The 56723-nt window shown below is 68.2% G+C and carries 50 protein-coding genes (2 of these 50 cut by a window edge); 21 read left to right on the forward strand and 29 right to left on the reverse strand.

What is annotated here, in order from left to right; genetic code table 11:
* The 3 genes in view from AB0I34_RS14435 to AB0I34_RS14445 are tightly spaced (at most 45 nt apart) and all read right to left on the reverse strand, a layout consistent with a single transcriptional unit that may run on beyond the window.
* Window positions 1–1070: the 5' portion of a DNA repair helicase XPB gene (locus tag AB0I34_RS14435; RefSeq protein WP_360444982.1), read on the reverse strand. 571 nt of this gene lie to the left of the window's left edge; 1070 of the gene's 1641 nt are visible here — the first part of the coding sequence; it begins with the start codon at window positions 1068–1070; its stop codon lies beyond the left edge, outside the window.
* Between the two features lie 45 nt (window positions 1071–1115).
* Window positions 1116–3401 carry a helicase-associated domain-containing protein gene (locus AB0I34_RS14440; RefSeq protein ID WP_360444984.1) on the reverse strand — a complete coding sequence of 762 codons (2286 nt, stop codon included), beginning with the start codon at window positions 3399–3401 and terminating at the stop codon, window positions 1116–1118.
* 43 nt (window positions 3402–3444) lie between these two features.
* Window positions 3445–4227 (reverse strand): GNAT family N-acetyltransferase, encoded by a 783-nt coding sequence (locus tag AB0I34_RS14445; RefSeq protein ID WP_360444986.1) that lies wholly within the window; start codon window positions 4225–4227, stop codon window positions 3445–3447.
* A gap of 108 nt (window positions 4228–4335) precedes the next feature.
* Between AB0I34_RS14445 and AB0I34_RS14450 the strand changes: the two genes are divergently transcribed.
* Complete coding sequence (locus AB0I34_RS14450; RefSeq protein WP_360444988.1) at window positions 4336–5106, forward strand: alpha/beta hydrolase; 771 nt, start codon at window positions 4336–4338, stop codon at window positions 5104–5106.
* A gap of 25 nt (window positions 5107–5131) precedes the next feature.
* Here AB0I34_RS14450 and AB0I34_RS14455 read toward each other — a convergent pair whose 3' ends face one another.
* The 4 genes from AB0I34_RS14455 to AB0I34_RS14470 all read right to left on the reverse strand — a co-directional run bounded on the left by AB0I34_RS14455 (window position 5132) and on the right by AB0I34_RS14470 (window position 8344).
* Entirely contained in the window at window positions 5132–5509 is a 378-nt protein-coding gene (locus tag AB0I34_RS14455) for a DUF427 domain-containing protein (protein ID WP_360444990.1), read from the reverse strand.
* 61 nt (window positions 5510–5570) lie between these two features.
* Entirely contained in the window at window positions 5571–6371 is an 801-nt protein-coding gene (locus AB0I34_RS14460; RefSeq protein WP_360444992.1) for a metallophosphoesterase family protein, read from the reverse strand.
* A gap of 1 nt (window position 6372) precedes the next feature.
* Window positions 6373–7608 carry an Nramp family divalent metal transporter gene (locus tag AB0I34_RS14465; protein ID WP_360445145.1) on the reverse strand — a complete coding sequence of 412 codons (1236 nt, stop codon included), beginning with the start codon at window positions 7606–7608 and terminating at the stop codon, window positions 6373–6375.
* Between the two features lie 115 nt (window positions 7609–7723).
* Window positions 7724–8344: an SIMPL domain-containing protein gene (locus tag AB0I34_RS14470; RefSeq protein ID WP_360444994.1), complete on the reverse strand. Its 621-nt coding sequence runs from the start codon at window positions 8342–8344 to the stop codon at window positions 7724–7726.
* A gap of 113 nt (window positions 8345–8457) precedes the next feature.
* Between AB0I34_RS14470 and AB0I34_RS14475 the strand changes: the two genes are divergently transcribed.
* Window positions 8458–9393, forward strand: coding sequence for a DUF6454 family protein (locus tag AB0I34_RS14475; RefSeq protein ID WP_360444996.1), 936 nt, complete (start codon window positions 8458–8460; stop codon window positions 9391–9393).
* On the opposite strand, the gene AB0I34_RS14480 is transcribed toward AB0I34_RS14475, so the two are convergent.
* From AB0I34_RS14480 to AB0I34_RS14490, 3 genes are read right to left on the reverse strand one after another with little or no spacing between them, the layout of a single operon-like run.
* Entirely contained in the window at window positions 9390–9767 is a 378-nt protein-coding gene (locus AB0I34_RS14480; protein ID WP_360444998.1) for a HEPN domain-containing protein, read from the reverse strand. The two genes, AB0I34_RS14475 and AB0I34_RS14480, sit on opposite strands and share 4 nt — an antisense overlap.
* On the reverse strand, window positions 9768–10397 hold the full coding sequence (locus AB0I34_RS14485; protein ID WP_360445000.1) for a nucleotidyltransferase domain-containing protein: 630 nt from the start codon (window positions 10395–10397) through the stop codon (window positions 9768–9770). It abuts the gene before it with no gap.
* 57 nt (window positions 10398–10454) lie between these two features.
* On the reverse strand, window positions 10455–11918 hold the full coding sequence (locus AB0I34_RS14490; protein WP_360445002.1) for a restriction endonuclease: 1464 nt from the start codon (window positions 11916–11918) through the stop codon (window positions 10455–10457).
* Between the two features lie 144 nt (window positions 11919–12062).
* Between AB0I34_RS14490 and AB0I34_RS14495 the strand changes: the two genes are divergently transcribed.
* Window positions 12063–13694 (forward strand): AMP-binding protein, encoded by a 1632-nt coding sequence (locus AB0I34_RS14495; protein ID WP_360445004.1) that lies wholly within the window; start codon window positions 12063–12065, stop codon window positions 13692–13694.
* Here AB0I34_RS14495 and AB0I34_RS14500 read toward each other — a convergent pair.
* Together AB0I34_RS14500 and AB0I34_RS14505 are read right to left on the reverse strand one after the other, a co-directional pair.
* On the reverse strand, window positions 13687–14028 hold the full coding sequence (locus tag AB0I34_RS14500; RefSeq protein ID WP_360445006.1) for an MmcQ/YjbR family DNA-binding protein: 342 nt from the start codon (window positions 14026–14028) through the stop codon (window positions 13687–13689). The two genes, AB0I34_RS14495 and AB0I34_RS14500, sit on opposite strands and share 8 nt — an antisense overlap.
* A 1-nt stretch (window position 14029) precedes the next feature.
* Window positions 14030–14911, reverse strand: coding sequence for a LysR family transcriptional regulator (locus tag AB0I34_RS14505; protein WP_360445008.1), 882 nt, complete (start codon window positions 14909–14911; stop codon window positions 14030–14032).
* Window positions 14912–15001: 90 nt separating this feature from the next.
* Here AB0I34_RS14505 and AB0I34_RS14510 point away from each other — a divergent pair, with 90 nt between their 5' ends.
* Entirely contained in the window at window positions 15002–16171 is a 1170-nt protein-coding gene (locus AB0I34_RS14510) for an MFS transporter (protein ID WP_360445010.1), read from the forward strand.
* On the opposite strand, the gene AB0I34_RS14515 is transcribed toward AB0I34_RS14510, so the two are convergent.
* Together AB0I34_RS14515 and AB0I34_RS14520 are read right to left on the reverse strand one after the other, a co-directional pair.
* Window positions 16145–17095, reverse strand: coding sequence for a R2-like ligand-binding oxidase (locus AB0I34_RS14515; RefSeq protein ID WP_360445012.1), 951 nt, complete (start codon window positions 17093–17095; stop codon window positions 16145–16147). The two genes, AB0I34_RS14510 and AB0I34_RS14515, sit on opposite strands and share 27 nt — an antisense overlap.
* Window positions 17092–17682 (reverse strand): TetR family transcriptional regulator, encoded by a 591-nt coding sequence (locus tag AB0I34_RS14520; RefSeq protein WP_360445014.1) that lies wholly within the window; start codon window positions 17680–17682, stop codon window positions 17092–17094. Before AB0I34_RS14520 ends, AB0I34_RS14515 begins: the two co-directional genes overlap by 4 nt.
* A gap of 120 nt (window positions 17683–17802) precedes the next feature.
* Here AB0I34_RS14520 and larE point away from each other — a divergent pair, with 120 nt between their 5' ends.
* Both larE and AB0I34_RS14530 read left to right on the forward strand, forming a co-directional pair.
* A complete protein-coding gene (gene larE / locus AB0I34_RS14525) occupies window positions 17803–19272 on the forward strand; it encodes an ATP-dependent sacrificial sulfur transferase LarE (protein ID WP_360445016.1) in 1470 nt (489 codons plus the stop codon).
* Window positions 19273–19414: 142 nt separating this feature from the next.
* Window positions 19415–19798 carry a cold-shock protein gene (locus AB0I34_RS14530; protein WP_360445018.1) on the forward strand — a complete coding sequence of 128 codons (384 nt, stop codon included), beginning with the start codon at window positions 19415–19417 and terminating at the stop codon, window positions 19796–19798.
* A 2-nt stretch (window positions 19799–19800) separates the two neighbouring features.
* Here AB0I34_RS14530 and AB0I34_RS14535 read toward each other — a convergent pair whose 3' ends face one another.
* On the reverse strand, window positions 19801–20586 hold the full coding sequence (locus tag AB0I34_RS14535) for a TetR/AcrR family transcriptional regulator (protein WP_360445020.1): 786 nt from the start codon (window positions 20584–20586) through the stop codon (window positions 19801–19803).
* A 116-nt stretch (window positions 20587–20702) separates the two neighbouring features.
* Here AB0I34_RS14535 and AB0I34_RS14540 point away from each other — a divergent pair, with 116 nt between their 5' ends.
* A complete protein-coding gene (locus AB0I34_RS14540) occupies window positions 20703–22247 on the forward strand; it encodes an MFS transporter (RefSeq protein WP_360445022.1) in 1545 nt (514 codons plus the stop codon).
* A 175-nt stretch (window positions 22248–22422) separates the two neighbouring features.
* Here AB0I34_RS14540 and AB0I34_RS14545 read toward each other — a convergent pair whose 3' ends face one another.
* Window positions 22423–24366: an MFS transporter gene (locus AB0I34_RS14545; RefSeq protein WP_360445024.1), complete on the reverse strand. Its 1944-nt coding sequence runs from the start codon at window positions 24364–24366 to the stop codon at window positions 22423–22425.
* 84 nt (window positions 24367–24450) lie between these two features.
* Between AB0I34_RS14545 and AB0I34_RS14550 the strand changes: the two genes are divergently transcribed.
* Window positions 24451–25278 (forward strand): DUF3027 domain-containing protein, encoded by an 828-nt coding sequence (locus AB0I34_RS14550; RefSeq protein WP_360445026.1) that lies wholly within the window; start codon window positions 24451–24453, stop codon window positions 25276–25278.
* Between the two features lie 39 nt (window positions 25279–25317).
* Here the strand turns inward: AB0I34_RS14550 and AB0I34_RS14555 are convergent, their stop codons facing one another.
* A complete protein-coding gene (locus AB0I34_RS14555) occupies window positions 25318–25629 on the reverse strand; it encodes a DUF2530 domain-containing protein (RefSeq protein ID WP_360445028.1) in 312 nt (103 codons plus the stop codon).
* 96 nt (window positions 25630–25725) lie between these two features.
* Between AB0I34_RS14555 and AB0I34_RS14560 the strand changes: the two genes are divergently transcribed.
* Together AB0I34_RS14560 and AB0I34_RS14565 are read left to right on the forward strand one after the other, a co-directional pair.
* Window positions 25726–27198: an NCS2 family permease gene (locus AB0I34_RS14560; RefSeq protein ID WP_360445029.1), complete on the forward strand. Its 1473-nt coding sequence runs from the start codon at window positions 25726–25728 to the stop codon at window positions 27196–27198.
* A 192-nt stretch (window positions 27199–27390) separates the two neighbouring features.
* Entirely contained in the window at window positions 27391–29439 is a 2049-nt protein-coding gene (locus AB0I34_RS14565; protein ID WP_360445031.1) for an alpha/beta fold hydrolase, read from the forward strand.
* Between the two features lie 727 nt (window positions 29440–30166).
* Here the strand turns inward: AB0I34_RS14565 and AB0I34_RS14570 are convergent.
* A complete protein-coding gene (locus AB0I34_RS14570; protein WP_360445033.1) occupies window positions 30167–31246 on the reverse strand; it encodes a hypothetical protein in 1080 nt (359 codons plus the stop codon).
* A gap of 101 nt (window positions 31247–31347) precedes the next feature.
* Here AB0I34_RS14570 and AB0I34_RS14575 point away from each other — a divergent pair, with 101 nt between their 5' ends.
* From AB0I34_RS14575 to AB0I34_RS14585, 3 genes are read left to right on the forward strand one after another with little or no spacing between them, the layout of a single operon-like run.
* On the forward strand, window positions 31348–31797 hold the full coding sequence (locus tag AB0I34_RS14575; RefSeq protein WP_131518819.1) for a MarR family transcriptional regulator: 450 nt from the start codon (window positions 31348–31350) through the stop codon (window positions 31795–31797).
* On the forward strand, window positions 31794–33158 hold the full coding sequence (locus AB0I34_RS14580) for an MFS transporter (protein ID WP_360445035.1): 1365 nt from the start codon (window positions 31794–31796) through the stop codon (window positions 33156–33158). The genes AB0I34_RS14575 and AB0I34_RS14580 overlap by 4 nt, the downstream gene beginning before the upstream one ends.
* A 36-nt stretch (window positions 33159–33194) precedes the next feature.
* A complete protein-coding gene (locus tag AB0I34_RS14585) occupies window positions 33195–34598 on the forward strand; it encodes a mycothione reductase (protein ID WP_360445037.1) in 1404 nt (467 codons plus the stop codon).
* Here the strand turns inward: AB0I34_RS14585 and AB0I34_RS14590 are convergent.
* Entirely contained in the window at window positions 34581–36038 is a 1458-nt protein-coding gene (locus AB0I34_RS14590) for an LLM class flavin-dependent oxidoreductase (protein ID WP_360445039.1), read from the reverse strand. The two genes, AB0I34_RS14585 and AB0I34_RS14590, sit on opposite strands and share 18 nt — an antisense overlap.
* Before the next feature lie 33 nt (window positions 36039–36071).
* Here AB0I34_RS14590 and thpR point away from each other — a divergent pair, with 33 nt between their 5' ends.
* The 5 genes from thpR to AB0I34_RS14615 are packed head-to-tail and all read left to right on the forward strand — an operon-like array spanning window position 36072 to window position 40823.
* Window positions 36072–36635, forward strand: coding sequence for an RNA 2',3'-cyclic phosphodiesterase (thpR, locus tag AB0I34_RS14595; RefSeq protein ID WP_360445041.1), 564 nt, complete (start codon window positions 36072–36074; stop codon window positions 36633–36635).
* A gap of 46 nt (window positions 36636–36681) precedes the next feature.
* Complete coding sequence (efeU, locus tag AB0I34_RS14600) at window positions 36682–37527, forward strand: iron uptake transporter permease EfeU (protein ID WP_360445043.1); 846 nt, start codon at window positions 36682–36684, stop codon at window positions 37525–37527.
* A gap of 26 nt (window positions 37528–37553) precedes the next feature.
* Window positions 37554–38696: an iron uptake system protein EfeO gene (gene efeO, locus AB0I34_RS14605; RefSeq protein ID WP_360445045.1), complete on the forward strand. Its 1143-nt coding sequence runs from the start codon at window positions 37554–37556 to the stop codon at window positions 38694–38696.
* Complete coding sequence (efeB, locus tag AB0I34_RS14610) at window positions 38693–39943, forward strand: iron uptake transporter deferrochelatase/peroxidase subunit (RefSeq protein ID WP_360445047.1); 1251 nt, start codon at window positions 38693–38695, stop codon at window positions 39941–39943. The genes efeO and efeB overlap by 4 nt, the downstream gene beginning before the upstream one ends.
* 31 nt (window positions 39944–39974) lie before the next feature.
* On the forward strand, window positions 39975–40823 hold the full coding sequence (locus tag AB0I34_RS14615; protein WP_360445049.1) for a hypothetical protein: 849 nt from the start codon (window positions 39975–39977) through the stop codon (window positions 40821–40823).
* A 144-nt stretch (window positions 40824–40967) separates the two neighbouring features.
* Here AB0I34_RS14615 and AB0I34_RS14620 read toward each other — a convergent pair whose 3' ends face one another.
* The 4 genes from AB0I34_RS14620 to AB0I34_RS14635 form a co-directional block, all read right to left on the reverse strand.
* Window positions 40968–41807 carry a carbohydrate ABC transporter permease gene (locus AB0I34_RS14620; protein WP_360445051.1) on the reverse strand — a complete coding sequence of 280 codons (840 nt, stop codon included), beginning with the start codon at window positions 41805–41807 and terminating at the stop codon, window positions 40968–40970.
* On the reverse strand, window positions 41800–42783 hold the full coding sequence (locus AB0I34_RS14625) for a sugar ABC transporter permease (protein WP_360445053.1): 984 nt from the start codon (window positions 42781–42783) through the stop codon (window positions 41800–41802). Before AB0I34_RS14625 ends, AB0I34_RS14620 begins: the two co-directional genes overlap by 8 nt.
* 91 nt (window positions 42784–42874) lie before the next feature.
* On the reverse strand, window positions 42875–44194 hold the full coding sequence (locus tag AB0I34_RS14630; RefSeq protein ID WP_360445055.1) for a sugar ABC transporter substrate-binding protein: 1320 nt from the start codon (window positions 44192–44194) through the stop codon (window positions 42875–42877).
* A 215-nt stretch (window positions 44195–44409) separates the two neighbouring features.
* On the reverse strand, window positions 44410–45495 hold the full coding sequence (locus tag AB0I34_RS14635) for a LacI family DNA-binding transcriptional regulator (protein WP_360445057.1): 1086 nt from the start codon (window positions 45493–45495) through the stop codon (window positions 44410–44412).
* An 86-nt stretch (window positions 45496–45581) separates the two neighbouring features.
* On the opposite strand from AB0I34_RS14635, the gene AB0I34_RS14640 reads away from it, so the two are divergent.
* Window positions 45582–47228: an acyltransferase gene (locus tag AB0I34_RS14640; RefSeq protein ID WP_360445059.1), complete on the forward strand. Its 1647-nt coding sequence runs from the start codon at window positions 45582–45584 to the stop codon at window positions 47226–47228.
* Between the two features lie 109 nt (window positions 47229–47337).
* On the opposite strand, the gene AB0I34_RS14645 is transcribed toward AB0I34_RS14640, so the two are convergent.
* The 4 genes from AB0I34_RS14645 to AB0I34_RS14660 are packed head-to-tail and all read right to left on the reverse strand — an operon-like array spanning window position 47338 to window position 53028.
* On the reverse strand, window positions 47338–49857 hold the full coding sequence (locus AB0I34_RS14645; RefSeq protein WP_360445061.1) for a hypothetical protein: 2520 nt from the start codon (window positions 49855–49857) through the stop codon (window positions 47338–47340).
* 10 nt (window positions 49858–49867) lie between these two features.
* Window positions 49868–51178: an extracellular solute-binding protein gene (locus tag AB0I34_RS14650; RefSeq protein ID WP_360445063.1), complete on the reverse strand. Its 1311-nt coding sequence runs from the start codon at window positions 51176–51178 to the stop codon at window positions 49868–49870.
* A gap of 18 nt (window positions 51179–51196) precedes the next feature.
* Window positions 51197–52057, reverse strand: coding sequence for a carbohydrate ABC transporter permease (locus tag AB0I34_RS14655; RefSeq protein ID WP_360445065.1), 861 nt, complete (start codon window positions 52055–52057; stop codon window positions 51197–51199).
* Complete coding sequence (locus AB0I34_RS14660; protein WP_360445067.1) at window positions 52057–53028, reverse strand: sugar ABC transporter permease; 972 nt, start codon at window positions 53026–53028, stop codon at window positions 52057–52059. The genes AB0I34_RS14655 and AB0I34_RS14660 overlap by 1 nt, the downstream gene beginning before the upstream one ends.
* 268 nt (window positions 53029–53296) lie before the next feature.
* Between AB0I34_RS14660 and AB0I34_RS14665 the strand changes: the two genes are divergently transcribed.
* Window positions 53297–54403, forward strand: a complete 1107-nt coding sequence (locus tag AB0I34_RS14665; protein WP_360445069.1) for a hypothetical protein — start codon at window positions 53297–53299, stop codon at window positions 54401–54403.
* Here AB0I34_RS14665 and AB0I34_RS14670 read toward each other — a convergent pair.
* Both AB0I34_RS14670 and AB0I34_RS14675 read right to left on the reverse strand, forming a co-directional pair.
* Window positions 54333–55631 carry an MFS transporter gene (locus AB0I34_RS14670; RefSeq protein WP_360445071.1) on the reverse strand — a complete coding sequence of 433 codons (1299 nt, stop codon included), beginning with the start codon at window positions 55629–55631 and terminating at the stop codon, window positions 54333–54335. The two genes, AB0I34_RS14665 and AB0I34_RS14670, sit on opposite strands and share 71 nt — an antisense overlap.
* A gap of 27 nt (window positions 55632–55658) precedes the next feature.
* A complete protein-coding gene (locus AB0I34_RS14675) occupies window positions 55659–56258 on the reverse strand; it encodes a helix-turn-helix domain-containing protein (protein WP_360445073.1) in 600 nt (199 codons plus the stop codon).
* Window positions 56259–56431: 173 nt separating this feature from the next.
* Here AB0I34_RS14675 and AB0I34_RS14680 point away from each other — a divergent pair, with 173 nt between their 5' ends.
* Window positions 56432–56723, forward strand: the 5' portion of a protein-coding gene (locus AB0I34_RS14680; RefSeq protein WP_360445075.1) for a hypothetical protein. Its footprint extends 74 nt past the window's final position; only the first 292 of its 366 coding nucleotides appear in the window; its start codon is at window positions 56432–56434; its stop codon lies off the right edge, out of view.

The following is a 56723-nucleotide window of genomic DNA, read 5'->3' on the forward strand; positions in this document are numbered from 1 at the left end:
CAGCCCTGCGCCTCGATGTCCTTCCACGGCGCGTCGTACCGCTTCGGGCCGATCAGCGAGAACACGTCGCCCTCGCGGCCGTCCTCGCGGACCAGGGTCGCGGTCAGGCCGATCCGCCGCCGCGTCTGCAGGTCCGCGGTCATCCGGAAGATCGGCGCCGGCAGCAGGTGCACCTCGTCGTACACGATCAGGCCCCAGTCGCGCGCGTCGAACAGTTCCAGGTGCGAGTACACGCCCTTCCGGCGCGTCGTCATCACCTGGTACGTCGCGATGGTGACCGGGCGGATCTCCTTGCGGGCACCGGAGTACTCGCCGATCTCGTCCTCGGTCAGGCTGGTGCGGCGCATCAGCTCGTCCTTCCACTGCCGCGCGGACACCGTGTTGGTGACCAGGATCAGCGTGGTCGCGGACGCCTGCGCCATCGCGGCCGCGCCGACGATCGTCTTGCCGGCGCCACAGGGGAGTACGACGACGCCGGAGCCGCCGTGCCAGAACGAGTCGACGGCCTGCTGCTGGTACGGGCGCATGTCCCAGCCCTCACGCACCAGCTCGATCTTGTGCGTCTCGCCGTCGACGTACCCGGCGAGGTCCTCGGCCGGCCAGCCGAGCTTGAGCAGCGTCTGCTTGAGGTGACCGCGCTCCGACGGGTGCACGAGGACGGTGTCGTCGTCGATGCGCTCGCCCAGCATCGGCTTGACCTTGGCGCTGCGGAGCACCTCCTCCAGCACCGGCCGGTCGGTCGTCACCAGCACCAGTCCGTGCTGCGGGTGCTTCTCCAGCCGCAGTCGCCCGTACCGGTCCAGCGTTTCCGCGATGTCCACCAGCAGCGAGTGCGGGACGGGGTAGCGGCTGTACCGCAGCAGTACGTCGATCACCTGCTCGGCGTCGTGCCCGGCCGCCCGAGCGTTCCACAACCCCAGCGGCGTCAGCCGATAGGTGTGCACATGCTCCGGCGCCCGCTCCAACTCGGAGAACGGCGCAATAGCCTTCCGGCAGTCGTTAGCGTCCGGATGCGCAGTCTCCAGCAAAAGGGTCTTGTCGGACTGCACAATCAGAGGACCGTCTGTCACTGCATCTCCCATTCACGTGTCCGACCTTCCATTGTGCCTCAGGGGTCAATCGACGGCCCGGGCTGTGGAGATGCGGTGTAGGGCGTAGGTGCGGGGGTGGTCGGTGGTGTCTTCGTAGGCGGTGAGCCAGCCGTCGGCTACTCGGACGGGTTCGACGATGCGTTCGGAGGCGGTGCCGTTGTGGTCGACGTACGAGATCCAGGTGCGGGTGTGGGACTCGGCTGCGTTGGTCAGTACGGCGATGGTCTCGGCCGGGGCGGTCGGCTCGATCAGACCCTCGTCGGCGGGGCGTTCGGCGGCGATGCGGTCGCCGGCGCGGACCTTCTCGATCACCGCCTTGACCTGCTCGTCGGTCAGGTCGACTGCGCTGTCGGCGAAGTCCCGGCTGGAACGGCGACGTGGCGTGTCACCGCGGCGCGTCCCGCCACTGGTGACATGGGCGACCCCGTCGAACGTCTCCGCCAGCGGTGCCAGCCCCGCCTCACGCAGCCGGCTCAGCACCATGTCAGGCGGTGACGGCGACACCACCACGGTCGGCGCCAACCGCCGGAACCGAAGACCCGGCAGGTTGGAGCTGAGCAGCTGCGTCAGCACAGCCTCGTCATCACACCGCAGGTACGTCGACGCCGTACCAAGCCGGAGTACGCCGTGCCGCCGGGCAACGTCATCGATCAGGTACGTCAGCGGCTGAGGCACCGGCGTACGTGAGTGCTCGGCCAGCCACTTGTGCAGCTGGTCCGCAGTCCGCCCGAGGTCGAAGGCACGCCGTACCGAAGCCTCGCTGAACCGGTAGACCGCCGCACCGCCATGCGACTCGACGTCAGCCATGGCGGACAGCTCGTCCTGGACGACCCGCACCAGCGGACCGGGTGCGACCGCGGTCAAGTCGGCCTGCAGCAACACCTCTGAGACCGGATCCGGCACCAGCGGGCTGATCGCCTCGGCGAGGTCGTCCACCGTCGGCTCCGCGTCGAGCAGTGGCCGCGCATGCAGCGCCAAGGCGCCAAGACCGGTCAGACCGAGCAGTGCGGCCTCAGTGATCGTCCACTCGACCAGATCGTCGCGGAACTGCCCGCCACGTCGTGGTCGATGCCACGCCACCCAGGTGACTATTGACTCCGGGGCAGGCGCCGTACCAGCGTCAGCCTTCGACAACGCCTGCACTGTCAGCACCCGGACCTCAGGCGCCAGCAACCGCTCCAGATCCGGTGCGAGCGCGTTGATCAGCCGCTCGCGCGCAGCAGCTGTCGCACCACCACTGTCGCGCCGGCCGATCAGTCCGATCGCCCGCATCCCGCTGAACCACGCCGACACCAGCTGAGCCCACCGATGCGCGAGATCCAGGTCCAGCCAGTCGTCGTACGCGCTGGTCGGCAGCCAGAACTCACTCGTCCCGATCTCGGCCGCAGCAATCAGTCCGGCGGCATACGCGAACTCCAGCACCGCAGCGGTCGTCTGCTCCTCCGCACCGATCTTCCCGGCCAGACTGCGCAGATCACGCACGCCGATGCCACCGGTCCGCAGCACCGGAGGCGGTTCGGTCCCCAGCTGCTCCAGAGCGCGATCCACCTGCCGGACAAGGTCGAGCGCCGCACCAGCAGCCGCCCGGTCCGCGATCGACGCAGACACCGTCTTGCCGTCGAGCGGCGGCGGTGTCGGCCGGGTCGACGCCAGCACTCGCCCACCCCGCAGGTGCAGTCCGATCTGCCGAGGCAGCACGACCGTGTTCGCATCCTTCGGTACGACGAGGCCGCGCGCCAGCAACCGCTCGACCGGCGTACGGGCGGAGGCGATCGTCACCGGACGCTCAGCCTTCTCCACCGACCCGGTTGGCGGACCCCAAGTCAGTTTCGCGAGCACCTCACGCGCGTCCTGCCCAGCGTCCTCGATCAGCTGGTCCAGATCGCCGAAATGCCTCGTGGTGACCGGTCCGAGCCCGGCCGGGGTCGGGCCGAGCAGTTCGTGGACGGCGCGGATCGGACGCAGGTCGTCCTCCGAGCCCCACACCAACGCGAGCTTCAGCAGCTCGTCCACCCGAGGCTGGACCACCTCGACGGGCTGCGCCACGCCGGTCGCCAGCGCGGCCAGGTCCACCGGCTCAGGCAGCGCCGACAGGCCCTCCAGCAGATCGACACCGAACTCGTCGAGCCGGTTGATCGCCCGCGCAGCCGACGCGTTCGTCGTGGCCCGGGCCGCGAGCTGGCCGGTGTCCGCGGGGATCGGCATCGCCAGGTCCGGGCGACGCTGGAGCAGAAGACCGAGCGCGGCGTCGTCCCAGGTACGCAGCGCCTCGGCGAGGGTGCGTGGGCGGTTCCGGTCGGATGTGCTCATCCCTCCAACGGTACGGCCCCAGCCCTACCCACGACGAACCGTGTCACTCCGCGGCCCCGGCCCTGCCGATGCGGTGGAAGCCGACGCGTTCGTAGACCGCCGCGACCGCGTCGTCCGCGGCCGACAGCAGGATCAGGTCGACACCGTGCGCGAACGCATGCTCGGCGAGCGTGGAAGTGACGGCCGCGGCCAGTCCGCGGCGACGCATCGACGGCAGCGTCCCCACACCGACGATCTCCGTCGTCGTGCCGACCGGCTGGTGCTGTCCGCTGGCGACCATGCCGACGTCGGTGAACGCCCCGGCGCTCACGGAGATGCCCTGGGCGACCCGCGCGACGACTGCCTTGATCCGCTCGTCCGGTACGTCGGCCGCCTTCGCGTCCCGCTCCGCCGGTCCGCCCGCGCCGATCGCCGTACCCGGGTCGTGGAACGCGAGCGACGCCACCGCCGAGGCCTGACGCAGTACGGCGTCGTCCGCGGACAGGATCTCGCAGCGGGCATCCGCGGACACCGGGCGCAACTCGTCGCGTTCGAGCACGAGCAGCGGGTGCTCGACCACGGTCAGTCCGGCCGCGGCTGCCGCCGGACCGAGTGACGGACAGGTCTCCACGACCCACTCGAGACTCAGCGGGATCTCGAGCACGGCACACCGCGCCCGCAGTACGTCGATGTCCGCCGGTTCGACCACCGCCGACGAGCCCGGTACCGGACGGGCGTAGTACGGCCAGGCCGTCGTACTGCGGAAGAGGGTGAACGGCCCGATCTGCTCGGGGATCGCACCGGACAGCGGGGCCGCGTGGAGGTAGTCGTCGACTCTGGTGATCATCGCGACGCAGTGAATCACCAGGCCGGATCGAGCGCCAGGGATTATGTCGAACCGCAGGGGCCGGCTCCGACGTTCTGAGTGTCAGTGATGATCGAGGGAGGACGTGGCATGCAGAAAGTGAGCTCGGCGGACGGTACGGCGATCGCCTACGAGCGGATGGGGAGTGGGCCGCGGGTGATTCTGGTCGGCGGTGCCCTCTGCGACCGGAACGCGCTCAAGCCGTTGGCGGTGGAGCTGGCCGCCGACTTCGATGTTGTGACCTACGACCGGCGCGGCCGTGGTGACAGCGGCGACGGTACGCCGTACTCCGTGCAACGCGAGGTGGACGACCTCGGGGCGCTGCTGACGGCGGTCGGCGGTACGGCTGCCGTCTACGGGCACTCGTCGGGAGCCGGGCTGGCCGCGATCGCGGCGAGCGCCGGACTGCCGTTCACGAAGGTCGTGCTGCACGAGCCGCCGTACGGGCCTGATGACGTCGACTCGAGCGAGGACGGCGGTCGCGTGCTCGAGCTGATCCGCGAGGGCCGTGGGCAGGAGGCGGTCGAGCTGTTCCTCATGATGGCGGGCATGCCGAGGGAGGCCGCCATCGAGACCGCGGCCTTCCCGGGCATGGCAGAGATCGCTCCGACGCTCGCCTACGACTTCGCCGTGATGGACCACGGCGCACCCGGCGGCCGCACGCCGGTCCACGTACTCCGGAAGATCACGCAGCCGGCCATGGTCGTCGCCGGGACCGCGTCGCCGCCGTTCATGGTCGACGCGGCCCACCGGATCGTCGGCATCCTGCCCGCGGCCCGGTTGACCGAGCTCGCCGACCAGGACCACGTCGTACCGCCGGAGCTCCTCGCCCCGGTCCTGCGGGACTTCCTCAACCGGTGACTCAGCCGGTGACTCAGCCGTTAGCTCAGTCGGCGACGATCTCGATCGAGACCTTGTCCGGGTAGAACGCGACGTACTCGCGGATGTCCGCGACCGCGTCGTACGGCTGCTCGTAGGTCCACACCGCGTTCACCCCGTCCGCCCCGGCGGGGAGAACGCTGTAGTACGACGCGTCACCCTTGTACGGGCAGTACGTCGCGTGGTCGGTGCGCTCCAGCAGCCCGAAGTCGACGTCCTCGCGCGGGATGTACTGCACCGCGGGATAGCTCGCCTCCTGCAGCGACAGCGCCTCCCGGGTGTCCGCGATCACCTGGTCACCGAGCCTGACCACGACCCGATCGGGGTTCTTCCCGACCGTGATCGGGTGGTCCGGACCAGGAATCTTCACTGTCTTCTCCGCCATCTCAGCTCCCAGAGAGTTGACCTCAACCGTCAACTTTTCAACAACCAGGAACCGCCGACGGTCATTCCCGCGCGGGCGCCAGTTCCTCGAGCTGGACGACCAGGCATGGGCCGCCGTCGAAGGCGCCGCCGTCGATGCCGAGGACGAGGCCGTCGGCGTACAGGTTGGGGCCGGTCAGGTTGGCCGGGTCGATGCCGAGCTGGTCGGCCACGATGCTGTGGCCGTGGACGATGCGATGGCCGCCGAGATGATGCAGCAGGATGGTCGCCACCTCGCCGCCGCTCGCGCCGCGGAACGCGTACCGCGACGTCATCCGGCGCCAGATCTCCCACCACACGACGATGTCGTCGGTGTGCAGTTCGGCCCGGGCCGCTTCGTTGATCTGGTCGATGCTGTCGCCCCACTCGACGTACTCCGCGGTGTCGGAGTGCATCAGCAGGTGCCCGGCGTCCAGCGCGAGCATCGGCTGCTCGAGCAGCCAGGCGACGTCGTCCTCGGTGAGCAGCTCCTGGTCGCGGTCCTGACCGCCGTTCAGCGCCCACGACCGCTCGAAGCTGCGGGTCGTGATCCCGTCGTGCGGCACGAACTCGTCACCGAACTTGTGCATCCCGAGCGCGAGGATCTCGTGGTTGCCGAGCAGCATCCGGATCGCTCCGTCCGGCGCCTGCTCGATCAGCCCGCGGACATAACGCAGTACCCCGATCCCGTCCGGGCCGCGGTCGAAGAAGTCGCCGAGGAACCACAGCCGCGCGTCCTGGCCGGACCAGTTGCCGTCGGCATCCGTCAGCCCGGCCTCCTGCAGCGATGCCGTCAGCTTCTCCAGATGACCGTGGATGTCGCTGACGGCATACACCGCCGTCATGTCATCCCCGGACGGTGAGCACGATCAGTACGACGTTGAGGACGGAGACAGCGGTGGCGACCAGGCATGCCAGGAGGGTAGTCGCCCACCGGTTGGTGAAGTCACCCATGACGCGCCGGGAGGCGGTCAATCGGACCAGGGGCCACAGGGCGCAGGGGATGCCGAAGCTGAGCACGACCTGGGACACGACCAGGGCGCGGCTCGGGTCGATGCCGATCGCGAGAATCAGCAAGGCCGGAATCAGGGTGACGAGGCGGCGGACCGCCAGCGGGACGTGGCGGTGCCAGAAGCCTTCGAGGATGACCGAGCCGGCATAGGTGCCGACCGAGGAGGACGCGAATCCACTGGCCAGCAGGGCGAGCGCGAACAGCAGCGCGGGGAGCTGACCCAGACGGTCGCCGATGGCGGCGTGGGCGGCGTCCAGCGAGTCCGCGCCGGTGCCGCTCAGTGCTGCGGCGGCCACGACGACCATGGCGAGGTTGACCGCGCCGGCCAGAGCCATCGCGACGGCCACGTCGATCCGGGTGGCCCGCAGTACCCGGGACTTGCCGGCGGCTGACCGGATCGTCTTCCAGTGGCGGTCGGTGACCAGGGCCCCGTGCAGCCAGATCGCGTGTGGCATCACGGTCGCGCCGAGCATGCCGGCGGCCAGGACGAGGGACTCGGTCCCGTCGAGCCGTGGCACCAGCCCGCCCACGACTCCGGCCGCGGACGGCTCGGATTGGACGGTGGAGACGACGAAGCCGACCAGGACCACGGCGAGAAGCCCGATGATCGCGGCCTCGAACGGCCGCTGTCCACGCTTCGACTGATAGACCAGCAGCCCGAACGACACCGCTCCGGTGATGGCACCACCGAGCAACAGCGGGATCCCGAACAGCAGATTCAGCGCGATCGCGCCGCCGACCACCTCGGCCAGGTCGGTCGCGATCGCGACCAGCTCGGCCTGGAACCACAACCCCGTCGACGTCGACCGTTTGAAGTGGTCACGGCACAACTGCGGCAGCGTCCGGCCGGTCGCGATGCTCGCCTTCGCCGCCAGATACTGCACGAGCACAGCCATCAGGTTCGCCCCGACCACGACCCAGCACAGCAGATAGCCGTACGTCGCGCCGGCCGCGATGTTGGTCGCGAAGTTCCCGGGATCGACATAGGCGACCGCCGCAACGAACGCCGGTCCGAGCAAGAGAAGCCCGGACCGGTTCAACTGCCGCCGCAGCGGTGCCGGTGCGTACATGGAAGAAGTTTCCATGACAGCACCGACAGCGCATACCCCTGATCTCGCTTTGAGACAGAGCGAACACGCTGTGAGACACAAGTTACAGCTAGAGGACCTTGCCTACCGCCGGAGTTCAGGCCCAGGAGAAGTGGACTTCGAGGGCGATCTGGACGGTGTGTTCGCCGGGCGTGATGTTGAGGGACGCGTCGAACTTCGCTGCCGCGCCGCCCAGGGGCGTGAACTCCGCCATGGGGAAGTGGCGGTTGGTCTCGGAGATCGAGGTGACGGAGCCGACGGAGTAGCCGGCCAGGGCGGCGAGTTCCTGCGCCTTGTCCCGGGCCTGGCGGAAGGCGAGCTCGCGGGCGCGGGTGAGCAGCTCGGTCTTGTCCTCGATATCGAACTGCAGCGCCTGCAGCCCGAGGCTGTTGCCAGCGGCACCCACTGCGGCGTCGAGCAGCCGCCCGAACCCGGTCAGCTCCTTCGTCGTCACGGTCAGAGTGTGCGAGCCGCGGTACGCCGGTGACGTGCCGGGCTCGCGGTACTCCTGGAAGACGCTGACGGTGGTGGTGGAGATGTCGTCGGCCTCGACACCCTGGTCGCGCAGCGCTGCGGTGACCGCATCCGTCCGCTGAGCCACCTGCGAGACCGCGGCGGCCACGTCCGGCGCGACATGCTCGACGCTGAACGACACACGCAGTACATCCGGCGCCGCACCCACCTGGCCCGACCCGACAACACTCACCCCAGTGTCCATGAGCGCAGTCTGACACTTCCCTCGGTCATCGGGGTCTGATCATCTGGTGTCGGCCGCGCCGTCACCCGGCCGCGGCACACTGCACCATCGACTTCACGCCCAAGGAGACATTGATGCGCAGCCGGATCCTCATCTCTACAGCTCTCGCCGGTGTCCTGCTCACCGGACTGACCACCGCCGACGCGTCCGGGAAGGACTCTGGCGTCGCCCGGGCCTTCGAGGCGACCACGCGCAGTACGGCGTGGACGCAGGTGGCGCGAGTGCCGCTGAAATTCCCGACGTACCACCCGCAGGGATTCGCGCTGGTGGGTGATCTGATCTTCATGACCAGCGTGGAGGTGCTGGAGGCGCCGGTGAAGTACCCCGAGCCGGTGGACGGGTACGACCGCAGCCCGGGCAAGGGGATCGGGCACCTGTTCGTGATCGACCGGCAGGGCAACCTGAAGAAGGACATCCGCCTCGGCGAAGGTACGGCGTACCACCCGGGCGGAATCGACTACGACGGGCAGAACCTGTGGGTGCCGGCGGCGGAGTACCGCCCGGACTCGCGGGCGATCATCTACACCGTCGACCCGCGGACCTACCGGGTGACTGAGCGCTTCCGGGCGAACGACCACGTCGGCGGTGTCGTCCGTGACCGCACCACCGGTCTGGTCCACGGGGTCAGCTGGGGCTCACGGACGCTCTACGAGTGGACCACCACCGGCCGCCGCCTGGGCGCCGTACCCAACGAGAGCCACATCCTCGACTACCAGGACTGCGATTACGTGGCGCGCGGCAAACAACTCTGCGGCGGCGTCACCACCCTCCCCGGCCCGGCGAACACCACCTACGACCTGGGCGGCCTGGCCCTCCTGGACCTCCGCACCAACCGCATCCTCCACGAGATCCCCTTCCCCGCCTTCTCCCCAACCACCGCCCACTCCGCCACCCGCAACCCCGTAGCCCTGGAAACCACCAACAGCAAACTCCGCCTCCTCACCGCCCCCGACGACGGCGAAAACCCAGGCGGCACCGAGATCCAGATCTACGAGTCCCCACTGAGCTAATCGGGCGCGACGGACTGCGCGGCGGTCAGCAGCCGGCCCGCCCAGTCGACGCTCTTCGCGGCATCGGCAGCAGACACAGCTGCCGCCTGGTACTGAGCCTTCGACTTGAGCTTGAGCAGCCGGGAGAGCGTCGTACTGCTCTCCCGGCCGACTGGCCCAGCGCCCTTCAATTCGGCGACAGCCTCTGCGTGGTTGTCGGACTTCTTGGTCCTGCCGGTCAAGGCAAGGCAGATCGCATCCTTGGAGTTGATCCCGGAGGTGACCGCGTTCGAGGCCGCGGCGTTGAAGAGCTGAAGGTCGTTGGTCAGTTCGGCGGCTTCGAGGAACTCGCGAGCCTTTGCCAGGTGCGCTCGGGCTTCATCGAGTGCGGACACTTAGCCGGCCTTTCGGGTGAGGGTTCGCTGGGGTGAGGTGCCGGCGATCGGGACGGCGTCGCGGCGGAGTTCGGTGACAAGGCGTTCGTCGCCGGCGATGAGCTCGCGAACCTCCTGGGCGCTGTATTCGACGACCTCGCACGAGTTCCCGGACCACAGGCTTGCGTGTTCCGCCAGTGTTGCGAGCTGCTCGACCCAAGTGGGGTCCGACTCGTCGATGTCATCCGGTCGAACGATCAGCAGGTCGAGGTCGCTGTCGGTGCCGCCTTGTCCGCGAGCTGTCGAGCCGAACAGCCAGACTGCCTTCGCGCGCAGCTGCCACCCGTCTGCTTCTGCCTTGATGCGTTCGAGCAGAAGCTCCCGGAGTCGCGCGAGGTGATCGATCGCCTGGTACGCAACGTGATCCCGGTTCAGTGTGTAGAGCCGAGCGCGACCAGCCGGCTGGGTGGACACGACACCGTTTCGGACCAGGTCGTCGAGCACCTTCTGTACGCCGCTGGGGCTGCCGGGAGCTCGCAGGAGCCCGGCCACCGCACGTCCGGTCAGTGGCTGATCGGTCCGCGCGAGCACGCCGAGAACCCGGCCGTGAACTCCGGGAATGACGCTCGACACCGGCTCGGGAAACTGCACGCCGACCACCTCCAGTTGCCCACTATATCAGCCACATGCCCACTTTTCAGAACATAGCTAGCTGGCGCGGCGGATGATTCGGGCGGGGATGTTGTGGTGGTGGCAGAGGGACAGGAGGGCTGTGCCGTCGATGAGTTGGAGGGGTTTGCCGGTGGCGAACTGGTAGCTGGTGGGGCCGAAGCCGCTGGTGGTGATGAGGATGCCCTTCGTGGCGCCGGCGTCGACGACGGTGCCGAACAGATCCCGGACGGCCGACGGTGGGACGGTGCGGGTCCAGAGCTTGGCCTGGACGACGAACTTCCCGCCGGTGATCGGGCGGGGATCGTAGGCGACGCAGTCGATCCCGCCGTCGGTGCCGCGACGGAACAGCCTGGTCTCCAGGCCCATCCGGGTCAGCAGGTTCTGCACCGGGTGCTCGAAGGACTCCGGGCTCAGCTCCAGCAGGTTCGGCCGGCTGTCGATCTCGCTGATCACGTCGACCGCCTCGATCGTGCGCGGATCCGCCAGGTCGAACTCCAGTACCGGCTCCACCGGCTGCAGCTCCTCGGGATGCCGCGACACCTCCGCCGAGAAGTAGTGCCGCACACACGCGACCGGATCCAACTGGTCCAGCACCAATGCCTTGAACTGCTCCCGCGTCGCCCTCAGCGTGATCAGGCATGGCCGCACGGTCTGCCCGGTCGGCAGGTCGACGGACTCGACCATCCCGTTGAACACCGCCGTGTCCACCACGCCGTACCGGTCGCTCCCGAAGATCAGGTGCAAAGCCCGCAAGGCCAACTGTGCAACGAGTTGCTGATACAACCTACGCAGTTCGGCAGCCGGCCGCGGCACCGCCAGTACCGCGTCGAGCGAACGGTCATACCGGTACGACGCCTCAGCCGGTACGACGCTCACGTCCGGCAGATCCCACTCGACCGCGAGCAACGTCGACTCGGGCACGTATCCGACCCGTCGACGGCGGGGAAAGTCGAGCGGCTCCGGCACCCGTTCCAGCGCCTTCCGGAAGTACCGGCTGACCGCCGCCCGGTTCCGGTTCTCCACCGCTCGCTGGTACGCGTCGACCCGCGCATGTTGCTCCGCGGTCGCCTCGTCGAGCCGGCGCTGTTGCTCGACCTGGTCCCGCAGCGCCCGAGCCACCCGCTCCCGGCGACTCTCCTCGAACGCGCGGTGCCGTTCGATCGCCTCGGCGAAGCGATCCTCGGCGCACGCCAGCCGGCGGTTGTACCGGCGTTCTGCCCCCCACCAACGGAAACGGCCCGGCGGGTGCGGTACGAACGCGTCCCAGACCGGCCCGGGATGGGGCTCGAGATCGCTCGGCGACGCGGTCGGCGGTGCCCGCCGGGGTGCCCGCTTCAGGGTCTGCAGGTCGGTGCCGTGGACATCGATCGCGAGGGCGTCGGACAGGATCTCGCCGAGCATCCGGACGCGCTCCTCCACCGCAGCGGTACGTTGAGCCGCCTCGGCGGTACGCCCAGGTGGCCGGTCGCTGCGGGCGTGACCTCCAACGGTTCGGCCCATCGCCTCACACCTCTCAGCTCCAATGTAACCGGCCAACCACGCTGTGCGACCGAGCTGACGGAGAGTTGGTACGGACATTGCTTGCCGTCCACCCCCTGTTTCCTGCCGCACGTGCAGTTGCAGGGGCATCTGACTCGGGCGACCATGACAGTCATGAGCCTGCCGTCGTACGCATCCGGAGTGTCCGAGGTTCCCTTGCTGGGCGAGACGATCGGCGCCAACCTGAGACGCACCGTCGGCGAGTACGGCGATCGCGACGCACTGGTCGAGGTCCAGACCGGACGACGATGGACGTACGCCGAATTAGGCGCGGAGGTCGACGTGGTCGCGCGGGGCCTGCTCGGCCGGGGCATTGCGAAGGGTGACCGGGTCGGCGTCTGGGCCCCGAACTGCGCGGAGTGGACGATCACGCAGTACGCGACCGCGACGATCGGCGCGATCCTGGTGAACATCAACCCGGCGTACCGGACGCACGAGCTGTCCTACGCGCTGAACCAATCCGGGGTACGGCTGCTGATCTCGGCGACCGAGTTCAAGAGCAGCGACTACCGGGCGATGGTGGAGCAGGTGCGGCCGCAGTGCCAGTCGCTCGAGGAGACCGTCTACATCGGCACCGGCGACTGGGACGAACTCCGGGACGCTGCCGGCCGTGTCACCGAGGACGAACTGCACGAACGCGAAGCGGAGTTGGCGTTCGACGACCCGATCAACATCCAGTACACCAGCGGCACCACGGGTTTCCCCAAGGGCGCGACCCTCAGCCACCACAACATCCTGAACAACGGCTTCTTCGTCACCGAGACGATCGCGTTCACCGCCGAGGACCGGCTCTGCATCCCGGTCCCCTTCTACCACTGCTTCGGCATGGTCATGGGAAACCTCGGCTGCACCACACACGGTGCATGCATGGTGATCCCCGGCCCGGCCTTCGACCCGGCGGCGACGCTGAAAGCCGTGCAGGACGAGCGATGCACGGCGTTGTACGGCGTACCGACGATGTTCATCGCTGAGCTCGGGCTGCCGGACTTCGCCCACTACGACCTGACCAGCCTGCGGACCGGCGTGATGGCAGGATCGCCGTGCCCGATCGAGGTGATGAAGCGCTGCGTCGCCGATATGCACATGGCCGAGGTCGCGATCTGCTACGGCATGACCGAGACGTCGCCGGTGTCGACGCAGACCCGTCGCGACGACGACCTGGACCGGCGTACGTCGACCGTCGGCCGGGTGATGCCACATGTCGAGGTGAAACTCCTCGACCCCGCCACCGGTCTGGTCGTCGGCCGAGGTGAGCCGGGCGAGCTGTGCACCCGTGGGTACTCCGTGATGCTCGGCTACTGGAACGAGCCGGAGAAGACCGCGGAGGCGATCGACCAGGCCCGCTGGATGCATACCGGCGACCTGGCGACGATGCGCGAGGACGGGTACGTGAACATCGTCGGCCGGATCAAGGACATGGTGATCCGCGGCGGCGAGAACGTGTACCCGCGGGAGATCGAGGAGTTCCTCTACACCCACCCCGACATCGCCGACGTCCAGGTGATCGGCGTACCGGACGAGAAGTACGGCGAGGAGCTCTGCGCCTGGATCAAGCTCAAGTCCGGCGCCGACCCGCTCGACGCCGCCGCCGTCCGCGCGTTCGCCAACGGCAAACTCGCCCACTTCAAGATCCCCCGGTACGTCCTGCTGGTCGACGACTTCCCGATGACCGTCACCGGCAAGGTCCGCAAGGTCGAGATGCGCGAGAAGTCCGTGGAAATCCTGGGCCTCAGCTGACCTCTGGGTGCGCCTTCACCAGCCGCTTGGGTGCACGCGCCCGCCAGGACTCGGTCACGATCTCGCGGAGCTCACCCACGTCGAGCCGATCCAGGTGGGCGAAAACGGCGGACGGGAACGCCTTCGTGATCCAGTAGGCCTCAGGCTTGCCCTGGACGAGAGCCTCCCGGTCGTCGGTCCAGAACTGCAGGATCTCGCGCCCGTCGTCGTCCCAGCGCAGCCGGGCGAACTGACGCTTCTGGACGTCGTACGCCGGTGAGCCCTCATGCGCCTGGCCTTCGACCGCCTCGGGCAGATCGAGTGCGATCCGGCCCACGTCGTTCCAGGTGGACATCTCAAGCTCCCTTGAGGTGTACGGCGAAGGCCTGGAGGGCCGGGGTGTCTTCGCCCCGGCGCCAGACCAGGCCGAAGGCCGAGTCGGGGACGCCGGTGAGCGGGATGTTGACGATGTCGGCGCGGCGGTTGTTCTCCGCGGTGGGGCGGCAGAGCAGCATGCCACCGCGGTCGGCGGCGATCAGGGCCAGTCCCTCCTGCAGGGTGGCGACCTCGGGGCCGCGGTTGATCAGCGCACCGGTCGGGGTCTGCGTCGGCGCTTGGGTTTGGCGCCAGTAGCCGGGCGCAGGACCGGAGACACCGATCAGGACCGCGCCTGCCAGGTCTTCGATATCGAGTTGTTCGCGGCCTGCCAAGGGATGCCGCGTCGACACCGTGAGGGTCTGCGGTTGCCGGGAGAACACCGGGCCGAGGACCAGATCGTCCTCGGCGACGGGCAGCAGCACGACTGCGGCGTCGACGCCGCCACGCCGCAGGCCGCCGAACGGATCGTTCAGCGGTAGTTCGCACGTACCGATCAGGCAGTTCGGATTCTGCGACTGGAACACCGAGATCGCGGCCAGGACCTCGTCGCTCGCCGCGCCCTGGAACCCGATCTGGAGTTTGCCCTTCACCTGCGTCGCGAACTCGCGCGCGTTCGTCACCACGCGTTCCAGCGCGGCGTACGCCGGCCGCAGCGAGGTGAGGAAGTTCTGGCCGAGCGGGGTCAGGGCAACCCGGCGGCTGGTCCGCTCGAACAGCGGCCCACCGATCCGGCGTTCGAGCGATTGCAGCAACTGGCTGACCCGGCTCTGCGACAGGTACAGGCGTTCCGCCGTACGCCCGAAGTGGAGCTCCTCGGCCAGCACCAGGAAGCACTCCAGCTCGCGGATCTCGACGCCCACGCGCATCTCCTCCGATCGATGAGCTCAGCTAATACAAGCATGATCACATCGCCGTTGTTCCACACCGGTGCGCGGCCGTTCAGTGGATGTATGACGACAATCTGCGCCGACCAGGTCGCACCGGCCACCCGCGGCTGGGCGCCCTCGGTGGTGATGGCAGCGACCGTGTTCACTGTGGTCACCGCCGAGATGCTGCCGGTCGGCCTGCTCACGCCGATCGGGTCGAGCCTCCAGGTCAGCGAAGGTACGGCGGGCCTCACCCTGACTGTCACTGGTGTGGTGTCCGCGCTGGCCTCGCCGATCCTCCCGCTGGTGCTGGGAAAGCTCGACCGCCGCATCGTGATGGTCGGACTGATGGCGCTTCTCGCCGCCGCGAGCCTCCTCGCGGCCGCCGCTCCGACCTTCGGGATGCTGATGATCGCCCGCGTGCTCTTCGGCATCTCGCTCGGCGGTGTCTGGCTGTTCACGATCGGCCTCGCGCGACGCGTCGTACCGGCGCACGCGGCCGGACCGGCGACCTCACTCATTTTCAGCGGCATCGGAATCGCTTCTGTCCTGGGGATCCCGGCCGGGGCGTATGTCGGCGAACTGCTCGGCTGGCGCTGGGCGTTCGCCGCCGTCGGCGTACTGTCCGCAACGCTCGCCGCGGCCCTCGCGCTCTTCCTGCCCCCGCTGTCCGCTGAGAAGGCAGTCCGGCTGAGCGACGTCGCGGAAGTCCTCAAGATCAAGCAACTCCGCGTCGGCCTGGCCCTGGTCGCACTCCTCGTCACGGGCCACTTCGCCGCCTACACGTACGTGCGACCGCTCCTGGAGAAGCAGGCAGGCATCACTCCCGCCCTCATCGGCACGTTGCTCCTCGCGTACGGCGTCGCCGGCGTCATCGGGAACTTCGTCGCGGGCTCGCTCCGCCCGGCGCGTGCCCTCGGAATGATTGCCCTCGGCATCGCGACGGTCGCCGTACTCATGCCCCTCCTCGGTACGACGCTGGCTGGAGCCCTTGTGTTGCTGGTTGTTTGGGGCTTCTCGCACGGCGGCACCAGCGTGAGCACACAGGCGTGGGGTCACGCCGCGGCACCCAATGCCCCCGAAGCGTCGTCCGCCGTACTCGTCGGGGTGTACAACGGCGCGATCGCACTGGGTGCCTTCGCCGGCGGCCAGGCCGCCGACCACCTCGGTACGACGACCGTCACCTGGCTACCGGCAGTCCTCGGCACGGCGGCCCTGATCGTGGTCCTAGCGAACCGCCGCCAGCGCGGCTGAATCCTCCTCGCCGAAGGTGTCTTCGAGTTTCTCGGGGGAGTAGTCGAGGTCGATCCCGGCCACGTCCGTGCCGACCGCCGACTCGATCGCGCCGAGGCGGCGGGTCGCGCGGTCGCCGGCGTACGTCATCAGGGCGGTCGGATTGATCTCCGGCGGGAGCGCGGGGGAGTTGTCCATCGCCCACTGGATCTGCGTGAGCGCGTGTGGGAGCAGCTCCTCCATCGTGTCGGTGACGACCTTCCAGTTGGACTCGTCCGCGGCGACGTGCCGCCGGCAGGTGAGCGTGCCCCAGGCCATGTGGCGTCGTTCGTCGTCGCCGATGCGGCGGATCAGTTCCTGCATGCCGGGTAGGACTCCGCGGGAGGTGCAGAGCAGGTTCCACGCGTGGTAGCCGGTCAGGGCCAGAGTCCCTTCCACTACGTGGTTGTAGGTGACGGACGCCCGGACCTGGTTGGCCGGCGAAGGGTCGTCGGCCAAGGACTTCAGGGCGACCGGCAGCGCCTCGTAGAAGATCGCGCGGTAGCCCGGGTTGTTCTCGATGAAGTGGTGCAGGTCCTCGGTGACGCCGACCGCGTCCAGCCAGAGCCGGAAGACCGCGGTGTGCTTGGCCTCCTCGAAGCAGAACTGGGTCAGGTACATCTCGTCGCCGAAGCGTCCCTCGGCCGCCATCGCCTGCAGGAACGGTTGCAGATCCTCGGTCACCGCCTCCTCGCCCGCGATGAACTGCGAGCACAGCATCAACGCGTTGTGTTTGTCGTTGTCGCTGAGCTCCTGCCAGTCCTTCGCATCCTGGCTGAAGTCGATGTCGCGCGGGTTCCAGAACTTGCGGTTGCCCTTGTCGAACAACCGCAGCGGCAGCGCGTCCCAGTTGAGGCCACCGGACCGCAGCGAGCTGAAATCCTGCCGGTACAAAGGATTCGTCATGCGCGACCTCCAGTTGTGCTCAGGAACGGACCGAGGACTCTGGCCAGCTGGTCGGCGACCAGGACCGGCGCGGGACCGGGACTGACGATGTGACTGATCACGACACGCAATGCGACGTCTACACAGGCGGTTGCGTCGTCGGCCGGGATCTGGGGCCAATATGTGCGTACGTGTGCGTCGAGCCGCTGATGACACAGCTCCAGCACCTGCTGCCCCCGTGTGGTCAGCAGCTGACTGGCCTGGTCGGATCCCGGTTGTCCCAGCGCCGCCTTCAGCAGCGGGTTGTCCGCGGCCTGCCGGAGCGCCCGCTCGACCGCGGCCCGGAGGCCGTCGATCGGGTCGGACTGCTCGGCGAGCGCCGCGTTCACCTCGACCAGGAACCGTTCGGTCTCGCGCGCGACGACGGCCTGCAGCACGCCCCACTTGTCGCCGAACTCGTTGTAGACGGTCTGGCGGGAGACGCCGGTCCGCCGGGCGACGTCGGCCATCCGCAGTCCGTCGTACCCGCCGGCGACGATCGCCTCGTAGGCGGCGTCGAGCAACTCCTCGCGCAGTCGGCGCTTGGTCCGGTCGGCGAACGAGTCCATGGCCTCGATGGTTTACATATTCCTCCAAAGTGTCAAGTAATCGGACAGGTGATCTTGACTTGTCAAGTGATTGCGGAATCCGCGCGCGGTCCCGGCGGAGGAACACGTAGGGTTGGGGACGTGTCAACCGCCGAGATCCAGCCCGCGCCCACCACCGCCGATGTGCCGGAACTGGTGGTCGGATTCGACCTGGACATGACGCTGATCGACTCGCGGCCGGGGATCCAGGCCGTCTGGGATCTGCTCGCCGCTGAGACCGGCGTACCGATCGACTCCGACCTGGTGGTCAGCCGGCTCGGACCGCCGCTGACCATCGAGATGGCGAACTGGTTCCCACCGGAGCAGATCGACGCGATGGTCGCGCGCTACCGCGAGCACTACCCATCGCACGCGATCACCGGGAGCCTGCCGCTGCCCGGTGCGGCCGAGTCGCTGGCTGCCGTCCGCGCCCTGCGTGGCCGGACCATGGTGGTGTCGGCGAAGTACACGCCATCGGTGCTGCTGCACATGCAGCACCTCGGCCTCGACATCGACGAGCCGGTCGGCGACCTGCACGGCGCGGAGAAGGGTACGGCGCTGCGCGAGCACAAGGCGACGATCTACGTCGGTGACCACACCGCCGACATCGAGGGAGCCCGTGCCGCCGGAGCGGTCGCGGTAGCCGTGGCGACCGGGCCGTTCACCGCGGACGAGTTGCGTGCGTACGGCGCGGACGTCGTACTGAACGACCTGACCGAGTTCCCGGCCTGGCTGGATGCGTACGTGCTCGAGCAGCGGCTGGAAGCGTTGATGACGCGGCTGTCCGACTACGACAAGATGGTCGTCGCGTTCAGCGGCGGCGCCGACTCGGCGTTCCTGCTGGCGGCCGCAGCTCGGGCGATCGGCCCGGCCAACGTGGTCGCCGCCACCGCCATCTCGCCGAGCCTCCCGGCAGCCGAGCTCGAGCCGGCCGCCCGCTTCGCCGACAGCCTCGGCGTCCGGCACCTGACCCCGCACACGCACGAGATGGATCGCGAGGGCTACCAGGCCAACGCAGGCGACCGGTGCTACTTCTGCAAGGCCGAACTGGTCGAGACGCTGCAGCCGATCGCGGACGAGTTCGGCATCACCGCGATCGCGACCGGCACGAACGCCGACGACGCGATCGCCGGGTTCCGGCCGGGCATCCGCGCCGCCTTCGAGCGGGGTGCACTCACACCGCTGAAGGACGCCCGGCTGACCAAAGCGCAGATCCGCGAGGCCTCCCGCAGCTGGGGACTGGAGACCTCGGACAAGCCGGCCGCGGCCTGTCTGTCCAGCCGGATCGCGTACGGCATCCGCATCACGCCGAACCTGCTGGCCCGGGTCGACCGGGCCGAGCAGGCGGTCCGTTCCCGCCTCACGCCGTACGGCGTCCAGAACGTCCGGGTCCGGGATCTGGGCGACGCCGCGAGCATCGAGATCGACGGCGACCTGCTGGACCGGGTGGACCACGAGCCACTCATCGCAGCGGTCGTCGCCGAGGGCTTCCCGGCCGCCCGGCTCGACCCCCGCGGCTTCCGCTCGGGCTCGATGAACGAGCGCCTGAAGGATCCGGACAAGTACCGATGAGGTGTGGGTCCCGGTATCTGTGGGAAGCCTGCCGGATCAGATAGTTTCCCGGAGGCGCCGCGGCGCCGGTTCACGTACGCTGGGTTCCCGATCAGGCCGCCCGCCCGGTCGGTTCCGACGATTGACGACTGAAGAGGTTCCCGTGCCCGTTGGCAAGGTCAAGTGGTATGACTCCGAGAAGGGGTTCGGCTTCCTCAGCAAGGAAGAGGGCGGTGACGTCTACGTCCGGGCCGAGGCCCTGCCTGCCGGAGTGACCAACCTCAAGCCGGGGCAGAAGGTCGAGTTCGGTGTCGTCGAGGGCCGCAAGGGTGAGCAGGCGCTGCAGGTCCGGCTGATCGACCCGCCGCCGTCGGTGGCGAAGGCAATGCGGCCGAAGCCGGAGGAGATGCAGCTCGTCATCGAGGACCTGATCAAGCTGCTGGACAACATCGGCGAGGGTTATCGCCGCGGCCGCCACCCCGACAACAAGGCCGCCCGTCAGGTCGCGACCGTGCTGCGCGGGGTCGCCGACAAGCTGGACATCTGAGCTCAGCCCTGCCGATCGGTCGGTGCCTTCCGGGCCTTCCGGTCGATCGGGGACTGTCGGTCGATCCGGACCTGGATGCCGTCGAGCACGGTCCCCAGGCCGTCCCGGAACCCGTCGTCCTCGAAGTCCAGGTCGAGGTCGTCCACCGAGTTCGGCTGCTGTACGCCGGCGGCGATCGCCGGGAATCGGTCCTCGGTCGCGAGCAGGCGCAGTCGCTGGTTGTAGAGCCGGCCCGCGGTCGCGGCCTCCTCGGCGGTCTGCGTCAGCATGGTCAAGGTCAGCTGCATGGTCCCGCGGACGTAGATGTTCACCAGCAGCATCGACGACAGCCTCTCGTTCGCCGTCAGCGGCGTACCGTCGAATGCCTGCAACGCCGACTCCATCCAGGTCAGCTGGTTGGGTGACAGCGGCGGCTCGGACACCGGCACCTGCAGGATCCACGGGTGCTGTCGCAGGCTGTCACGAAACGCCTCGGCCCACCCGGTGATGCGACCGCGCCAGGCCTGTCCGGCCACCGGCTCGGGTGCCTCGCCGAACGCTTCTTCGAGCATCACGGCGTACAGGTCGTCCTTGGAGTCGACGTACCGGTAGAGCGACATCGTGGTGAAGCCGAGCTCGGCCGCCACCTTGCTCATCGAGACCGCGGCCAGGCCGCCCGTGTCGGCCAGCCGGATCGCCGCCTGGCCGATGTCGCTCAGGTGGAACGCCGGTTTCGGCCCCGGCCGGGCCGGCCCCTCGATCCCCCACAGCTGCTGCAGCACTCGCGGCAGCTCCACCTGCTCGTCCATGTGGCCCTCCTCGGCGTCCTTCGGGAATGACTGTTTACATCATAGACAGATGCCGCTATGGTCTGTGTATGGCGCACACAGTGTGCGGCGCAGACAGATAAATCCGGAGGGGCATCATGGGTCCGACAGAACGAGCGGGACGCAAAGAGTGGATCGCGCTCGGCGTCCTCGCACTGCCGCTGTTGCTGGTCTCGATGGACGTCTCGGTCCTGTACTTCGCGGTCCCGTACATCAGCGCGGACCTGGGGGTCTCGGCGACCGAGCAGCTGTGGATCTTCGACATCTACGGGTTCGTGCTGGCCGGCCTGCTGATCACCATGGGTTCGCTCGGTGACCGGATCGGCCGGCGCCGGCTGCTGATCTTCGGTGCTGTCGCGTTCGGTCTGGCCTCGGTGGCCGCGGCGTACGCGCAGAGCCCCGAGCAGCTGATCGCGGCCCGCGCGGTGCTCGGAATCGGTGGCGCGACCCTGATGCCGTCGACCCTGGCGCTGATCCGGAACATGTTCCACGACGCGCAGCAGCGGGCGAAGGCGATCGCGTTCTGGAGCGCGGTGATGATGGGTGGGATCTCGCTCGGCCCGGTGCTCGGAGGCTTCCTGCTGGAGCACTTCTGGTGGGGTTCGGTGTTCCTGATCAACACCCCGGCGATGCTCCTGCTGCTGGTGCTCGCGCCGATGCTGCTGCCGGAGTTCAAGGCCCCGACCGGTGGCCGGTTCGACCTGATCGGATCGCTGCTGTCGCTGGCCGCCGTCCTGCCGGTGATCTGGGGGATCAAGGAGCTGGCGGCGAACGGGGCGTCCGCGCTGCCGGTGGTCGCGATCGTGGCCGGCCTGGTCTTCGGAGTGATGTTCGTGCAGCGGCAGCGGACCGCGGCGTACCCGATGATCGAGCTGGGGATGTTCCGCAACATGGCGTTCAGCGGTTCGCTGGTGGCCAATACTGTCGGGACTCTGGCCCTGGTGGGCAACGCGGTGTTCATGACCCAGTACCTGCAGCTGGTGCATGGCCTGAGCCCGTTCAAGGCGGCGCTCTGGTCACTGGCTCCGTCGGTCGTGGTTGGCGGCGCGGCGCCGCTGGCGGCTTCACTGGCTCGGCGGATCGACCGGGCGTACGTGATCGGCGGCGCCTTCGTCCTGGCGGCTTCCGGGTTCGGCGTCCTGACCCAGGTGCGGGTGGATTCCTCGCTGGCTGTCGTGCTGACCGGAGCCGCGCTGCTGGCCGCCGGTCTGGTGATGGTGATGTCGCTGGTGACCGAGGCCATCGTCGGATCGGTCGCCCCGGAGCGGGCCGGCTCGGCCTCTGCGGTGATGGAGACCTGCAGCGAGTTCGGCGGCGCGTTGGGCATCGCGGTCCTCGGCTCGATCGGTACTGCGGCCTACCGCTCGGACCTGCCGTCGGGTGTAGCGGCTCCGGTCCGCGAGGGTCTGCCGGCCGCGACCGCAGCGGCGGCCCACCTGCCCGGCCAGGTCGCCGAGACCGTTCTGGCCACCGCGCGGCACGCCTTCACCCACAGCATGAACGTGGTCGCCGTCGTCGGTTGCGTCCTTCTTCTGGTCACCGCGGTCGTCGCCACCACCACCCTGCGCGGCACCGCTGCCTCCCCGGAGCTCGTCCCCGTCTCCGAAGAGGAGGACGACACAGAACTCCAGCCAGTCGCGTAAGCCCCACCGGAGTCTCCTGACCCCTCCATAGACCAGCCCCGGCGCACCCGCGCCGGGGCTGGTCTGCGCTCACCGGACCTCCAGGCCATCACAATGGTCGCGACTCCGCCCGGGCTGAGCGCCCGGCCAGCCGGGCCGACGAGATTGTGATGGCTTGGAGGTCCGCCGGGCCGTTTCAGCGGGGTGGGCGGCGCCCGCCGGGGCGGCGTTTGAAGAAGCGCGGGTCCTGCTCGGGCTGCCGTTCGACGGTCGGCTCCTCGGCCCACCGGGCCTGATCCTCGAGCGTGTCCTCGTCCTCGTCGTCCTTCTGCCCACTCCACCAGCGCCCGACCGGCTGCTCCCCGCCACCCCCTTGCCCACCACCAGGCGGCTTCTGGTCCTCGGTCCTGAGCTCCACCGTCGGCTCGTCGTACCGGCCGGAGCGCTGGGCGCGGTTCGCACGCTGCTCGGCGACGCTGGTGGTCATGATCGTGCGGCTCGTACTGGTCGGATGCTCGGACTCCGCGTCGCCCGCCCGACGCGGCGCATCGCCGGACCGCCGGTGCGGCTCGCCGCCGCCGGGCCTGTGACCTGGTCCGCCCTCGGCCCGCAGGCCGGTGGGTAGTGGCTTCGACGGCTTCATCCGGATGACCAGGAAGACCACGGCGAGCAGGACAACTGCCAGGAAGCCGAAGCCGAGCCGCGGGATCAGGGGCAGCACGATGCCGCAGCCGCCACCGATCACCCAGGCCAGTTGCAACACAGTCTCCGAGCGTGCGAAGACTGACGTACGAACGGACTCCGCGACGTCGCGCTGGATCATCGCGTCCAGCGACAGCTTCCCGAGCGAGCTGCACAGACCCGCGATCAGGCCGAGTGCGATGAGGCTCGGGAACCCGTACAGCACCGCCACCGCGACCGCGAGCGTCGCGTCCACGATCAGCACCACCAGCACGACCACCTCGGGTTTTCGTGCCTTGAGCAACGATCCGCTCAGGGTGCCGAGGCTGTTGCCGATTCCGGCCGCGGCGATCACCGCGGCGACCGCGATCGCGCCGTCGACCCCACTGATCGGCTTGTCCCGGAGCAGGAAGGCCAGATACATGGTGAGGAAGCCGGACACGAACCGGAGTCCGAGGTTGCATCGGATGCCGCGTGCCACCGCCGCGGTGATCGCCCTGCGCCGCGCGTCGCGCCCCGCCGTACCGGTGATCTCCTCGTCCGCGGGGGAGTCGACCTCGCTGGGCAGCCGGATCGCGAGGATCAGGCCGATCGTGTACACGACCGCGGCCCAGCGCAGCGACCACTGCGGCCCGATCGCGGCGAACGCTCCCGCGATGACCGCGCCGACGGTCGCGCCCACGACACCGGCCAGCGAGATCCGGGAGTTGGCCGTGACGAGCGTGATCTCCTTCGGCAGCAGCCGCGGTACGGCGGAGGCGCGGGTCACGCCGTACGCCTTGGACGCGACCAGGCAACCGAGTGCGGCCGGGTAGAGCCAGGCCGAGCCCGAGCCGGTCATCGACGCGGCGAGGCTCCAGACCAGGAAGCCGCGCAGACCGAGCGTCGCTCCGATCGCCCAGCGGCGGCCGTGGCGGAACCGGTCCAGGATCGGTCCGATCAGCGGTGCCATCAGGGCGAACGGCGCCATCGTCAGCAGCAGGAACAAGGCGACACGGTCGCGGGCCTGGTCGCTCGGCACGGTGAAGAACACGGTCCCCGCCAGCGAGACCGCGAACGCGGTGTCACCGGCCGCGTTGACCGCGCCCAGCTCGATCAGCCGGGACAGACCCGATTCGCGGGCGCCCTGAGCGCCCGTCAGTCCGCGGATCCGGCGGCCGGTGGCCCGGCCGACCTTGCCACCCACGGCTGCTGTCTTCTTCGACGCGGACGCGAACCCGGTCGCGCCGACCTTCGAGGCGTGGCCGACCTTCTTGCTCGCAGTGCCCAGCTTGTCCCGCGCGTCGCTGAACCGATCACCGGGCGATTTCCCCGCCGCCGACTGTCCGCCCGTCGATTGCCCGCCGGTCGATTGCCCACCGGCCGGCTTTGCGCCCCTCGGCTGCCCGCCGGTCGGTCGCTCGCCGGCGGGCTTTCCGCCGGGCGTCGACTTCGGGTCGGCGGGGTCTGGGCTGTGCATGGAACCATCCTGCCTCCTGCAGGGGACAGACCGTAGTCACGGCGCGTTCGGAAGACCGCCTCGGCCGTGCGAGAATGGGCGATTGTGACTCCCGTCAGAACTCCGGAACCGGTGCGTGCCAAGGCCGACGCGATCAGTGTCGCGGCGGTCGACCCTGCCCGTGAGGCGGCGATCGACGAGGCCGGTACTGCGCAGGTCGGGGAGTACCTCGGTCATTCGGTCGAGGGTGAGCGCCTCGTCACCCACTACTTCGCCTCCACCCACCCGGGCTACCGGGGCTGGCGGTGGGCGGTCACGGTGACCCGCGCCTCCAGGGCGAAGACGGTCACGGTCAATGAGGTCGTCATGCTCCCCGGCGACGCGGCAGTCGTCGCGCCGGAGTGGGTGCCGTGGTCCGAGCGCGTCCAGCCGGGCGACCTGCGCCCCGGCGACCTGTTCCCGACCCACGCCGACGACCCGCGCCTCGAGGCCGGCTTCACCGACACCGGCGCCCCGGACGACGTACGCGCAGTCGTCGACGAACTCGGCCTGGGCCGGGAGCGCGTGCTCTCGCCGTTCGGTCGTGAGGAAGCGGCCGAGCGCTGGTACGCCGGTGACTTCGGCCCGAGCGCGCCGATCGCGCAGGCCGTCCCGTACAAGTGCCACTCGTGCGGCTACTGGATCCGCCTGGCCGACAGCCTCGGCCAAGCCTTCGGCATCTGCGCGAACGAGATGGCCCCGGGCGAGGGCCGCGTCGTCGCGTACGACTACGGCTGCGGCGCCCACTCCGACGCGGTCATCGATCTCCCGGACCAACCGTCCGCCGAACACGCCTTCGACACCACTGGCTACGACACCCTCGAACTAGCCGACGCCGTCCAGTCCGAGGTCGAGGCCGCCGCCGAACCAGAATCGGACGACGAACTCAAGTAAAGGCCACGAGGCACTCGCGGTGCCCTGTGGTGGTGGTTTCTAGTCCTCGTGTTCTGGGCGGTGGCCGGCTTGGATGGCGGCCCAGCGGCGGCGGCAGTACCAGAGGCCGATGAGACCGAGGCCGAAGCCGGCGACGGTGACCCAGAGCCACCATTCGAGGCCGTCTTCTTTGAGCTCGTCGCGGAAGATCAGGACGACGACGAACGCGACCGCCCAGGCGATGATCCCGACGATGACGCTGGGGATGCCGGACAGGTCGAGCGGTTTCACCTCGGCGTGGACCAGTTCGCCGCGGGCGAGCTGGCTCGTGGGGTCGTTCCGCTTCTTCGACGCCTCCCGTTCGTCTGACACGGCTCTACCTTAGTACCCACCACCCCAGCCACCGGCAGCGGAACAGTTTTGCGTCAGTGCTCGCAACAGGTGGGCAGGAACTGGCACGATGCGGGCATGAGCTCGCCCCAGGCCACGACGGCCCGCTCCGGATCGAATGTCGTCGACTCGTACTTCAAGATCAGCCAACGTGGATCCACCCTCAGCCGGGAGATCCGTGGCGGGCTGGTCACGTTCTTCACCATGGCCTACATCGTGGTGCTGAACCCGCTGATCATCGGCACGGTGCAGGACGGCGACGGCCAGCTCGTCGGTGGTGGCACCAGTACGGCGGCCTCGATCGCCAAGATCGCGGTCGCCACCGCGCTGGTCGCCGGCGTGGTCACGATCCTGATGGGCGTGGTGGCGAACTTCCCGCTCGCGCTGGCCACCGGCCTCGGCCTGAACGCGTTCATCGCGTTCTCGGTCGCGACCAAGATGACCTGGGCCGACGCGATGGGCCTGGTGGTGTGGGAGGGCCTGATCATCCTGGTCCTGGTGCTGACCGGGTTCCGCAAGGCGGTGTTCGAGGCGGTGCCACTGCAGCTGAAGGTCGCGATCAGCGTCGGTATCGGCCTGTTCATCGCGTTCATCGGCTTCATCGATGCGGGCTTCGTCCGTCGCCCGGCGGCACTGACCGGGCCGCCGGTCGAGCTCGGTGTCGCCGGCAACCTTCGGGGTTGGCCGGTGCTGGTCTTCGTGTTCGGCCTGATCCTGATCGTCACGCTGTACGCGCGCAAGGTGAAAGGCGCCATCCTGATCGGCATCCTGGGCGCGACCGCGTTGTCGCTCGTGATCGAGGCGATCGCCGGGATCGGTGCCCGCAGCGACAAGAACCCGGGCGGCTGGGGCCTGAGCGTCCCGAAGCTGCCGGACGACTGGTTCACCAGACCGAACTTCGACACGATCGGCGAGTTCAGCCTGTTCGGGTCGTTCGAGCGGGTCGGCGTGATCTCCGCACTGCTGCTGATCTTCACGCTGATGCTGGCCGACTTCTTCGACACGATGGGCACGATGACCGCGATCGGCGCCGAGGCCGGGCTGCTCGACAAGCAGGGCAACCCGCCGAACGCGCAGCGCATCCTGGTCGTCGACAGCGTCGCGGCCGCGGCCGGTGGCGCCGCCTCGGTCTCGAGCAACACGTCGTACATCGAGTCGGCGTCCGGTGTCGGTGAAGGAGCCCGGACCGGGCTGGCGAGCGTGGTGACCGGGATCTGCTTCCTGATCTCGATGGTGGTCGCGCCGCTGGTCACGCTGGTGCCGTACGAAGCGGCGACGCCGGCGTTGATCCTGGTCGGGTTCCTGATGATGGCCCAGGTGAAGGGGATCAACTTCGATGACTTCGACATCGCGTTCCCGGCGTTCCTGACCATCATCCTGATGCCGTTCACGTACTCGATCACGGCCGGCATCGGCGCGGGCTTCGTGGCGTACGTCATCCTGAAGCTGGTCCGGGGCAGGACGCGCGACATTCACCCGCTGATGTGGATCGTGTCGGCGCTGTTCGTCGTGTACTTCGCGATCGGCCCCCTCAGCGACTGGCTCACCTAGCCCAGGCCGTTGTCGCCGCGCCAGACGATCGAGTGCGGGTGGATCGGCGTGGGTCGACGATGGGCTGAGCTGGTGGCGGCGTAGTGTCCGGGAGTGGATCCTGTTGAGGCGTTTCCTGCACAGTCTGCTCGTACTGGTCGGTTCACGCTTGGTCTGCCTCGTGCGTTCACGCTGGCTCCGGACGGAGAGCGTGTGCTCTTCCTTCGGACCCGTGGGCCGGAGGAGCGGGCCGGTTGCCTCTGGTTGCTCGATCTGAACGACGGTCAGGAGCATCTCCTGGTCGCGCCGGAGAACCTCGGCGACGACGGGCCGGTGCCCGAGGCCGAAATGATCCGTCGGGAGCGGAGTCGCGAGCGCACCGCCGGCGTCGTCGCGTACTCGACCGACCGTGCGGTCCGCCAGGTCGCCTTTGCGGTGAAGGGCGACCTGTACCAGCTCGACCTCGACAGCACTGATTGCCGGCCGGTAGTTGTGCCGACCGCGGGACCGGTCGTCGATCCGCGCATCGACCCGACCGGCCGCCGAGTCGCGTACGTGACGGGCCGTGCGCTGCACGTGGTGGAGCTTGCTACCGGCAACGATCAGCAACTGGCCGCGGACCCGGACCCCGAGGTCGCCTGGGGCCTCCCCGAGCACGTTGCCGCGGAGTCGATGCCGCGGAACCGCGGCCACTGGTGGTCTCCCGACGGCACCCGGTTGCTGGCGGCAAGGGTCGACCAGACCCCGGTCCAGCGCTGGTGGATCGCGGACCCGGCCAACCCTGGCCGGCAGCCCCGCGAGATCGCCTACCCCTCTGCCGGTACGCCGAACGCCCTCGTCACCCTGCACGCCTTCGACGTGTCCGGCGGCCCGGGCACCCAGCGCTCGTTGGACGACCCGAGCGGTTCGGGCACCCAGCGCCGACTGGAGGGCTCCGGCGGCGTCGAGCTGCGGTGGGACAGGGCGGCGTACGAGTATCTGACTTCGGCCGGATGGGACTCGCACGGGCCGCTGATCGGTGTGCAGTCGCGCGACCAACGCACGCTGCAGGTACGAGCGGCCGACCCGGACACCGGCGAGACGCACCTCGTGCACGAGCAGCGTGATCCCGCCTGGGTCGAGCTCATCGCCGGAACCCCGGCACGCACCGAATCGGGCCGCCTCGTCCACACCGAGGATGCGGGAGAGACCCGGCGTCTATTGGTCGGTGGAGAAGCGGTCACCCCAGATGGTCTGCAGGTTCGCGCCGTCCTGGATGTCTCAGGCGAGGTGGTCCTCTTCGAAGCGAACGACGAGCCGACCGAGTGCCACCTCTGGCTGTACGACGAGACCGGGCTGCATCAGCTGAGCGAAGGCGCAGGCATTCACACCGGAAGCCGCGTCCCCGGTGCGCTCCTGGTGGTCTCCAACACCGAGTCCGGCCGATCGTTCGTCGCGCGGAGGGACGGCCGACCGGACCGAGCGATCAGTGCGCTCAACGCCAAGCCAGTGCTCACCCCGCGGATCACCTGGTTGCAGGCCGGCGAACTGCAGCTGCGGACCGCGCTCCTGCTGCCGTCTTGGCATCAGCCCGGCGACGCACCGCTGCCGGTCCTGATGTCGCCGTACGGCGGTTCCGCCGGGCAGCTTGCGGTGCGGGTCACCGGTGGGTGGTTCGCCACTGCTCAGTGGTACGCCGAAGCCGGGTTCGCCGTGATCATCGCCGACGGCCGGGGTACGCCGGGACGCGGTCCGGCGTGGGAGAAGTGGGTCCATCTCGACACCATGACGGCTCCGCTCGAGGATCAGGTGACGGCGTTGCGCTCCGTCGCGGAGCAGACCGGCGCCCTCGATCTGACCAAGGTCGCCATGCGGGGCTGGAGCTACGGCGGCCTGCTCGCCGCGGCCGCCGTCCTCCGGCGGCCGGATGTCTTCCATGCGGCGATCGCCGGCGCTCCCCCGAGCGACTCGCGGATGTACGACACGCATTGGCGCGAGCGGTTCCTGGGACATCCCGATGAGAACCCCGAGATCTACGATCGCTCGTCACTGCTCACCTACGCGGCCGATCTCCGTCGTCCTCTGCTGCTGGTGCATGGTCTGGCCGACGACAACGTGGTTGCCGCCCACACCCTGCGACTGTCGGCCGCATTGCTCGCGGCCGGCCGTCAGCATCAGGTGCTGCCGCTGGCCGGGGCCACCCACATGCCCACCGACGCGGCGACCCTGGAAGGACTGATGCACCACGAACTGCGTTTCCTGAAGGAGTCCCTCGGCCTCTAGGTCTGCCCGGCCAGGACGTTGGTGACAGCTGACAGGATCTGGGGACCGCGGACAGGATGTGGTGTCCGCGGACATGAAAATCGGCTCTTGTGTCGCTTGTGTGGGTGACTGGTCCTTGTGGTGTCGGGGCCGGTGTGTCCGGATTGTTGGTGGACCTGAGGCACTCACCAACCCTTCGGTCGGGGCATCACCGGCGCAGGTCTGAGCGTGGCCGGCAGGGGCGGTGTCTGGTTGGTGAGTGGCACAGATCCGCTCCAGCGGGTTCGAGCCGGCTCTGGCGCGTTGGTCAGGTCCCGTTCGATCCGCTTCCGACCCGCGGTGCGGCGGGTGGGATCGAGGCCGTGGGCGACGGCCAGGACCAAAGTGACCGACCGCACAGGCGTGTCAGCGGGTCCTGAGCCGCCGAGACCGGGAGGTGGCCAGTTTGGACAGGAGGTGTCCGGCGGCCCGTAGTGCGCCTGGGCCTGAAGGCGCCCGCGCGTACGGTGTATCGCCGGTGCACTACCTGTCGATCTGCACACTGTCCAGTCCAGCTGACATCCCGGGCCCAGCCCAACCCGCGCGGTCAAACCGCGTCTGAACCGGGACAGGGGAGGCGTAGTGCACCGGATTCGGCGGATTCGGCGTGTAAAACTCCCCACTCTGGCCTTCGAGGCGGGCAGAACCGATCGGTCGAGGGTTATCCGGCTGCGCCGCCGCCTGTGACCGATGTCCTGGCCGAGTACACCTAGGTGGCCGTCGTACGCCGCAACTCGAGGTACTCGGCCCGCGCGGCGAACAGCTCACGCAGTTCGGTGCTGACGTGGTCGAGGAACTCGGTCCGGTACGTCGAGTCGGTCAGCAGCGCGATGGAGTAGTACAGCCCAGTGAAGTTGGCGATGCCGATGGCAACCTTCACCAGCGCTTGGCTGATCAGCATCTGGTGATCCAGCAGATCGATGCGGTACGACCAGGAGCCGGGGGTGATGCCCCACTGCTCGTAGATGTGCTCGCTGATCGCGAGCATGCCGAAGGCGACGAAGAAGAGTCCGACGCCGGCGCTCACCACCAGCGCCTGCATCCATTGCCGGATGACCAGGCTGATGCTGATGTTCATCCGCTGGATCCGGCGCAGCGGCGGACCGGAGCCGGCGTCACGCTCGATCGCGTCCACCTCTCTGGGCAGGCGGATCAGCAGGAACAACGTGCTCAGCACGGTGAAGGCGACCACCGAGACGACGATGAACGCGACCGGCATCCCGGCGAACACCTGCCACATCTCCGTGTTCACGAACAGCACCAGCGAGAACACCAGCAGCAACGGCAGCGCCCGGACCAGGCTGGCCACCGAGTTCGCCAGCTCGCTCGCGAGCCGGCGCAGGCTCCAGAAGATCGTCCCGATCAGCCCGTAGCCGATCACGACGTACACCACGCCGATCAGCAGAAGGTTGCCGATGGCAACGCCGAAGAACTGGCGGAACTGGCCCTGGGTGACCACGGGCAACAGGGCCGGGAGCAGGACGAAGACAGCCAGCTCGGGTACGCCGAACCGGGTCGGCAGCGACCAGAACGGGCGGCCGCGGACGCCGTTCAGCAGGCCGAATCCGGCGATCAGCACCAGCATGGCGCCCAGCGCCGCGAGCACGTTCACCCAGACCGGCCACTGCAGCGAGGTCGCCCCGAGCACCTCGGCGAGGAACACCAGCACCAGCAGCGGCGTGGCCCGGGTGAAGATGTCGTGGGTCGGCGAGAAGTCTTCGATGAACAACGGCAGCCCGGCCCGCCGGAACCGTTGCTCGAACCGCGCCAGCTCAGCACTCGTCCCCATGCCCGCGAACTCTAGTGCCCTGCGGCGTCACCGGGTGACCGGGAATAGCATCGGACGGTAATGCGTTTTCTTTAGCAAAGGTAATGAGTTAAGGTAACGGTATGCCCGAAGTCGTAGCACAGCAGGTGAAGAGTGACGTCGGGCTGGCGAGTGCCCTGCGGTCGTCGACCCTGCGCCTGTCCCGGCAGATCCGGCGGCAGCGCGAGCCCGGTCACGACCTCAGCGCCAACCAGCTCAGCGTGCTCGGCGCGTTGTCCAAGCACGAGGCGATGACGATCGGTGAGCTGGCTGCCCATGAGCAGGTCAAGCCGCCGTCGATGACGCGGATCGTGACCAACATGGAGGAGGCGGGCCTGGTCGTCCGCCGCCCGCATCCGACCGACAAGCGCCAGATCATGGTCGAACTGACGGCGAAGGCCGGCGAGCTCATCCACGCCAACCGGCGACGCCGCGACGAGTGGCTGCAGACCAAGCTCAAGCAACTGACCCACGAGGAGCGCGACATCCTGCGCAAAGCAGCCCCTGTTCTCGAACGCCTGGCGGCTACATGAGTCCGACCTTCCGCGCGTTCAAAGTCCGTAACTTCCGTCTCTACGCCTCCGGTGCGATCGTCTCGAACGTCGGCACCTGGATGCAGCGGGTCGCCCAGGACTGGCTGGTCCTGGAGCTGACCCATTCCGGTACGGCGCTCGGCATCGTCACCGGACTGCAGTTCCTGCCCGCCCTGCTGCTCGGCCCGTACGCCGGCCTCGTCGCCGACCGCTTCCCGAAGCGGACGGTGCTGACGTGCACCCAGATCGCGATGGCCTCCGTCGCCCTGGTCCTCGGCAGCCTCACCATCGCCGGGGTCGTCCAGCCCTGGCACGTGTACCTGCTGGCCCTGCTGTTCGGCGTCGGCACTGCCTTCGACGCTCCGACCCGGCAGTCCTTCGTGGTCGAGATGGTCGGCCGCGAAGAGCTGTCCAACGCCGTCGGGCTGAACTCGGCGTCCTTCAACGCGGCCCGGCTGCTCGGCCCGGCGCTGGCCGGCCTGCTGATCAACTGGATCGGCACCGGTCCGGTCATCCTGATCAACGGCTTCACCTACGCGGCCGTGATCCTGTCGCTGCGCCTGATGCGGGTCCACGAGCTGCACACACCCGCTCCCGCGGGCCGGGAGAAGGGCATGATCCGCGACGGCATGCGCTACCTGTGGCGCCGGCCGGACCTGATGATGGTGCTGGTCGCGGTGTTCTTCGCGGGCACCTTCGGCCTGAACTTCCAGCTGACCTCGGCGCTGATGGCGACCCAGGTGTTCCACAAGGGTGCGGGGGAGTACGGCATCCTCGGCTCGGTGCTCGCGATCGGCTCGCTGTCCGGTGCTTTGCTGGCGGCCCGCCGGGTCCGGATCCGGGCTCGCCTGGTGATCGGCGCCGCACTCGCCTTCGGTGCCTTCGAGATCATCAGCGCGCTGATGCCGACGTACCTGACCTTCGCGCTCGTGCTGCCGCTGGTCGGGCTGGCTTCGCTGACCATGCTGACCTCGGCGAACGCGACCATGCAGCTCGGTATCGAGCCCAGCATGCGCGGCCGGGTGATGGCGCTCTACATGACGGTCCTGATGGGCGGTTCGCCGCTCGGGTCGCCGTTCATCGGCTGGGTCGGCCAGGAGTTCGGGGCCCGCTACACGCTGATCGTCGGCGGCGGACTGACGGTGCTGGGCACGGTCGGATCGGTGCTGTACTTCTCCCGCCGACGCGGACTCGCGATCCGGCCGCGACTGCTGCCCCGCCCGCGGCTGGAGGTCCTGCCGCAGACCGAGCTCCTCGGCGAGAAGGCCGTGGTGGACGCCGGCCCGCAGACCGAGGTCGTCAGTGGGTTGAAGTCCGAGCCCCTCGACGACGCCAAGGAGCTGGGTCCCCGCGTCGCCTGACGAACGGGAGCTGGGGTCACAGGGGCACAATGGGGTGTGACCCATTACGACCTGGTGATTATCGGGACCGGCTCCGGCAACACGATCGTGAACCGGCGGTTCGCGGACTGGAAGGTGGCGATCGTCGAGCGTGGCACGTTCGGCGGGACCTGCCTGAACGTGGGCTGCATCCCCACCAAGATGTTCGTGCACACCGCCGACCTGGCCGCCACCCCGTCGATCAGTTCCCGGTACGGCGTCGACGAGGAGCTGATCGGGGTGCGCTGGCCGGAGGTCCGGGACCGGATCTTCGACCGGATCGACCCGATCGCCGCGTCCGGCTCGGAGTACCGGCACCACCACGCCGACAACGCCAACATCACCGTGTACGACGGCACCGGCCGGTTCAGCGGTACCAAGGAGCTGACGGTCGACGGCAAGGACGGCCGGACCAGCGTGATCACGGCCGACCGGTACGTGCTCGCGGCCGGCAGCCGGCCGATCATCCCGTTCATCCCCGGCCTCGAGGAGACCGGCTACCACACGTCGAACACGATCATGCGGCTGGAGAAGCTGCCGCGCCGGCTCGGCATCATCGGCAGCGGTTTCGTCGCCGCCGAGTTCGCCCACATTTTCTCGTCGTACGGCGTCGACGTCACGCTGATCGCCCGGTCGGACCTGCTGCTGCGCCACGAGGACGCCGACATCGCCCAGCGCTTCACCGAGCTCGCCCGCGGCAAGTACGACGTACGCCTCGACCACGAGACGATCGGGGTGGCCCGCAACGACGACGGGTCGATCCTGATCCGGACGCTGTACCCGGACGGCGCCGACAAAATCGAGGTCGATGAGCTCCTGATCGCCGTCGGCCGTACGCCGAACTCGGACGTACTGGACCTGGATGCCACCGGCGTCGAGGTCGACCACGAGGGCCGGGTCGTCGTCGACGAGTACCAGCAGACCACCGTCGACGGCATCTACGCGCTCGGCGACGTGACCACGCCGCACCAGCTGAAGCACGTCGCGAATCACGAGGCGCGCGTGGTGAAGCACAACCTGCTCAACCCCACCGACCGGATCACGGCCGACCACCGCTTCGTCCCGCACGCTGTCTTCAGCTCGCCGCAGATCGCGTCCGTCGGCCTGACCGAGGAGGAGGCTCGCGAGCGCGGCATCGAGTACGTCGTCGGCCGCGAGAACTACGCCGACATCGCGTACGGCTGGGCGATGGAGGACACCAGCGGGTTCGCCAAGATCCTCGCCGACCCGAAGTCCGGCCAGATCATCGGCTGCCACATCATCGGCCCGCAGGCGTCCTCGGTGATCCAGCCCGTCATCCAGGCGATGAGCTTCGGCCTGGACGCCTATTCGATGGCCCGGAACCAGTACTGGATCCACCCGGCGATGTCCGAGCTGATCGAGAACGCACTGCTGCATCTGGAGCTACGGCCGAAAGGCTGAGATCACCTCGCCGACCGTGTCCAGGGTGTCGAGGTCGGGGAGGCTGATCATCACCTCGGCCGCACCGGCCTCGGACAGTTCGCGGAAGCGGCCGATCTGGTCGTCGACCGTGCCGGCGTTGACCGAGGCCGCGTAGCGGGCCGGGTTCTGGTTGCGTGGCCGGAGTCGTTCGACCAGGTCGTCAACGGTCCGGGAATCCTTACCCACAAGGGTTGTGGACAGATGCGTGACCTCGATCGGGCGGTCTGTCAGTTCGCGAAGGTAGCCGGCGTGCTCACGGACAGCGGTGGCATCGCCGAACACGTTGACCGCGTCCGCGTACCGCGCCGCCAACCGCAGCGTCCGGCGTCCGCTGCCGCCGACCAGCACCGGCAGATGCTCCTGCAGTGGCCGCGGATAACACGTGGTGTCCGGTACGTCGAGCACCTTGCCGTGGAACGGTTTGTTGCCTGGTCCCCAGAGAACCGGCAGCAACTGCACCGTGTCCTCGAGCAGCGCATACCGCTCGGCCACCGGCGGAAACGTCCACCCGTACGCCTTGTGCTCGGCCTCGAACCACGCGAGCCCGACGCCGCAAACGGCCCGCCCGCCACTCAGTACGTCGAGCGTCGCCGCGATCTTCCCCAGATGCGCGACGTTGCGATAGGTGATCCCCGAGACCAAGGTCCCCAACCGCATCCGCGTCGTACAGGCAGCCAGATAGCCGAGCGTCGTCCAGCTCTCCAGAAAGTCGTCCCAGGCCCGCCCCACCTGCGGGATCTGCCGGAAGTGGTCCATCACATAGATCGCGTCGAACCCGGCCGCCTCGGCCCGGCCTGCGACATCCCGGATCCACTCGGCCGTCCCAGCCCGTCCGGCCTTGTGCGTGTAGCTGCTCAACTGCAGTCCGAATCGCAGCCCCGCCGGAGCCTCCGACTGGCGCGCGGCTGCGGCTCCCGCGTCCACGAACGCCTCCGGTACGACGCGGACGACGGTCGGCTGCAGCACGTCGTCGTACCCCTCGAGAGGAAGCTCCTTCTTCACGGCCGTCCACGAGCGCAATTGGCTTGTGAGTACATCGGCGGGGATGCGCTTCAGCCGTTCGCGGTTCCGGCGCCGGCACTCAGCGGCCGGGGTGTCGAAACCGACCGCGACACAAGGCATCCCGGCTGCACGAGCCAACTCGAGCCACCGCAGCCGCCGTTCCTTGTCCAGGCCCAGCGTGTCGATCACCGTCGTCAGCTGCCGCCCGATCCGCTGCCGGACCACTTCTTCCAGCAACGCGAACGCGTCCGCGCTCGCCGCGAGATCGTCCTCCCCGGCCCCGACCAGCGCCCGCAGCCGATCACTCGACACGATCAGTCCGTCCGCGAACCGCTCCGTCGCCCACGTCGACTTCCCCGACGCCCCCGCCCCAACCAGAATCACCACACACGGCGACGGCAGTTTCAGTTCTTCCACAAAAGCAGTTTCCACCACCGATAGGCTTCTGCGATGCGATTGTTCGTGGCCGTCGTGCCACCTCTCGAGGTAGTGGAGGATCTGAGCGAGTTCGTCGAACCCAGGCGGCAGCATCCGGATGACGACATCCGATGGGCCGCGGACGAGCACTGGCACATCACGCTGGCGTTCCTGGGCGACGTGCCGGACTGGAAGACCGATGAACTGGGGGAGCGGCTGGAGGGGGCCGCGAAGCGGCAGAAGCCGTTCGAGGTGCAGGTGACCGGAGCGGGCGCCTTTCCGGGCGTGCCCGACGCGCGCGTTCTGTACGCCGGGGTCCGCGACGACACCGAGTCGCTGTCGCACCTGGCGATGACGACCCGGTCCGCGGCGAACCGTGCCGGCGTGATGGTGGAGGGCCGGAAGTTCACACCGCATCTGACCCTGGCCCGGCTGCGGCGGCCGGTCGACGTGACCCGTTGGGTGCGGATCTTCGATGCGTACGAGGGACCCGTCTGGACAGCGGGATCGGTGCGCCTGATCGAGTCCCGGCTCGGCGAAGGGCCTGGGCAGAGTGCGGCGTACACCGCAGTAGGCGAATGGGACTTCTTAGGTTAACCTCAGGAAGGTTAGCCGTACCTAATGACGTGAAAGAGTCCCCGCCATGCTCGCGAACTATCTGATCGGACTCCGTGAAGGCCTCGAGGCATCGCTGGTCGTCAGCATCCTCGCTACCTTCCTGGTCAAGTCAGGACATCGGGATCGACTCAAACTGGTCTGGATCGGGGTGGCCGCGGCGCTGGCCGTCGCTGCCGCCGCCTGGGGTCTGCTGCAGTTCGTCACCGCGCTGACCGCGAAGTCGTTCACCACCCAGGAGACCGTCGGCGGCGTGATGTCGATCCTCGCGGTCGGCTTCGTCACCTGGATGATCTTCTGGATGCGCAAGGCCTCGCGCAGCATCGCCAGGGAGTTGCGCGACCGGATGGGCGTGGCGCTCGAGGTCGGCGCCCGCGCCGTCGTCATCCTGGCCTTCCTGGCGGTGTTCCGGGAGAGCATCGAGACCGCCTTCATCGTGTACGCGTCGGCCGCCACCGCGACCACCGCCGTACCGTTCGTCGGCGTCCTGCTCGGCCTGGCCACCTCGGTCCTGCTCGGGGTCGCGATCTACCGCGGCGCGGTGAAGGTCAACCTGGCGGTGTTCTTCAAGTGGACCGGCGCGATCCTGATCCTGGTCGCGGCCGGCATCTTCGCCTACGGCTTCCACGACCTGCAGGAGGCGGGCATCCTGCCCGGGCTGCAGCACCTCGCCTTCGACATCTCGCACGTGATTCCGCCGGACAGCTGGTACGGCGTACTGCTGAAGGGCATCTTCAACTTCAACCCGGCGCCGACCGTCCTCGAGGCGGTCGCGTGGCTGGCGTACCTCGTCCCCGTGCTGGTGCTGTACTTCCGCCCGGTCAAGACCAGCACGCCGCCGGCCGTACCGGCCAAGACCGCCGAAGCGGCCTGATTCCCACCTCACCGTCCAGGAGAAGCATGTTCACGTCCACGACCCGCGGGGTCATCGCTCTCGGCGCAGTACTGGGGCTCGCCACGCTGACCGGCTGTGCGGATGACAAGCCGGCCGCCTCCGCCGACGACGGCACCGGACCGGTGTCGGTCAAGGCCAGCGATTCGTCGTGCGACCTCAGCCGCCGCGACGTGAAGTCCGGGACCAGCACCTTCTCGGTCTCCAACGGCGGCAGCAAGGTCACCGAGTTCTACGTGTACGCCGAGGGTGACCGGGTCATGGGCGAGGTCGAGAACATCGGCCCCGGCCTGAAGCGCGACCTGATCGTCGAGCTGCCGACCGGCAAGTACCAGGCCGTCTGCAAGCCCGGCATGGTCGGCGACGGCATCCGCGGCGACCTCACCGTCGCCGGCGACGCTCCGGCCCAGGTGGACGAGGACACCCTGCTGAAGCAGGCCACCGACAGCTACCAGCGGTACGTGAACTCGCAGGCGGTCGCGCTGGAGCAGAAGACCACCGAGTTCGTCACCGCGGTGAAGGCCGGCGACGTGGCCAAGGCCAAGGAGCTGTTCCCGGTGTCGCGGACGTACTGGGAGCGGATCGAGCCGGTCGCGGAGTCGTTCGGCGACCTGGACCCGAAGATCGACGCCCGGGTGAACGACGTCGAGCCGGGTACCGAGTGGACCGGGTATCACCGGATCGAGCAGGCGCTCTGGGTCTCCAACACCACCAAGGGCATGGAGAAGTACGCCGACCAGCTGCTGGCCGACGTGAAGACGGTGGTGGCGAAGGCCAAGGTCGTCAAGCTCAACCCGCTGCAGCTGGCCAACGGTGCGAAGGAACTGCTGGACGAAGTTGCCACCGGCAAGATCACCGGTGAGGAGGACCGCTACTCGCACACCGACCTGTGGGACTTCCAGGCCAACGTGGAGGGTTCGCAGGCGGCGGTCCAGGCCCTCCGCCCGGCCCTGCAGGCCCGGGACGCGGCGCTGGTCGCCTCGCTCGACACCAACTTCAAGGCGGTCTTCGCCGCGGTCGACAAGTACCGCGTGGGCGACGGCTTCAAGCCGTACCAGGTCAGTGAGGCGGAGAAGAAGGAACTCAGCCGGGTCGTCGACGGTCTGGCCGAGCCGGTCAGCAAGGTTGCGGGAGTGATCGCGAAGAAATGACCGAACGTAAAGGCATCTCCCGCCGTGGCCTGTTCGGCGCGGCGGGTGTCGCCGTGGCCACCGGAGTCGCCGGGTACGCCGCGCACTCCGCGCTGACCGGCGAGGAGTCGCAGGCCGCGGACAACACCGGCCCGGTCGAGTTCCACGGACCGCATCAGGCCGGGATCGTCACGCCGGTCCAGGACCGGCTGCACTTCGCCGCATTCGACGTGACCACGACCGACCGGGACGACCTGATCGCCCTGCTGAAGGAGTGGACGGCCGCGGCCGCGCTGATGACAGCTGGTCGCGACATCGGCCAGTACGGCGCGGTGAACGGACCGGATGAGGCACCGCCGGAGGACACCGGTGAGGCGGTCGGCCTGCCGCCGGCCCGGCTGACGCTGACCATCGGGTTCGGGCCTTCGCTGTTCGACAAGCGGTTCGGGCTGGCGGCCAAGCGTCCCAAGGCGCTGGTCGATCTGCCGCACTTCATCGGTGACGACCTCGACCCGAACCGGTCCGGCGGCGACATCGCCGTACAGGCGTGCTCGGACGATCCGCAGGTCGCGGTGCACGCGATCCGCAACCTGGCTCGGATCGGGTTCGGCCGGGTCGCGGTCCGCTATTCGCAGCTCGGGTTCGGCCGGACGTCGTCCACGTCGAAAGCACAGGCGACCCCGCGCAACCTGTTCGGCTTCAAGGACGGCACGAACAACCTCAAGCTGGAGGACACCGCCAAGCTCGAGCAGCAGCTGTGGGTGCAGCCGGAGGACGGCCCGGACTGGATGGTCGGCGGCTCCTACCTGGTGTCGCGGCGGATCCGGATGAACATCGAGATCTGGGACCGTACGTCGCTGGGCGAGCAGGAGACCATCATCGGCCGGGGCAAGGGCACCGGGGCGCCGCTGGGCAAGGCGGACGAGTTCGACGCGATCGACTTCGCCGCCAAGACCTCCGACGGCGAACCGAAGGTCCCGATGGACTCGCATGTCCGGCTGGCGCACCCGCAGTTCAACAAGGGTGCCGAGTTGCTCCGCCGCGGCTACAACTTCGTCGACGGTTCGGACGGTCTCGGCCGGCTGGACGCGGGGCTGTTCTTCCTCGCCTACCAGCGGGATCCGCGCAAGCAGTTCATCCCGATCCAGAACCAGTTGGCCCGTACCGACACGATGAACGAGTACATCCACCACGTCGGCTCCGGCATCTTCGCCTGCCCGGCCGGCGTGACCCCGGGCTCCTACTGGGGCGAGAAGCTCTTCGCCTGACCTGAACCGTTGACCTCGTACATTGAGGCCGATGGACGACCGGCAGAATCCCGGCGGACAGCCGCCGTACCCAGGGCAGCAGCTGTATCAAGGGCAGCCGCCCTATCCGGCGCAGCAGTCGTATCCGGGACAGCAGCCCTACCCGGGGCGGCCGCCGTACCAGGGGCAGTCTTATCCGGGACCGCCGTACCCGAGCCCACCGCCGCGGCGCGGGCGCGGCGGGCTGATCGCGCTGGCCGTGGCGGGCGCGGTCGTGCTCGTCGCCGGTCTGGGCCTCATCGTCGTTCAGCTGACCGGCGGTTCCGACGACTCGGCCGGCGGCCCGACGTCGCCCAGCGCCTGGACGCCGAGCAGCACTACGTCGTCGTCGGGCCAAGCCTCGCCAAGCAGTACCGTCGAGGACTGCTTGGGCTGCTTCCCGGGCGTGAAGCTGACCGCGGTCATGGCGCAAGCAAAGGCCAAGGGGTACAAGTGCGCGACCGATGGCGCCGACCGCTACAAGTGCACCAAGAGCAAGGTCACCGGGCGATCGGAGTACGAGTTGTCATTGCACAGCGCGCTGCGCGACGACACGGTCGTCGGCAACTTCTCGTTCGCGACCTACAGCACCGGCGATGGCAGCTTCCCGCAGGGCGGGCCGCAGAGCCTCGCCAAGCTGCGGGCGGACCTTCCCTTCGTCCTCGCCGCGATGTTCCCCGATGAGCAGGTCCGGACGCAGGTCAACGCCTGGGTCCAGCAGAACCTGACGGTCTGCCCCGCGCCGACCACCATCTCCGGCTATGAGGTCAGCTGCTCGAAGCCGACCCAGCTGAGTCTCACCATCGGGAACAAGTCCGCCACGAGTTGGTCCGCCGATGTCTCCATTTTCGGGCGGGAGTAGGCCGGACGACCCTGAGTGACACCTTCCCCGTTTGATGGGCTGACCCATCACCGGGTGGGTTCGCCCACTGCATGCGGCGGGTCAACCCACACTCTGCTGGGTCAGCCCATCAAACGGGGAGCCTGGTCCGGGGGAGGGGACGGGCTACTTGACCGCGCCTGCGGTGACGCCGGCGACGAAGTGTCGTTGGGCGAGCAGGAAGCCGATCACCACGGGGACGCTGACCACGAGGGCGGCGGCCATGATCTGGTTCCAGTAGATGTTCGTCTGGGTTGAGTATTGGCGTAGGCCGACGGACAGGGTGCGATTGGCCTCTGTTGTCATCACCGACGCGAACAGGACCTCGCCCCACGCGGTCATGAACGAGTAGATCGCGACCGCGATGACACCGGGCCGCGCGGCCGGGAGTACGACGCGCCACAGGGCGCCCATCGGGCCACAGCCGTCCACCAGCGCCGCCTCGTCCAGCTCCCTCGGGATGCTGTCGAAGTACCCGGCCAGCATCCAGATCGAGAACGGCAGGCTGAACGTCAGGTACGTGATGATCAGCCCGAGCCGCGTGCCGACCAGTTGCAGCCCGAACGAGTTGTTGATGTTCACGAAGATCAGGAACAACGGGAGCAGGAACAGCACACCGGGGAACATCTGCGTCGACAGCACCGTGGTGGTGAACACGGTCCGGCCGCGGAACTTGAACCGCGACACCGCGAACGCGGCCAGGATCGCCAGCACCACCGACAGCACCGTCGCGGCCACGGAGACCACCGTGCTGTTCACGAAGTACCGGGCCAGCGGGACCGTCTTCCACATGTCCACGAACGGCGCGATGGTCAGGTTCGACGGCCACCAGGTGAAGGCGCCCTGGACGTCCTTCAGCGGTTTCAGCGACGAGGTGACCATCACGTACAGCGGGATCAGCACGAACAGCCCGAGGACGACCAGCACGACACCCCGGTAGACCTTGAAGCCTCTGGTCTCACGCACGGCGCGACCTCCTTCCCGTGATGAGCAGATAGGCGCCGGTGACAATCATCAGGAAGATCAGCAGCAGCACGGACATCGCCGCACCGGTGCCGAAGTTCCAGGTCAGGAACGACGCGTTGTAGATGTGGAAGGTGATCAGGTCACCGGCCGGCGGCTGCGCCGTACCGAACAGCACGTACGGCGTGTTGAAGTCGCTGAACGTCCACAGGAACAGCACCAGCACGAGCACGAGGTTGACCGGCCGCAGCGAAGGCAGCGTGATGTTGCGCCACTGCCGCAGGTTGCCGGCCCCGTCCACCGCCGCCGCCTCGTAGACATCCCGCGGGATGCTCTGCAGGCCGGCCATCAGGGTCAGGAACGCGAACGTCCACAGCTTCCAGGTCGCGACCGTGATGAGCGAGACGAGCGCGTTGCTGCCGATCAGCCAGAACGGCCGGTCGGAGCTCAGGTGCAGGTTGTCCACCAGCACGTGGTTCACCACGCCGGTGTCACGCTGCAGCATGAAGTTCCAGGTCAGGATGCCGGCGTACGCCGGTAACGCGTAGGGGACCAGGAACAGCGTACGGACGAGACTGCGGCCCCGGAACTGCGGCTGCAGCGCGACCGCCGCGGCCATCCCGAACACCCACGAGAGCCCGACCGTGATCAGCGAGAACGCGACGGTGACCCCGAACGACTTCAGCAGGCCCTCGCCGACCGCGTTGTTGAAGTCCAGGGCGACCTTGTAGTTGTTCAGCCCGGCGCTCGGCGCGGCGGACCAGTTCGCGATGTAGAACTTGGTCAGTTTGACGAAGCTCATCCAGATGCCGACGAACATCGGGACGATGTGGATGAGCAGTTCCGCCAGCACCGCCGGTGCCAGCAGGAGGTAGGGCAGCCACCGGTTCAGACCGGGCCGGTGCTCCGGGCCGCGCTTCTTGTTCTTCGCGGGTTTGGCCTGGGCTGCCGGCCGTGCTTCGGATGTGGCGACGGACATCGTCTGGGTCGCCTCCTGTCTTGTCGGGATCGGTGCTGGGCTGACGCGGGCAGTGGCCCGGACGGCGTCGTCCGGGCCACTGGGCGTGGCGTCAGCTACTCGCGGCCACCTGATCCTCGGCGGTTTTCAGGGCCGCCTTCACATCGTCGGCGGTCACCGTCCCGCCGGTGGCGATCTTGGCGAACATGGTGTTCATCGCCTTGCCGACGGTGCTCTCGAACTGGTCCTCGGCCGGAACCAGTGGCAGCGGCTTGGACTTGGTGTTGTACACGTCGGCGAAGGTCGCGGCCTCGGTCGCGTCGGTGGTGAACACCGGCTTGGCGTCCTTCAGCACCGGCAGCGAGGCGAACGGCTTGCCCAGCGTGGTCTGGGTGGTCGCGTCCGTCATGTACTTGACGAACTTCAGCGCCGCGTCCTTGTGCTTGGTGTTCTTGAAGACCGACAGGTTGATGCCGGCGACGTGGCTGGCCACCTGCTCGCCGCCGGACGGGGCCGGGAACGGCACGACGCCGTACTCGCCGGCCTTCATGCCGTTGGCAACGATCGAGGAGTCGGCGTTGTTCTGGTTGATGACCATCGCGACCTTCTTGGTGGCGAAGTCGTTCACCGACTTGGTGCCGTTGTCGTACTGCGCGTTGGACGGGTTCGCGACCTTGTCCTTCTGCATCAGGTCGAGGTACCGCAGGACGCCCTGCACGTTGCCGTCACCGGTGAAGGTCGGCTTGCCGTCGCTGTTGAACCAGTCGGCCTTGTTCTGCGCGGCGTTGATGAAGGCGAAGTGCACGTTCTCGGTGTAGCTGCCGGCCGCCAGCGCCATGCCCCACTGCTTCTTCGCGGGGTTGGTCAGCTTCTGCGCGTCGGTGACCATCTCTTCCCAGGTCTTCGGCGGCTGCAGGCCGGCCGCGGCGAACATCGCCTTGTTGTAGTACAGGCCGTAGGCCAGACCGTAGAGCGGGACCGAGGTCGGGTCGGTGCCCTCCTTGCCGCCGGTCGCCAGGGCCGTCGGCACGAACTTGTCCTTGCCACCGATCGCGCTCATCGCGTCGCCGTCGAACGGCAGGAACGCGTCGGTCGCCTGCAGCGAGGCGGCCCAGGTGTTGCCGATGTTGACCACGTCCGGCGCCTGGCCGGAGGTGATGGCGGTCTGGATCCGGGTCTGGAGGTCGTTCCAGCCGATCACCTCGAGGTTGACCTTGATGCCGGTGTCCTGGGTGAACTTCTGCAGGACCGGGGTCAGCACCTCCTTGTCGTTGTCCAGGCTGGTGCCCTGGTTGCTGGCCCAGTAGGTCAGCGTCTGGTCTCCACCCGAACCACCGTCGGAGGAATCACCTGAGTCGCTGCCACCGCAGGCGGCCAGGCTGATTCCCAAGGCGGTCACCGCTGCCGCGGCTACAAGCGAACGCAGTCTCACGTCGGACTCCCTCGTCCCGTCGAGCCTCCACGGACCTGTGAAGGCGGATCGGCCCCATAGTGGCCTAACCGGTTAAGTTTCGAAACCCTAACCGGTTCAGTAGAGGCGTGTTCGTTACTACCTCGTGACCCGACCAACCTTCACCTCCGGCCGGGCAAGCGCAATCCGACACACTCCGGATCCGCCCGAATTCACAGAGTCTTCAAAGACCGCCGTCAGGAGTTCGCCGGCCCGGTCGACTCCCGCACCCGCAGTTCGCCGGCCGGTGCTTCTTCGTGCAGGTCGGTTTCGCCGGCCGCGACCCGGAACAGCAGGTCGGCGGCGGCGCGCCCGCGTTCCATCGTCTTCTGGTCGATCGCGGTGATGCCGGGCCGGGCCAGTTCGCACAGGGGCGAGTCGTCCCAGGCCAGGATCGAGACCTCACCGGGGACCGCCGTACCGAGGTCCATCGCGACCCGGAGCGAGGCGACCGCCATCAGGTCGTTGCCGAGCACGATCGCGGTCGGTGGGTTCGGCCCGGTCAGCAGCAGCCGGGTCTGCTCCGCGCCGTCGTCGTACCGGTAGCTGCCCTCGATGTGGCGGACCCGGATCCCGCGCCGCTCGGCGTGCTCGTGCAGCATCCGCACCCGCAGTTGCTCGTGCACGAACGTGAACGGCCCGCTGATGTGCGCGATGTCGCGGTGCCCGAGCCCGGCCAGGTGGTCGAGCAGCAGCGTGACGGTCTCCTCCGGCGAGCTGATCAGCCGGCCGGCCTGGTCGTTCGGCGCGTTCGAACTGACCACCACGCACGGCACTCCGAGGTCCTGCAGCAGCGGGATCCGCGGATCGTCGTCGTGCTCGTCGAACAGGATGAACCCGTCGACCCGCCCCTGCCGCGACCATCGCCGCAGTACGGCGAGGTCCTCGCCGTGCTCGCCGGTCAGCCGGAGCAGCAGCGACGAGTCGACCTCGTTCAGGTACTGCTCGATGCCGACGAGGGTGCGCATGTAGAACGCTTCGGTCGAGATCAGCGCCGGGTCGCGGGCGATCACGATGCCGATCGTCCGGGTCCGGCTGGCGGACAGCGCGACGGCGGCCGAGTTGGGGTGGAAGCCGAGCTCGTCGGCCAGCGCGAGGACCCGCTGCCGGGTCTCCTCGCTGACGCCGGCCCGGCCGTTCAGCGCGTATGAGACCGACGCCTTCGAGATCTGCAGAAGGCGCGCGAGATCGCTGATCGTGACTCGGTGACTCCGGCGCCCACCACTGCTCGCCGGACCGTCGTCAGCGGTCTCACCGCCGGCCAAGGATCCGGGTGTCGTCATGGTTGTTCCCTACCCCGCACAGACGGGAGAGTAGCAGCGCCGGTTTTGGCCAGGCGCGAATCGCGAGTCTTGGATAGCGTTATCCCATGACATCTGCTGAGCCGCTGCGACTCGATTTCCTGCCCTGGGAGTACCACCGGATCGCCACCGACGAGGAGCGTGAACGGCAGGCCGAGCGGCAGCGGCGGCTGGGCGGATCGCTCACGCTCGCCGGCACGGCGTACGTCGCCGAGTCGGCCGCGGTGTACTGCGACGAGCTCGAGATGGGGGAGCGGTCGTACATCGCGGCGCACGCCTACGTCACCGGCCACATCGCGCTGGGATCGGACTCGACCATCAATCCGTTCTCGGCGGTGCGCGGCCGGATCACGATCGGTGACGGCGTTCGGATCGGGGCGCATACGTCGCTGCTCGCGTTCAACCACGGCACCGCGCCGGGTCAGCCGATCTTCCGGCAGCCGCACACGGCGCTCGGCATCACGGTCGGTGACGACGTCTGGATCGGCTCGAACGTGACGATCCTGGATGGGGTGACGGTCGGACCGCACTCGATCATCGGTGCCGGCGCGGTGGTCACGAAGGACGTTCCGGCCGGCACGGTCGTGGCCGGCAATCCGGCCCGGGTGCTCCGGTCCCGCGAGTCCGGCGCTTCGGTGGCGCCCACGTCTGATCTGGCCTCGCGCCTCACCGCCTTCGCCGCCAAGGCGCGTGACCAGGTGGACGACGTACTGGCCCGCTGCTGGGACGGCGAGCGCTTCGTCGACCGCCCGGGGCTCGATCACGAACCTGCGATCCGCCCGTGGTGCGACGCGATCGAGATCGCCGACGTACTGCTCCGTCGTACTCCCGCAGGACACACCCGCGACGACCTGGTACGCCGCCTCCGCGCGCGGCAGGACCCGAAGACCGGGCTGGTCGCACCGGGAGACCTCGCCGACGTCGGTCTGGAGGTCCCGTCCGACGTGAAACTCGCTGTGCTGGAAGGGCCGGCGAGCTATCACATCCTGTGCGTCGGGTACGCGTTGCAGGTCCTGGACAGCAGCTTCGAGCACCCGATCCGGACCGACTTCGAGCCGGGCGAACTCGACCGTCTGCCGTGGGCGCGGCACGCCTGGTCGGCGGGTTCCGCGATCGATGCCTTGGGCACCGCACTCGCCCGGAATCTCCATGACCACAAGGAAACCGGGCCCTTGATGACGCTGCTCGGCTGGCTGACGGTCCGAGCCGATCCGTCGAGCGGTGCGTGGGGTCAGCCTCATCCGGACGATGGCTGGTTGCAGGTCGTGAACGGTTTCTACCGCTTGACCCGTGGGACGTATGCGCAGTTCGGTCTTCCGCTGCCCTACCCGGAGCAGGCCGTGAAGACTGTGCTTGCCCATAGCAACGACCGCCGGATGTTCAGTGGCGACAACTACAACTCCTGCAACGTGCTGGACGTGATCCACCCGTTGTGGCTGGCGCGCAAGCAGACGAGCGTCGGGCTGGACGAGGGGAAGCGCTGGGCCGAGGGTCAGCTCAGCCGGATCCTGGATCGCTGGATCGACGGTGAAGGGTTCGCCTTCGCGCCCGACGGCACCGACGACCGTGCGATCCCCGGTCTGCAGGGCACCGAGATGTGGCTGGCCATCATCTGGCTGCTGTCCGACTACGTCGGCCTGTCCGACGCCCTCGGCTACCGCCCCCGCGGCGTCCACCGCCCCGAGCCGCTGGTCAGCAACTACCCACTGGGGTGATCCGCCCGGACGGGGGTCCACTAGCCTGAACCAGTGGACCCCCGCACCCGTCGACTCGTCACCTCTGTCGTCCTGGCAGCGCTCGTCGCGATCGTCGTGATCGCAGCGGTCATCCGCTGACGGTCGAGGAGCCCAGGACGACATACGGCTGGTTGGACAGGTCGGCGGCCAGACCGGGGTAGAGCGCCTGCCCGCCGTCACGATGCAGCACGCTGAAGAAGTACATCAGCGGGTACGTCGATGCCGTGTAGTCGCCGTCGATCGTGCCGGACAGGGTCTGCCCGGACAGCTCCATCGGGACCTGCTGCCAGGACTCGGACTGGTCCACGTGCCGGTAGTGAAGTGTCGCGCCGACCACGGTCGGAGCACCCACCTCCAGCGAGAGCGTGACCGGCTCGCCGCGGTCGAAGCTCTCCGGCGCCGTGTGGTCCACGCCAGGCGTGGCTGGTCGCTCCGGTGCCGCCAGCAGTGCTGCGGCCGGCTTCGTGCCTGCTGCCTCCTGCAGTTCGCCGGCCAGGGCCGCCAGGTCGGTGTCCATGTCCGGGATTCGGTCCGCCCAGTGGCCGTGCTCGGAGGCCTCGATCCCGAACCGCAGATCCGTCTGGTAGACGCCGTCGACGATGCCCGGGATCTCGGCGTACGCGTCCCGTGCGGCTCGATAGTGCCGAAGTGCGGACTCCAGCGAGCTGACGTCCTCGGTGGTCCGGAAGATCGAGTAGTCGACCGCGGCCCGGAACTTGCCGGCGAAGAACCGGCCCATCCTGACCAGGATCTCCAGATCGATCACGACCCGGCGAACCTGTGCGTCCGACTGGTCCACGACCTGGGTGGCGCGGTCGAGGGCCTGCTGTCCGTCGGCGACCAACTGCTCGATCCACGAGGCCACCTCCAGTGGCGTGTACTTCGCCGAGAGCCGGCGGCCGGCCAGCGCAGCGACGTACTCGTCGATGCCGTAGAAGGTGGTCGGGTCGAACGGGCTGACGCCACCCCAGTTCGCCGGGGGGTCGGTGTCGCCGGCGTAGTGATCCGAGTGCACCCGCGACGAGATCGGGAGGTTGAGGTACACCTCCGGCCAGTAGCCGTTGTTCGATCCACCGACACCGTGGACCACTGTCACCAGTGGGAGGATCCGGCTGAGCGGGCTCAGCGCGTCCTCCACAGCCGCCGCGGCCTCGCCGTACGTCGATCGAAGGTGGCGCTGCCACGTCTCGGGCTCGGCATCAGGGTTGTAGAGGAGCCTGCCCCACAACAGGTAGCCGTAGCGGTACTTGGTCCACTCCCGGTTGCCGGGCAGCCGGAGGTCGTCGCGGATGTACGGGTCGCGCCCGCCGGGTTCGCCGCTGCCGTGACGTCCCTTGAAGAAGAGGGGCTCACACAGATCGACTCCGCGGGATCCACCGAACGTCGACAACCGCCCGTACCCGGCCGCGATCGCGGGATCGCCCCACGCCAGCAGCTTCTGCGTGCCCGGCCAGACCCGGAACATCAGGTCGACGGTCCGGTCCTCGCGCAGGAAGTCGCCGTACCCGTAGCGGGTGAACCGGCGGGAGAACTCGGTGATGCCCTTCATCTCGTGGCCGGGCGGAATCGGCTTGGCGGTCTCCTTGGCCCGGATCGAGGCCTGGTGGTACGGCAGTCCGACATGCTCGGCCCAGTACTTCGCGGACAGTACCGGGGACAGGTTCGGCAGGTCGACGGCGTCGAGCAGGGCCTGGTCGACCCCCTTGGCGTGCATGTCGATCTCCAGCGGCCGGCCGACCGAGTTCGCACCCTCGAACACAGCCCGCCAGAAGATCTCGTGCCGATCGTCGGGGATGCCGCCCTCGTAGTGCACCCGGAAGGTGAGCCCGTCGATGTCGGGACACTCGGTGAGCAGCTTGGCGATGCCGGCCCCGCAGTACGCCGCGTGGTTGTCCGGGCCGAGCCCGCTGATCGGGTACCGGTGGACCGAGTCCCGGCCGTAGTCGTACGCGTGGTTCCACAGGCCGAGCTGGAACTTCAGCCCACGGCGCTTGCTCTCGGCGGCGATGAAGCGCAGCGTCTCCAGGTTGCGCTTCTGCTCATCTGCTCCGACTCCCTCGGCCCGTACGTCGTAGCCGTCCACGTCGAACAGGAAGGGGTAGGCAAGGCACAGGTAGTTGTCGGTGGCGCCGTGCCGATCGGCGCCGTAGTTGTACTGCATGCCGAACGCCAGGTGGAACCGGTTGAACCGGGAAGCGGCCAGCCAGGTCAGGTACTCGGTCCAGAACTGCTGGTCGTGGAACCAGGACAGATCCTCGTCCACGCTGGAGAACGACCGCACCACGCCCCGGACGGGAACGGCCGGCTGCTCGGCGAAGGGCGTCGTACCGGCGAGGTCCTGGCCGGCCGCGACCCGGTCCGCGAGTTCGAGCACACCGCACCGGAGGCCGGTCGCATCGTTGCTGACGACAACGATCTCGTCGTCGACACGGAGTACGGCGTACGACTCGGGCACATCTGCGAGGTCCGCGGCCGGGACCTCGTCGGGGGTGGCCAGCCGGACCGGTGGATCGTCGGCGGCGATCCCCCGCTCCGCCAGGGCTTGCACGAGCTGCTCGATCGCCCAGGTGGCGGTGCGGCCGGTGGTGACGGGGTTCTGCTCGTTCATAGGGCTCCAATCACTTGCCGTCGAGGGTTTTGCCGGCGTCGGCGATGAACTTCGGTGCGCCCTGCTTGATCGAGATCTTGCCGAAGGCGATGTCCTGGCTGGTTTTCAGCAACAGGTCGCCGACGGCGGTCGAAGCGGCCGGGCTGGCCTGCGGCGGGGCGAAGGCGTTCTTCAGCGCCAGATCGGTGTAGGCCAGCACCTGCTTCTCGCTCGCCGACAGGTCACTGCCCTTCAGCAGCACATCCCGGCCGGACGCCGAGGCGGGCGGTCCACTGATCAGCCGCAGGGTCTTCGCGGCCTCCTCGCCATTGGCGAACCAGTTGATGAAGTCGGCGGCATCGTCCGCGCGCTGGCTCTTGGCGTTCAGCGACAGGTAGCTGCTCGGCGCCGGGAAGGTCCCGCACTTGCCGTCCTTGGTGTTCCGCGGCGGCAGGGTGATGTCGATGGTGTTCTTGGTCAGATCCTGGAAACCGCCCTTGAGGTTGGGCGTGTGGATGTGCGCGAGCGCCGCCTGCTTCTTGACCAGCGGGCTGGTCGGCCAGTCGCCGTACTTGGCCTGGGCCGCGATGTCTGCGGGGATCGTGCCACCGGTCGCCCGCAGCGCGGCCCAGTACTCGAACCACTCGGTCAGCGACGCTTCGGTGAAGGCGAGCGCGCCGTCCTTGTACAGGTCCTCGCCCTTGCCACGCAGGAAGATCTGCAACGACGCCGTGTCCCCACTGGGGTCCTCCGCGCCGTAGATCTTCTTGCCGGACTTCTGCCGGATCTCGTTCGCCAGGGCGGCGAAGTCGGACCAGGTCCAGGTCTCCTTCGGGTGCTCCAGACCGAGCTCGTCGAGCACGGTCACGTCGTACCCCATGCTGTAGGCACCCATCGCGACCGGGATACCGAACTGCTCGCCCTTCAACTGGCCCTGGCTGAGCAGGTTCTTGTCGAACGGCTTGGTGTCGATGGTGTCCGGGATGTACTTCTCCAGCGACTGCAGCGCGCCGGCAGCGCCGTACTGGCCGATCCGGGCGATGTCGATGTTGATCACGTCCGGGGCGTTGCCGCCGGCCATCTGGGTGGCGAGCTTGTCCCAGTACTCCGCGGTCGCGGTGCCCTCGAAGACCATCTTCACGTCCGGATGGCTCGAGGTGTACTGGTCGGCGAGCTTGCTGCGCAGCCCGAGCTTGGTCGGGTCGCCGTAGCTGCTGAACCGGACCGAGTTCTTCGCCTCCTTGGCCGCGGGGTCCAGGTTGCAGGCCGACAGCAGGGGCGCGAGTACGCCGGCCGCGAATCCGGCCTGCAGGAAGCGCCGCCGGTTGAGAGATGTGGTCATGGCTGGTTCCTTTCGGGGCTAGCCCTTGAGGCCGGTCGTGGCGATGCCCTCGACGATCCGGCGCTGGGCGAGGAGGAAGACGATGAAGGTCGGCACCAGCGACAGCACCGACATGGCCAGCAGTTGCCCGTACGACGAGTCGCCGGTCGCGTCGACGAATCGCCGCAGCGCGACCGGTACCGTCTCGCTGCTGGGGTAGGACAGGTAGATCAGCTGGGCGAAGAAGTCGTTGTACGTCCAGATGAAGGTGAAGATCATGGTGGTGATCAGCACCGGCCCGGTCAGCGGCAGGATGATCCGGCTGAAGATGCGGACCTTGCCGCAGCCGTCGATCATCGCGGCCTCGTCCAGTGTGCGCGGGATCGTGCGGATGAACTGGACCATCAAGAAGATGAAGAACGCGTCGGTGGCCAGAAACTTCGGCACCACCAGCGGGAGATAGGTGTTCACCCAGCCGAGGTTGAAGAACAGCACGTACTGCGGGATCAGCAGCGCGTGCGCCGGCAGCATGATCGAACCGAGCATGATGCCGAAGAACACCTTCTTGCCGCGGAACTCCAGCCGGGCGAACGCGTACGCCGTGAGCGTGCAGGCGATCACGTTGCCGGCCACCGCGAGGACCGCGATCAGCAGCGAGTTGAAGTAGAACCGGGTGAAGGTGGGGTCGGTCGCGGTCCAGCCGGCGATGTAGTTGCGCGGGTCCAGCGAGCTGGGGAACGGGTTGAGCTGGGAGAAGATGTCCTTCTCGTCCTTGAAGGATCCGCCGACCATCCACAGCAGTGGATAGACCATCACCAGGGTTCCGGCGATCAGCGCGAGGTGGGTCAGCCACCCCCGCCCGCGCCGGCGGGTTCCAGGAGCTTGCGAGAGAGTCGTCATCAGCGGTCCTCGTAGTAGACCCAGCGGCGCGCGAGCCCGAAGTTGATCAGCGTGAAGGTGGCGATGATCAGCAGCAGCACCCACGCCATCGCGCAGGCGTAGCCCATGTTCAGGTTCGTGAAACCCTGCTGGTACAGGTAAAGCGTGTAGAACAACGTGGAGTCCGACGGCCCGCCGCTGCCGCCGCTCACGACGTAGGCCGGGGTGAAGGCCTGGAACGCCTGGATGATCTGCAGTACCACGTTGAAGAAGATGATCGGCGTCAGCAGCGGCACGGTGACCGACCAGAACCGCCGCCAGGGATTCGCTCCGTCCACCGACGCTGCGTCGTACAACTCCTGCGGGATCTGTTTGAGCCCGGCCAGGAAGATCACCATCGGCGAGCCGAACTGCCAGATGTTCAGCAGCACCAGCGTGTAGAGGGCGGTGTCGGGGTTGGAGATCCAGCTGCGGCCGCCGACGCCGAAGAACGCCAGGAAGGCGTTCAGGACGCCGTCGTCGTCGAACAGCTGACCCCAGATCACCGCGATCGCGACACTGCCGCCGAGCAGGGAGGGGATGTAGTAGATCGACCGGTACCACGCCATCCCGCGCAGCGGGCGGTTCAGCATCACGGCGACCGCCAGTGCGAATCCCAGCTGCAAGGGGACGGTCAGGGCGACGTAGATGAAGGTGACCTTCAACGACTGCAGGTAGCGCGGGTCGTCGGTGAACATCTTGACGTAGTTGCCGAAGCCGTTCCAGGCGGGTGGCTGCAGCAGGTTGAACTTGGTGAACGACAGGTACAGGGACCCGAGCAGAGGTCCGGCCGTGAGCAGTAGCAGTCCCACGAACCACGGGCCGAGGAAGAGATAGGCGACCCGATCAGAGCGTCTGCGGGGTCTGGGCCGTGCTGCCGGGGTGCCGCCGGGAGGGACGTCAGCTGTCGGTTCGCGGCCTGCCGGAGCAGAGATCTCGGTTCTCATGCTCATGGTCGGGCCTCCTCTCAGGGTCCTTCTTCACCGATGTAGAAACGCTCCGGAAAATCGGCCGAAGTCTTCAGATCTGGTGTCTGGAGGACTCCGGCCGGAGTTGTTGGACGTTCAAGAGTTACCGCTTGGTGGAAGTGAGGTTCCACTACGCGAGAGATTAGGACGCCTCCGGACGATGCGCAAGACCGGAGTGCATTCGTATTCATCAGCCTGGAACAGCTCCGCCGCCGGCGCTCGCCGACTCGGCCGGGCGCTAAGGTTCTGGCGCATGAGCTCCAGTGCGCGGTCGTCGTACCTGCTGCGGGCGGGACTGGTCCGCAACGTGCGATCGGGGGAGCACCTCACCACCTTCGTGGTGTCCGGGGTGGCGACCGTGCTGATCACCCGTCTGTTTCTCGGTTTGAGCGGCTATCCCCAGATCGGCGGCAAGGGGCTGCACATCGCCCACGTGCTCCCCGGCGGCCTGCTGATGCTGGTCGCCATCGTCCTGCTCCTCGGGTACGTCGGTCCGGTCGTGCGACCCGCGGCCGCACTGGTCGGCGGGGTCGGGTTCGGCCTGTTCATCGACGAGGTCGGGAAGTTCGTGACGTCCGACAACGACTACTTCTACCAACCGGCCGCCGCGATCGTGTACGTGATCTTCGTGGTGATCGTCCTGGGCACGCGGTTCATCGCCACCCGGCGGCCGATCGATCCGCGCGAGCAGTTGGCCAACGTGGTCGACCACGCCGTGGAGGGCGTGGCGGGTGGCCTGTCCCGCCGTCGGCTCGCGCAGGCGTCGCAGCAGCTGCGCCAGGTGGGCCTCGACGTGGCGGGCCGCCAGGAGACCCGGGAGCTGTTGGCCGCGTGCCCGGCCGACGAGGTGGAGCTGGCCGCGCCGGTGGACGCCGCGTGGCAGGCCCTCCAGCGTGGTTTCGACCGACTGGCCACGCATCGCTACGCACCTCGCGTGGCTGTCGGCGTACTGGTCGTCCAGGCGATCGGCGCGCCCGTCATCGCGGCCGGGATCCGCTTCGACGACGGGCTGTTCACCGACTTCCCGGTGCTCGGGGTGGCGGCCGGGAGTTTGCTGTCGGCAACCTTCACGGTGCGCGGCTGGCTGCAACTGCGGAAGGGCAACCGGGCCCGGGCCATCCGGTTGTTCGAGCTGGCGGTGCTGGTGTCGCTGCTGGTCACCCAGGTGTTCCAGTTCGCCGGGACCCAGTTCGCGGCGGTCGGCGGGATGCTGCTCGACCTGGTGCTGCTCGGGCTGCTGGGCGCCGAGCGCGACCGGATGCGGCGCCAGGAGACCGAGGCGGCGAAGGCTAAGACGTGGGGACTGCCACCGGACTCAAGCCGGCCTCCGTTTCCCGAGGACCCGTCGGATCCTGTGTAGCCTTCCACCGCTCGTTCCGGCCGATCAGCACCGGTGACATGGTCGCGACCAGGTAGATCACTCCGGCTGCGAGCAGTGCCGGTGCCAGACCGATGCCGGCGATCGCGGCACCGGCCACGACGCCACCCAGCGGTACGCCGGTCCAGCAGACCGCGTCGGCCAGCGAGTTGACCCGGCCGAGCATCTGCCGCGGGATCCGCTCGATGAACAAGGCGCCCAGCACCGGGTTGATGAAGCCGGCGCCGATGCCTCCGACAGCGTAGATCGCCATCACCATCCACACCGGCGCGTCGAACGCCATCACGACGAACCGTGGCGCGCCGCAGATCAGGAACGCGAGCGTGAAGACCAGCTTGCGCGGGATCCGGTCGCCGACGGCCGACGCGACCAGTGCGAACACCGTGGCGGTGATTCCGAACGAGAGGAGGATCAGACTGGTGTGCCCAGGACCGAAGCCGTGGTCCCTGATCCAGACCGGCAGTAGGACGGCCGCGATCGCGGCGTCGAGCAGGTTGGTGACCGCGATCATCAGGACCAGCGGCATCATCAGCTTGTCCTTGCGCAGGAATCGCCAGCCCTCCAGCAGCCGCTGCCCGTAGCTGCCCTCCGGCTCTTCGTCCGCTGCGTTCTCGGCGACCTGGTGCCGCCGCGGGATCCATCGGTAGATCAGCACGGCGCAGACTCCGAACGACGCCGCGTCGATCCACAGTGCGTTCACCTCGCCCACGAGCGTGATGAGTGCACCGGCGATCGCGAAGGCGATGAACCCAGCCAACCGCTCGGTCGTGCTCTCCAGTCCGGTCACGCGCTCCAGCGGCACCTTGGCCGCCTGCGCGATGTCCGGGATCAACGTCCCCTTGGCGGCATCGCCCGGTCCGCGGAGCGTCCCCGCAACGGCGACCAGTACCAGCAGCACCGGGAACGAGAGCGCGTGCAACATGTGCAGAAGAGGGATGAGCGCAACCACTCCGGCGCTGGCGGTATCTGCCAGGACGCTGATCCTTCTCGGCCCGACCCGGTCGATCCATGGGCCACCGAACGCTTTGGAAAGGACCAGCGGGCCCATCTCCGCCAGGGCCACCACACCGGTCTTGACCGGCGACCCGGTCGTCATCAGTACGAACCACGGGATGGCGATCGCGCTGACCCGGGTCCCGCAGATCGACACGACGTTCGCCACCAGGAACGCCACCAGCGGCGCTCGATCCGCCTGCCTCACAGTGCCCACACCCCTCACCTCACTTCGTCTGGTTGTTCAGCGGGTCTCGCGCGGATACGCCTGGATCTGCACCGACACCTGCTCCGCGCCTTCCGGCAGCGGTGCGGTCAGATCGGCCGTCTTGTACTTCTCCAGCACCGCCAGCAGTTCGACCTGCAGCGCTTTCAGCTCCTCCGGACGCAGGTGGAACACGTAGTCCGACAGGAGGCTGGCGTCCTTCCACTCGGGCGTCAGTGTCTGCATCGAGTCGATGAAGCCGAACATGTTCTCGGCGTACGTCTGCCCGATGCCGTGCAGGAACCCCATCGCCAGCTCAGGCTCCTGATCCAGCAGTTCTGTCGGATCGAACTGCGTGCTCTGGTGTGCCGACTTCCACCACCGGTCCCGCGCGTTGCCGCGACTGTCGTCCTCGACCACCAGCCCGGCCTCGGCCAGCTGGCGCAGGTGATAGCTGGTGGCGCCGGTGTTCACCCCGAGCCGGCCGGCCAGTGTCGTCGCGGTCTGCGGGCCGTACATCCGGAGCATCGCTAGCATCCGGTTCCGCATCGGGTGCGCCAGCGCCCGCACCAGGTGCCGGTCCAGGTGGACAGTCTTGCCCGGAGCCGCCGGTGTCAGGTCGTCCCTCTCGTCGCTCATGGACCGATCGTAGGACCGCAAAGGCTCTTTGCAAAGCTCTTTTGCAAAGAAGTTCTGCGGTTGGTTGTCCACAGGTCGTGAAGTGGGCGTTGGGGAGGGGCCGGATCGCGGCATCTTCTCCGGTGACAAGGGACCGGAGCGGCGGTCCGCACCACGAAACGGAGAGAACCACCATGCTGCGAGTGATGCTCGACGAGGCCGACTATTGCGACGTCCCGGCCGACCTGATGACGTTCGACGACGGGGCGGTGGTCTTCTGGCGCGAGGGCGAGGAGGTCGGCCGGCACCGCCAGGCTCGGATCCGCTCCCTGGAGTTGCTGGACATGCGCTCGATGACACGCAAGATCCGGGACGCCCGCAAGAACCACCCGAATGCCTTCCGCCCCTGGACGCCGGAGGAGGAGCAGACGCTGTCCGACCTGTTCAAGGGCGGCGCCAGCAAGGAGGAACTGGTCGGGACCCTCG

It is taken from the genome of Kribbella sp. NPDC050281 (genome assembly GCF_040655855.1).
In the GTDB taxonomy this organism is placed as follows: Bacteria; Actinomycetota; Actinomycetes; order Propionibacteriales; family Kribbellaceae; genus Kribbella.

What these genes read in the sequence shown, in the direction of transcription:
- AB0I34_RS14440 (WP_360444984.1), bottom strand. Translation starts at nt 3,401, where the DNA reads ATGAGCACATCCGACCGGAACCGCCCACGCACCCTCGCCGAGGCGCTG.
- AB0I34_RS14445 (WP_360444986.1), bottom strand. Translation starts at nt 4,227, where the DNA reads ATGATCACCAGAGTCGACGACTACCTCCACGCGGCCCCGCTGTCCGGT.
- AB0I34_RS14450 (WP_360444988.1), top strand. Translation starts at nt 4,336, where the DNA reads ATGCAGAAAGTGAGCTCGGCGGACGGTACGGCGATCGCCTACGAGCGG.
- AB0I34_RS14455 (WP_360444990.1), bottom strand. Translation starts at nt 5,509, where the DNA reads ATGGCGGAGAAGACAGTGAAGATTCCTGGTCCGGACCACCCGATCACG.
- AB0I34_RS14460 (WP_360444992.1), bottom strand. Translation starts at nt 6,371, where the DNA reads ATGACGGCGGTGTATGCCGTCAGCGACATCCACGGTCATCTGGAGAAG.
- AB0I34_RS14465 (WP_360445145.1), bottom strand. Translation starts at nt 7,608, where the DNA reads ATGTACGCACCGGCACCGCTGCGGCGGCAGTTGAACCGGTCCGGGCTT.
- AB0I34_RS14470 (WP_360444994.1), bottom strand. Translation starts at nt 8,344, where the DNA reads ATGGACACTGGGGTGAGTGTTGTCGGGTCGGGCCAGGTGGGTGCGGCG.
- AB0I34_RS14475 (WP_360444996.1), top strand. Translation starts at nt 8,458, where the DNA reads ATGCGCAGCCGGATCCTCATCTCTACAGCTCTCGCCGGTGTCCTGCTC.
- AB0I34_RS14490 (WP_360445002.1), bottom strand. Translation starts at nt 11,918, where the DNA reads ATGGGCCGAACCGTTGGAGGTCACGCCCGCAGCGACCGGCCACCTGGG.
- AB0I34_RS14495 (WP_360445004.1), top strand. Translation starts at nt 12,063, where the DNA reads ATGACAGTCATGAGCCTGCCGTCGTACGCATCCGGAGTGTCCGAGGTT.
- AB0I34_RS14500 (WP_360445006.1), bottom strand. Translation starts at nt 14,028, where the DNA reads ATGTCCACCTGGAACGACGTGGGCCGGATCGCACTCGATCTGCCCGAG.
- AB0I34_RS14510 (WP_360445010.1), top strand. Translation starts at nt 15,002, where the DNA reads ATGACGACAATCTGCGCCGACCAGGTCGCACCGGCCACCCGCGGCTGG.
- AB0I34_RS14515 (WP_360445012.1), bottom strand. Translation starts at nt 17,095, where the DNA reads ATGACGAATCCTTTGTACCGGCAGGATTTCAGCTCGCTGCGGTCCGGT.
- AB0I34_RS14520 (WP_360445014.1), bottom strand. Translation starts at nt 17,682, where the DNA reads ATGGACTCGTTCGCCGACCGGACCAAGCGCCGACTGCGCGAGGAGTTG.
- AB0I34_RS14535 (WP_360445020.1), bottom strand. Translation starts at nt 20,586, where the DNA reads ATGGACGAGCAGGTGGAGCTGCCGCGAGTGCTGCAGCAGCTGTGGGGG.
- AB0I34_RS14540 (WP_360445022.1), top strand. Translation starts at nt 20,703, where the DNA reads ATGGGTCCGACAGAACGAGCGGGACGCAAAGAGTGGATCGCGCTCGGC.
- AB0I34_RS14545 (WP_360445024.1), bottom strand. Translation starts at nt 24,366, where the DNA reads ATGCACAGCCCAGACCCCGCCGACCCGAAGTCGACGCCCGGCGGAAAG.
- AB0I34_RS14560 (WP_360445029.1), top strand. Translation starts at nt 25,726, where the DNA reads ATGAGCTCGCCCCAGGCCACGACGGCCCGCTCCGGATCGAATGTCGTC.
- AB0I34_RS14570 (WP_360445033.1), bottom strand. Translation starts at nt 31,246, where the DNA reads ATGGGGACGAGTGCTGAGCTGGCGCGGTTCGAGCAACGGTTCCGGCGG.
- AB0I34_RS14575 (WP_131518819.1), top strand. Translation starts at nt 31,348, where the DNA reads ATGCCCGAAGTCGTAGCACAGCAGGTGAAGAGTGACGTCGGGCTGGCG.
- AB0I34_RS14580 (WP_360445035.1), top strand. Translation starts at nt 31,794, where the DNA reads ATGAGTCCGACCTTCCGCGCGTTCAAAGTCCGTAACTTCCGTCTCTAC.
- thpR (WP_360445041.1), top strand. Translation starts at nt 36,072, where the DNA reads ATGCGATTGTTCGTGGCCGTCGTGCCACCTCTCGAGGTAGTGGAGGAT.
- efeU (WP_360445043.1), top strand. Translation starts at nt 36,682, where the DNA reads ATGCTCGCGAACTATCTGATCGGACTCCGTGAAGGCCTCGAGGCATCG.
- efeO (WP_360445045.1), top strand. Translation starts at nt 37,554, where the DNA reads ATGTTCACGTCCACGACCCGCGGGGTCATCGCTCTCGGCGCAGTACTG.
- efeB (WP_360445047.1), top strand. Translation starts at nt 38,693, where the DNA reads ATGACCGAACGTAAAGGCATCTCCCGCCGTGGCCTGTTCGGCGCGGCG.
- AB0I34_RS14615 (WP_360445049.1), top strand. Translation starts at nt 39,975, where the DNA reads ATGGACGACCGGCAGAATCCCGGCGGACAGCCGCCGTACCCAGGGCAG.
- AB0I34_RS14625 (WP_360445053.1), bottom strand. Translation starts at nt 42,783, where the DNA reads ATGTCCGTCGCCACATCCGAAGCACGGCCGGCAGCCCAGGCCAAACCC.
- AB0I34_RS14635 (WP_360445057.1), bottom strand. Translation starts at nt 45,495, where the DNA reads ATGACGACACCCGGATCCTTGGCCGGCGGTGAGACCGCTGACGACGGT.
- AB0I34_RS14640 (WP_360445059.1), top strand. Translation starts at nt 45,582, where the DNA reads ATGACATCTGCTGAGCCGCTGCGACTCGATTTCCTGCCCTGGGAGTAC.
- AB0I34_RS14645 (WP_360445061.1), bottom strand. Translation starts at nt 49,857, where the DNA reads ATGAACGAGCAGAACCCCGTCACCACCGGCCGCACCGCCACCTGGGCG.
- AB0I34_RS14650 (WP_360445063.1), bottom strand. Translation starts at nt 51,178, where the DNA reads ATGACCACATCTCTCAACCGGCGGCGCTTCCTGCAGGCCGGATTCGCG.
- AB0I34_RS14655 (WP_360445065.1), bottom strand. Translation starts at nt 52,057, where the DNA reads ATGACGACTCTCTCGCAAGCTCCTGGAACCCGCCGGCGCGGGCGGGGG.
- AB0I34_RS14660 (WP_360445067.1), bottom strand. Translation starts at nt 53,028, where the DNA reads ATGAGCATGAGAACCGAGATCTCTGCTCCGGCAGGCCGCGAACCGACA.
- AB0I34_RS14665 (WP_360445069.1), top strand. Translation starts at nt 53,297, where the DNA reads ATGAGCTCCAGTGCGCGGTCGTCGTACCTGCTGCGGGCGGGACTGGTC.
- AB0I34_RS14675 (WP_360445073.1), bottom strand. Translation starts at nt 56,258, where the DNA reads ATGAGCGACGAGAGGGACGACCTGACACCGGCGGCTCCGGGCAAGACT.